General features: G+C 70.3%; 43 protein-coding genes and 3 pseudogenes. 33 read left to right on the top strand and 13 right to left on the bottom strand.

From position 1 onward, the window contains the following. A partial coding sequence (locus AB0I77_RS47455) for an FAD-dependent oxidoreductase (RefSeq protein WP_363289236.1) occupies nt 1-140 on the bottom strand: 140 nt, incomplete at its 3' end. A 367-nt stretch (nt 141-507) separates the two neighbouring features. Here AB0I77_RS47455 and AB0I77_RS47460 point away from each other — a divergent pair. The 4 genes from AB0I77_RS47460 to AB0I77_RS47475 are packed head-to-tail and all read left to right on the top strand — an operon-like array spanning nt 508 to nt 6,386. Next, complete coding sequence (locus AB0I77_RS47460; protein WP_363289181.1) at nt 508-2,361, top strand: glycoside hydrolase family 15 protein; 1,854 nt, start codon at nt 508-510, stop codon at nt 2,359-2,361. Beyond that, nucleotides 2,358-4,115, top strand: a complete 1,758-nt coding sequence (locus tag AB0I77_RS47465; RefSeq protein WP_363289182.1) for a pyranose oxidase — start codon at nt 2,358-2,360, stop codon at nt 4,113-4,115. Before AB0I77_RS47460 ends, AB0I77_RS47465 begins: the two co-directional genes overlap by 4 nt. Before the next feature lie 30 nt (nt 4,116-4,145). Further along, the gene (gene iolE, locus AB0I77_RS47470) at nt 4,146-5,084 is read left to right on the top strand and encodes a myo-inosose-2 dehydratase (protein WP_363289183.1); all 939 of its coding nucleotides are present in this window, start codon (nt 4,146-4,148) and stop codon (nt 5,082-5,084) included. Nucleotides 5,085-5,126: 42 nt separating this feature from the next. Continuing rightward, nucleotides 5,127-6,386, top strand: a complete 1,260-nt coding sequence (locus tag AB0I77_RS47475; protein WP_363289184.1) for a VCBS repeat-containing protein — start codon at nt 5,127-5,129, stop codon at nt 6,384-6,386. Here the strand turns inward: AB0I77_RS47475 and AB0I77_RS47480 are convergent, their stop codons facing one another. Further along, on the bottom strand, nt 6,387-8,228 hold the full coding sequence (locus tag AB0I77_RS47480; protein ID WP_363289185.1) for an SIR2 family protein: 1,842 nt from the start codon (nt 8,226-8,228) through the stop codon (nt 6,387-6,389). It lies immediately after the preceding gene. Nucleotides 8,229-8,377: 149 nt separating this feature from the next. On the opposite strand from AB0I77_RS47480, the gene AB0I77_RS47485 reads away from it, so the two are divergent. Both AB0I77_RS47485 and AB0I77_RS47490 read left to right on the top strand, forming a co-directional pair. Further along, nucleotides 8,378-8,920: an SRPBCC domain-containing protein gene (locus AB0I77_RS47485; protein WP_363289186.1), complete on the top strand. Its 543-nt coding sequence runs from the start codon at nt 8,378-8,380 to the stop codon at nt 8,918-8,920. Nucleotides 8,921-8,986: 66 nt separating this feature from the next. Next, the gene (locus tag AB0I77_RS47490; protein ID WP_363289187.1) at nt 8,987-10,192 is read left to right on the top strand and encodes an MFS transporter; all 1,206 of its coding nucleotides are present in this window, start codon (nt 8,987-8,989) and stop codon (nt 10,190-10,192) included. Nucleotides 10,193-10,268: 76 nt separating this feature from the next. Here the strand turns inward: AB0I77_RS47490 and AB0I77_RS47495 are convergent, their stop codons facing one another. Beyond that, on the bottom strand, nt 10,269-11,987 hold the full coding sequence (locus AB0I77_RS47495; protein ID WP_363289188.1) for an L-lactate permease: 1,719 nt from the start codon (nt 11,985-11,987) through the stop codon (nt 10,269-10,271). A 133-nt stretch (nt 11,988-12,120) separates the two neighbouring features. On the opposite strand from AB0I77_RS47495, the gene AB0I77_RS47500 reads away from it, so the two are divergent. After that, complete coding sequence (locus AB0I77_RS47500; protein WP_363289189.1) at nt 12,121-12,774, top strand: GntR family transcriptional regulator; 654 nt, start codon at nt 12,121-12,123, stop codon at nt 12,772-12,774. Nucleotides 12,775-12,795: 21 nt separating this feature from the next. Here AB0I77_RS47500 and AB0I77_RS47505 read toward each other — a convergent pair whose 3' ends face one another. From AB0I77_RS47505 to AB0I77_RS47525, 5 genes are all read right to left on the bottom strand, one after another. Then, complete coding sequence (locus AB0I77_RS47505) at nt 12,796-14,526, bottom strand: trehalase family glycosidase (protein WP_363289190.1); 1,731 nt, start codon at nt 14,524-14,526, stop codon at nt 12,796-12,798. A gap of 77 nt (nt 14,527-14,603) precedes the next feature. Then, a complete protein-coding gene (locus tag AB0I77_RS47510; protein ID WP_363289191.1) occupies nt 14,604-15,425 on the bottom strand; it encodes a carbohydrate ABC transporter permease in 822 nt (273 codons plus the stop codon). Nucleotides 15,426-15,436: 11 nt separating this feature from the next. Then, the gene (locus AB0I77_RS47515; RefSeq protein WP_363289192.1) at nt 15,437-16,408 is read right to left on the bottom strand and encodes a sugar ABC transporter permease; all 972 of its coding nucleotides are present in this window, start codon (nt 16,406-16,408) and stop codon (nt 15,437-15,439) included. 20 nt (nt 16,409-16,428) lie between these two features. After that, complete coding sequence (locus tag AB0I77_RS47520) at nt 16,429-17,676, bottom strand: extracellular solute-binding protein (RefSeq protein ID WP_363289193.1); 1,248 nt, start codon at nt 17,674-17,676, stop codon at nt 16,429-16,431. 123 nt (nt 17,677-17,799) lie between these two features. Continuing rightward, nucleotides 17,800-18,846, bottom strand: a complete 1,047-nt coding sequence (locus tag AB0I77_RS47525; protein ID WP_363289194.1) for a LacI family DNA-binding transcriptional regulator — start codon at nt 18,844-18,846, stop codon at nt 17,800-17,802. A 397-nt stretch (nt 18,847-19,243) separates the two neighbouring features. On the opposite strand from AB0I77_RS47525, the gene AB0I77_RS47530 reads away from it, so the two are divergent. The 9 genes from AB0I77_RS47530 to AB0I77_RS47570 all read left to right on the top strand — a co-directional run bounded on the left by AB0I77_RS47530 (nt 19,244) and on the right by AB0I77_RS47570 (nt 31,297). Continuing rightward, nucleotides 19,244-22,915, top strand: coding sequence for a LamG-like jellyroll fold domain-containing protein (locus AB0I77_RS47530; RefSeq protein WP_363289195.1), 3,672 nt, complete (start codon nt 19,244-19,246; stop codon nt 22,913-22,915). Between the two features lie 342 nt (nt 22,916-23,257). Further along, nucleotides 23,258-24,700 carry a hypothetical protein gene (locus AB0I77_RS47535; RefSeq protein WP_363289196.1) on the top strand — a complete coding sequence of 481 codons (1,443 nt, stop codon included), beginning with the start codon at nt 23,258-23,260 and terminating at the stop codon, nt 24,698-24,700. A gap of 25 nt (nt 24,701-24,725) precedes the next feature. Further along, nucleotides 24,726-25,484 (top strand): nitroreductase, encoded by a 759-nt coding sequence (locus tag AB0I77_RS47540; protein WP_363289197.1) that lies wholly within the window; start codon nt 24,726-24,728, stop codon nt 25,482-25,484. Next, nucleotides 25,475-27,115, top strand: coding sequence for a hypothetical protein (locus AB0I77_RS47545; protein WP_363289198.1), 1,641 nt, complete (start codon nt 25,475-25,477; stop codon nt 27,113-27,115). Before AB0I77_RS47540 ends, AB0I77_RS47545 begins: the two co-directional genes overlap by 10 nt. 51 nt (nt 27,116-27,166) lie before the next feature. Next, on the top strand, nt 27,167-27,613 hold the full coding sequence (locus tag AB0I77_RS47550; RefSeq protein ID WP_363289199.1) for a hypothetical protein: 447 nt from the start codon (nt 27,167-27,169) through the stop codon (nt 27,611-27,613). Beyond that, nucleotides 27,610-28,020 (top strand): hypothetical protein, encoded by a 411-nt coding sequence (locus AB0I77_RS47555; protein WP_363289200.1) that lies wholly within the window; start codon nt 27,610-27,612, stop codon nt 28,018-28,020. Before AB0I77_RS47550 ends, AB0I77_RS47555 begins: the two co-directional genes overlap by 4 nt. Then, nucleotides 28,017-29,294 carry an acyl-CoA dehydrogenase family protein gene (locus tag AB0I77_RS47560; protein WP_363289201.1) on the top strand — a complete coding sequence of 426 codons (1,278 nt, stop codon included), beginning with the start codon at nt 28,017-28,019 and terminating at the stop codon, nt 29,292-29,294. Before AB0I77_RS47555 ends, AB0I77_RS47560 begins: the two co-directional genes overlap by 4 nt. 21 nt (nt 29,295-29,315) lie before the next feature. Then, complete coding sequence (locus tag AB0I77_RS47565) at nt 29,316-30,512, top strand: cytochrome P450 (protein ID WP_363289202.1); 1,197 nt, start codon at nt 29,316-29,318, stop codon at nt 30,510-30,512. Beyond that, a complete protein-coding gene (locus AB0I77_RS47570) occupies nt 30,509-31,297 on the top strand; it encodes a class I SAM-dependent methyltransferase (RefSeq protein ID WP_363289204.1) in 789 nt (262 codons plus the stop codon). Before AB0I77_RS47565 ends, AB0I77_RS47570 begins: the two co-directional genes overlap by 4 nt. Nucleotides 31,298-31,367: 70 nt before the next feature. Here the strand turns inward: AB0I77_RS47570 and AB0I77_RS47575 are convergent, their stop codons facing one another. After that, nucleotides 31,368-33,287 (bottom strand): Dyp-type peroxidase, encoded by a 1,920-nt coding sequence (locus AB0I77_RS47575; protein WP_363289205.1) that lies wholly within the window; start codon nt 33,285-33,287, stop codon nt 31,368-31,370. A 399-nt stretch (nt 33,288-33,686) separates the two neighbouring features. On the opposite strand from AB0I77_RS47575, the gene AB0I77_RS47580 reads away from it, so the two are divergent. Further along, entirely contained in the window at nt 33,687-35,591 is a 1,905-nt protein-coding gene (locus AB0I77_RS47580) for a galactose oxidase early set domain-containing protein (protein WP_363289206.1), read from the top strand. 258 nt (nt 35,592-35,849) lie between these two features. Here AB0I77_RS47580 and AB0I77_RS47585 read toward each other — a convergent pair whose 3' ends face one another. Then, complete coding sequence (locus tag AB0I77_RS47585; RefSeq protein ID WP_363289207.1) at nt 35,850-36,395, bottom strand: MarR family winged helix-turn-helix transcriptional regulator; 546 nt, start codon at nt 36,393-36,395, stop codon at nt 35,850-35,852. Nucleotides 36,396-36,564: 169 nt separating this feature from the next. Between AB0I77_RS47585 and AB0I77_RS47590 the strand changes: the two genes are divergently transcribed. The 8 genes from AB0I77_RS47590 (at nt 36,565) to AB0I77_RS47625 (ending at nt 45,549) form a co-directional block, all read left to right on the top strand. Next, nucleotides 36,565-37,068 (top strand): flavin reductase family protein, encoded by a 504-nt coding sequence (locus AB0I77_RS47590; RefSeq protein WP_363289208.1) that lies wholly within the window; start codon nt 36,565-36,567, stop codon nt 37,066-37,068. 62 nt (nt 37,069-37,130) lie between these two features. Beyond that, a complete protein-coding gene (gene hpaB, locus AB0I77_RS47595) occupies nt 37,131-38,597 on the top strand; it encodes a 4-hydroxyphenylacetate 3-monooxygenase, oxygenase component (protein WP_363289209.1) in 1,467 nt (488 codons plus the stop codon). Beyond that, the gene (locus tag AB0I77_RS47600) at nt 38,597-40,042 is read left to right on the top strand and encodes a fumarylacetoacetate hydrolase family protein (RefSeq protein ID WP_363289210.1); all 1,446 of its coding nucleotides are present in this window, start codon (nt 38,597-38,599) and stop codon (nt 40,040-40,042) included. The genes hpaB and AB0I77_RS47600 overlap by 1 nt, the downstream gene beginning before the upstream one ends. Continuing rightward, on the top strand, nt 40,039-40,971 hold the full coding sequence (dapA, locus tag AB0I77_RS47605) for a 4-hydroxy-tetrahydrodipicolinate synthase (RefSeq protein ID WP_363289211.1): 933 nt from the start codon (nt 40,039-40,041) through the stop codon (nt 40,969-40,971). The genes AB0I77_RS47600 and dapA overlap by 4 nt, the downstream gene beginning before the upstream one ends. Continuing rightward, nucleotides 40,968-42,455 (top strand): 5-carboxymethyl-2-hydroxymuconate semialdehyde dehydrogenase, encoded by a 1,488-nt coding sequence (hpaE, locus tag AB0I77_RS47610; RefSeq protein WP_363289212.1) that lies wholly within the window; start codon nt 40,968-40,970, stop codon nt 42,453-42,455. The genes dapA and hpaE overlap by 4 nt, the downstream gene beginning before the upstream one ends. Beyond that, nucleotides 42,452-43,456, top strand: coding sequence for a 3,4-dihydroxyphenylacetate 2,3-dioxygenase (hpaD, locus tag AB0I77_RS47615; RefSeq protein ID WP_363289213.1), 1,005 nt, complete (start codon nt 42,452-42,454; stop codon nt 43,454-43,456). The genes hpaE and hpaD overlap by 4 nt, the downstream gene beginning before the upstream one ends. Nucleotides 43,457-43,643: 187 nt before the next feature. Continuing rightward, on the top strand, nt 43,644-44,609 hold the full coding sequence (locus AB0I77_RS47620) for a helix-turn-helix domain-containing protein (RefSeq protein ID WP_363289214.1): 966 nt from the start codon (nt 43,644-43,646) through the stop codon (nt 44,607-44,609). A gap of 196 nt (nt 44,610-44,805) precedes the next feature. Continuing rightward, a complete protein-coding gene (locus AB0I77_RS47625) occupies nt 44,806-45,549 on the top strand; it encodes a dienelactone hydrolase family protein (protein ID WP_363289215.1) in 744 nt (247 codons plus the stop codon). A gap of 287 nt (nt 45,550-45,836) precedes the next feature. Here the strand turns inward: AB0I77_RS47625 and AB0I77_RS47630 are convergent, their stop codons facing one another. Further along, complete coding sequence (locus tag AB0I77_RS47630; RefSeq protein WP_363289216.1) at nt 45,837-46,235, bottom strand: ester cyclase; 399 nt, start codon at nt 46,233-46,235, stop codon at nt 45,837-45,839. Here AB0I77_RS47630 and AB0I77_RS47635 point away from each other — a divergent pair. From AB0I77_RS47635 to AB0I77_RS47665, 7 genes and pseudogenes are all read left to right on the top strand, one after another. Next, a pseudogene (locus AB0I77_RS47635) lies at nt 46,233-46,736 on the top strand (helix-turn-helix transcriptional regulator); the annotation flags it as partial. The gene AB0I77_RS47630 and the pseudogene AB0I77_RS47635 sit on opposite strands and share 3 nt — an antisense overlap. 519 nt (nt 46,737-47,255) lie before the next feature. After that, a complete protein-coding gene (locus AB0I77_RS47640; protein WP_363289217.1) occupies nt 47,256-48,788 on the top strand; it encodes a GMC family oxidoreductase N-terminal domain-containing protein in 1,533 nt (510 codons plus the stop codon). After that, the gene (locus AB0I77_RS47645) at nt 48,785-50,221 is read left to right on the top strand and encodes an aldehyde dehydrogenase family protein (protein ID WP_363289218.1); all 1,437 of its coding nucleotides are present in this window, start codon (nt 48,785-48,787) and stop codon (nt 50,219-50,221) included. Before AB0I77_RS47640 ends, AB0I77_RS47645 begins: the two co-directional genes overlap by 4 nt. Before the next feature lie 67 nt (nt 50,222-50,288). Beyond that, the gene (locus AB0I77_RS47650) at nt 50,289-51,803 is read left to right on the top strand and encodes a carboxylesterase family protein (RefSeq protein ID WP_363289219.1); all 1,515 of its coding nucleotides are present in this window, start codon (nt 50,289-50,291) and stop codon (nt 51,801-51,803) included. A 44-nt stretch (nt 51,804-51,847) separates the two neighbouring features. Continuing rightward, nucleotides 51,848-52,354: a hypothetical protein gene (locus tag AB0I77_RS47655; RefSeq protein ID WP_363289220.1), complete on the top strand. Its 507-nt coding sequence runs from the start codon at nt 51,848-51,850 to the stop codon at nt 52,352-52,354. A 501-nt stretch (nt 52,355-52,855) separates the two neighbouring features. Further along, nucleotides 52,856-53,983, top strand: a complete 1,128-nt coding sequence (locus tag AB0I77_RS47660) for an MBL fold metallo-hydrolase (protein WP_363289221.1) — start codon at nt 52,856-52,858, stop codon at nt 53,981-53,983. A gap of 279 nt (nt 53,984-54,262) precedes the next feature. Beyond that, entirely contained in the window at nt 54,263-55,627 is a 1,365-nt protein-coding gene (locus tag AB0I77_RS47665; RefSeq protein WP_363289222.1) for an aminomethyl transferase family protein, read from the top strand. 353 nt (nt 55,628-55,980) lie between these two features. On the opposite strand, the pseudogene AB0I77_RS47670 reads toward AB0I77_RS47665, so the two are convergent. Both AB0I77_RS47670 and AB0I77_RS47675 read right to left on the bottom strand, forming a co-directional pair. After that, nucleotides 55,981-56,259 (bottom strand): annotated as a pseudogene (locus AB0I77_RS47670) (pyridoxamine 5'-phosphate oxidase family protein); the annotation flags it as partial. A gap of 71 nt (nt 56,260-56,330) precedes the next feature. After that, nucleotides 56,331-56,846 carry an SRPBCC domain-containing protein gene (locus AB0I77_RS47675; protein ID WP_363289223.1) on the bottom strand — a complete coding sequence of 172 codons (516 nt, stop codon included), beginning with the start codon at nt 56,844-56,846 and terminating at the stop codon, nt 56,331-56,333. A 389-nt stretch (nt 56,847-57,235) separates the two neighbouring features. Here AB0I77_RS47675 and AB0I77_RS47680 point away from each other — a divergent pair. Further along, a pseudogene (locus AB0I77_RS47680) lies at nt 57,236-57,628 on the top strand (LysR family transcriptional regulator); the annotation flags it as partial. Nucleotides 57,629-57,671 lie beyond the last annotated feature (43 nt).

Raw genomic sequence — 57,671 nt, forward strand, 5'->3', positions numbered from 1 at the left:
TTCAGACAGACGCCACCCCAGTACTTCTCCTCGACGACCGCGACACTCTTGCCGAGCTGAGCGGCCCGGATAGCGGCGACATATCCGCCCGGGCCGGCGCCGAGAACGACGACGTCGAAGTGCTCGCCCTGCTCATCCATGGAAGGTTCCTTTCTGCTGGGGCGGTCGGCCTTCTGCGGGGCCGACGCGCTCCCGGTAAACAGCTCGTTCATCAATTCTGCGGCGGCCACCCGGACCGTCCTCCGCCAGCATGCTCCATCCCGATCTCCTCTCATGCCATCGGCATATGACAAGTCGCACTGGCGTCCACTCTGTGCCACCGTGATGGAGGCACCCACGGGCACGCTCAGGCGGTTTGCCCCGTCCACAGGTGCTCGGCGCACGGCCGGCACCGCGGCCCCGGGTGACCCATCAATCAACCGTCCATGCACGTGCCGCTTCGCCCTGCGTCCGCACGCACCGGCCGTGGCAGGCGCGAGCCCCCGGCCGATACGAGGGAGTGTCGGAATGGTCAGTGCCATCGAGGACTACGCCTTCATCGGTGACCTGCACTCGGGTGCGCTGGTGGGACGCGACGGGTCGATCGACTGGTTGTGCCTGCCCAGGTTCGACTCGCCGGCGTGCTTCGCCGCGCTGCTCCACGACGACAGCGCCGGCCGGTGGCTGCTGGCCCCGGCCGGGGGCGGCCTCGCGACGCGACGCCGGTACCGGGACGACACCTTGGTCCTGGAGAGCGAGTGGCACACCGCCGAGGGCAGCGTGCGCATCGTGGACTGCATGCCGCTGCGCGGCGAGGCCGCCGACGTGGTGCGCCTGGTCGAGGGTCTCAGCGGGCGGGTGACGATGCGGATGGACCTGCGGCTGCGTCCCGACTACGGCCGGATCATCCCGTGGGTGTACCGCGCGGGCAACGGACTGCGGGCCGTGGCCGGTCCGGACGCGTTCTGGCTGCACACCCCGGTGGAGGTGTACGGCGAGAACCTCACCACCCGGGCCGAGTTCAGCGTCGAGGCGGGGCAGCAGGTGCCCTTCGTCCTGACCCACAAGCCGTCCCACCTCGTCAGCCCCACGAAACCGGTCGACGCACTGCCGGCCATCGAGGCCACCGAGCGGTTCTGGCGGACCTGGATGAGCCGGTGCGGCTATCGCGGGCAGTGGGACGACGCCGTACGGCGCTCCCTGATCACGCTCAAGGCCCTGACGTACCAGCCCACCGGGGGCATCCTCGCCGCGGCCACCACCTCACTGCCCGAACAGCTCGGCGGCCCGCGCAACTGGGACTACCGCTACTGCTGGCTGCGCGACGCCACGTTCACGCTCCAGGCGCTCATCGGCACCGGTTACCTGGAGGAGGCGACCCAGTGGCGGGACTGGCTGCTGCGCGCGGTCGCCGGCGACCCCGCCGACCTGCAGATCATGTACGGCCTCGACGGCACCTGGCGGCTGCCCGAGTTCGAACTGGACTGGCTCTCCGGGTACGAGAACTCGCGCCCCGTCCGGGTCGGCAACGCCGCCACCCGCCAGTTCCAGCTGGACGTATGGGGGGAGGTGCTCGAGTGCTTCTACGTGGGCCGCGAGGCCGGGATGGCCGCGAGCGACACCGGATGGAACATGCAGCGGGCCCTCCTGGACTTCCTGGAGAGCAACTGGCAGGAGCCCGACCTCAGCCTGTGGGAAGTCCGCAGCGAGCCGCGCCACTTCACGCACTCGAAGGTGATGGCGTGGGCCGGCGTGGACCGGGCGGTGCGCTCGGTGCTGCACCACGGCCGCTGGGGCCCGGTGGACCGCTGGGAGAAGCTGCGCGACCGCATCCACGAGGAGGTCTGCGAGCAGGGCTTCGACGCCGAGCGGAACACCTTCACCCAGTTCTACGGGTCGAAGGGGGTGGACGCCGCCCTCCTGCTGCTGCCGCGCGTCGGCTTCCTGCCCTGGCACGACCCACGGGTCCGCGGCACCGTCGACACCGTGCGCCGCGAGCTGAGCGAGGACGGTTTCCTGCGCCGCTACCGGCCGGAGGCGGACGGCGGCACGGACGGCCTGCCGGGTTCCGAGGCCACCTTCCTGGTCTGCACCTTCTGGCTAGTCGACGCGCTGCACGGCACCGGCCGCCGGCAAGAGGCCCTGGAGTTGTACGAGCGGCTGCTGGACCTGCGCAACGACGTGGGGTTGCTCGCGGAGGAGTACGACCCGGCCACCGGCCGCCACCTGGGCAACGCACCGCAGGCGTTCAGCATGGTCGGTCTCGTCAACAGCGCGCTGTGGCTCAGCGGTACGACGGACATCACCTGCGTCGACGGCCACCGCGCCGGCGTCCGCGCCGCGGCCTCCCTGACCCCGGACCCCGCGAAAGGACGTCCATGAACGACATCGACGTGCCCCTCCCCACCGAGGCCGACGTACTGATCATCGGCAGCGGCCCCGTCGGGTGCGCCTTCGCCCGCAAACTGGTGGACGCAGGCAAGAACGTCCTGATGATCGACGCCGGGGCCCAGCTGTCCCGGCGCTACGGCGAACACCTCAAGAACAGCTACCTGTTCCAGAAGAACATCGACCTGTTCGTCTCCGTCATCAAGGGCAATCTGCTCCCCCTGTCGACCGCCACCAACAGGGAGCCGGTGCTCACGCTCGATCCGTCGGCATTCTCCTACGACCCGGACAAGTACGCCGGTTTCTCGATGCGCAACCAGAACCCGGAGCAGCGTGGCCACCTCAACCTGCCCGCGGCGGCGGCCACCTACGCGGTGGGCGGCATGGCCACCCACTGGACCTGCGCGGTCCCCCGCTTCCACCCCGAGGTGGAACGGCAGTACGCCGGCCGGCGCTACCCCATCGACGAGAAGCGGATGGACAAGCTCTACGACGAGGCGGAGTCCCTGCTCGCCCGCAGCACCTCCGTCTTCGCCTCCTCGGCCCGGCACCTGCTGGTCAAGCGCGTGCTGCAACGGGCCGGGGCGGAGTTCGCCGACGTCACCGAACTGCCCCTGGCGGTCAGCGACCGCGCCGACTCCGACCGGACCGCCGCGGTGACGTGGTCGGCCGCCGACACCGTCCTCGGCGATCTGGCCGACCCCGCCCACACGCCGTCGCAGGGCTCGTTCACCCTGCTGCCCGAGCACCAGTGCGTCCGGCTGGAGATCACCGGTTCGGGCAAGCACCAGAAGGTCCAGTACGCCCTGGTGCGCAATCTGCGCGACGTACGCGAGGAGATCCGGCTGCGGGCCGAGACGTACGTGGTGGCGTGCGGCGCCGTCCCGACGCCGCAGTTGCTGTTCAACTCCGGCGTCACGCTGCCCGCGCTCGGCCGCTACCTGACCGAACAGCCCATGTCCTTCTGCCAGATGGTGCTCCAGCAGGAGCACATGGACCACATCGAGGAGATCCTGCGCGCCACCTCCGGCGACGCCGCTTCCAGCGACACCGCTTCCGGTGGTGACCCTTCCGGCGGCGGCGATCCGGCCCGGGCCGCCGCCGACCGGGTCGCCCGCTACCGCGCCGCCCAGCTGAAGCGGCTGCACTCCGGCGACAAGTGCGCCGACCCGGTGCCCTTCCCGCCCGACGAACGCGACCCGAACCTCGCCCTGCTGGTGACCGACCGGCGCCCCTGGCACTGCCAGATCCACCGGGACGCCTTCACCTACGGCGCCGTTCCGCCCAACGTCGACCCCCGGCTCATCGTCGACCTGCGCTGGTTCGGCATGTCCCGGCCGCGCCCGGAGAACAGGGTCACCTTCTCCCGCGGGCTCCGCGACACCTTCGACATGCCGCAGCCCACCTTCCACTTCCGCCTCGACGAGGCCGAGCGGAAGGAAACGGACCGTATGAACGAGCACATGCTGCGCACCGCCGCCGCGCTGGGCGGCTTCATGCCCGGCTCCGAGCCCGTCTTCCTCACTCCGGGTCTGCCGCTGCACATCGCGGGCACCACCCGCATGGGCACGAGCGCGCTGGACAGCGTCGTGGACGAGTACTCCAAGGTGTGGCACATCGACAACCTCTACCTCGGCGGCAACGGCCTGCACCCCTTCGGCAACGCCTCGAACCCGACGCTCACCAGCGTCGCCATGGCGCTGCACGCGGCCGACACCATCGTCAAGGGCCACCCAGGCCACCCCTGACACCGACTCCCCCGAACCCTGGACCTCACCATGCCGGCACAGACCACCCCGCGCCCGGACGGCATCCACCTGGGCATCACCCCCACCTGCTGGACCAACGACGACTTCCCGCTCATCGGCGACCACATCCCCATGGAGCAGTGCCTCAGCGAGATCGCACTCGCCGGGTTCGAAGGGTGCAGCATCGGCCATACCTTCACCCCGGACGTCGACGCGCTGACCGCCGCGATGCACCTGCGCGGTCTCAGCGTGAGCGAACCGTGGGTGAGCACGTACTTCACGGTGCCCGACGGCTCCGCTCGCACCGCCCGCGAGCTGCTGAAGGTGCTGGAGTTCCTGAAGCAGTTCAACGCCGGCGACCCTCCGGTGAAGACCCGCACCATCGGCGTCGCCGAGTTCGGCAGGTCCGTCCATCTCCAGGCGCTCAGTCTGCGCAGCAACAAGCCGGAGTTCACCGACGAGCAGTGGGCCGATCTGTGCGACGGACTGAACAAGCTGGGCGAGATCACCGCGAGCCAGGGCTTCACCCTGGCCTATCACCCCCACATGGGCACCGGCGTCCAGACCGAGCAGGACATCGACCGGCTCATGCGGGACACCGACCCGCGGCACGTCGGCCTCCTGCTGGACACCGGCCATCTCACCTGGGCGGGGGCCGACCCGACGGAGGTCATCGAGCGTCACCGCGACCGCATCGCGCACGTCCACCTGAAGAACGTCCGCGGCGGCGTCCGCGCGGACCGCACCCTGGCCGACGGCAGCTTCCGCGAGTACATCGAGGCGGGCATCTTCACCGTGCCCGGCGACAGCGACGGCGACATCGACTTCGACACCCTCCTCAAGGTCCTCCGCCCGGGCGAGTCGTATCGCGGCTGGCTGGTGGTGGAGGCCGAGCAGGACCCGCAGGGCGGGCATCCGCCGCTGTACTACGCCCAGACCGCCCACGCCTACTTGGCCCGGGCCCTCTGACCCGACCCGACCGCACGCACCCTCTCACCGGAAGGCACCCCCATGGGCGCAAGCACTCCCCTGAACATCCGCGTCCCCCGGTTCACCCGGGAGGTCCTCCAGGACAACCTCAACGAGGGCTACTGGCTGGAGGCCCCCGACATCGACGGGGACACCCGGCCCGACCTGGTCGGCCACGGCCTCTACCTCGGCGAGATCTACTGGTACCGCAACCCCGACTGGCAACGGCGGCTGGTCGCCGACGGCTTCCACATGCCGATCGGCGCCCACTTCGGCGACATCTCCGGCAACGGCTACCCCGACCTCGTGGTCTGCTACGAGCTGTACGGCGCGGGTGGCCGCATCGACGACCCCGACCCCGAGGGCGGGAAGATCGACTGGATCGAGAACACCGGCAAGGTCGACTCCGAAACGCGCTGGGAGCGCCATTACATCGGCCGTGAGACCGGCATGCACCGGCTGCGCCTCGGCCACTTCACCCAGACCCGCAAGCTCGAGCTGATGGCCCTGCCTACCGTGGGGGCCCGGCATGTCCACGCCCTCGTGCCCGTCGTGCTGTTCACGCCCAACAACGACGTACGCCAGCCGTGGGACAAGCGCGTCATCGACGACACCCACTACCGGATGATCCACGGAGTGGAGATCCAGAAGAACCCGCTGCCGGGCAGCGAGCACCTCGACTCGATCCTGCTCGCCTCCGAGGAGGGCGTGACCTGGCTCCACTACGACGAGCGCGAGCAGGCGTTCACCACCACGCACATCGGCTCCGGCGAGCAGGAGCGGTTCGAGTGGACCGGCTTCAAGGGCAGCGGCGACGTCGGCGCGGGACGCGTCGGCGACGACCCGCACGCCTACGTCGTGGCCACCGAGCCCTTCCACGGCAACACCGTGGCGGCGTACGTCAAGGAACGGCCGGGCACCCCGGTGGCCGAGGCGACCTGGCGCCGCATCGTGCTGGACGTCTTCGGCGACCCCAACGAACTCGGCGAGGGCCCGAGCCATCAGATCGTCTGCGCGGACTTCGACAACGACGGCGACGACGAGTTCCTGGTCGCCCTGCGCGGGCCGTACCCCTGGCAGGGTGTCTTCTACTACAAGGCGCTGGACATCGCCGCCGGTGTGTTCGCCAAGTGGCGGGTGTCCTCGGACAGCGCCGCGCGGATCGCCATCGGCGACTTCAACGGAGACGGCCGGCTCGACTTCGCCACCATCGCCTACAAGGTCGACAAGTACTTCCTCGCCGAGGACGCCAAGCTCTGCCTGTTCCGCAACGACATCGAGGACGCCGTCGTCCGGCCGTAGTCACAAGGGCCGCTGTCCCTCAGCCCCCTCGTACCGCTCGGCACACAGCACATCCACGACGGCCGCGGCCGTATGCGCACGCTGGATGTCGCCGTCGAACGCGCCGCTGCGCAGCATCGCCCAACCGTCGGAGAAACGGGCCTGCACGCGCGCGGCCACCCGCAGCCGGCCGTCGCCGTCCCAGCGGTCCGGAAGGGTGAATTCGCCCGCTGTGACGGGGGTTTGTGAGAGGTCGGCCTGAAGCAGCGCGGTGAGGTACTCGAAGCAGTCGAAGGCGTCCGAGATCGCGCGGTCGCTGTCGGCGGCCGGTTCGGCGAGCACGTCCCGCAGCCGTTCGCGCAGCCAGGTGCTGTGCGAGGTCTGGACGAGTGCCGGGGGATGCGGCTCGGCCACGAGCGCGTTGAGGAGTTCGCCGCCGCCGAGGACGTCCCCCGCGCACAGGGCCAGTACGGCGGGCTCGTTCGCGGCCCGGCGGGACGCGGACGGTTGGGCCACGACCGGTTCGAGCAGCAGCCGGCCGAGCAGATCGTCGCGCCCGGCCAGTACGGCGGCGCTGCCGGCGGCGGACAGGGCGAGCAGGGCCGGGTAGAGGTGCGGCCGAAGATCCTGCTCGTCTCCGCCGTCCCCGGGTATGTTCAACAGCCGTTGCAGCGCCCGCACCCATACCCGTGCGTGCACGCCGGCCTCGTCGTGGAACGCCCCTACGGCGAGGAGGTGCAGCAGCGTGTCGCAGTCGCTCCGGTACCGCTCCAGCAGCTCCCGGTACGCCTCCGGGTCCGCGGCCCGCTCGCCGGGCGGATACCGGCCGTCGTCCGAGAGGCGTTCCACGACCCGCGACGCCTCGGCGTCCACCAGCTCGTGCAGGTCGATGCGGCGGACCGGATCGGGCAGCGCGCGTTTGAGGCGGGCCACGGACAGTTCACGGGTCGGCGCGGGCTGCGTCAGGTGTTCCAGGGCCTCGACCCGGGCCAGCAGGCCGGGGAAGAACTCCTTCGCCGTCAGGCCCCGGACGACCACGGCGCCGTGCCGGGCGACGAGTTCCGCGGCCTTGCCCCGAGGGCCGTGCGGGGCGGCCCAGAACACGGGGTAGCGGCGTGTGGCGCGGCGCTCGAAACAGGCGGCCAGCGCCTGGTCCCACTGGGCGGACCAGCCGCAGACGATCAGTCCGTACTCCTCCAGCACCTGGTCCACCAGCCCGGCCCAGGCGGCCGGGTACTCCCCCAGCTCGCGCTCGGTGTTGCGGGCCTCCAGGTCGGTCAGGTCGCCGTGCAGTTTGACGACCGTGGCCCGGGCGTGCGCCAGCGGCGTCATCCCGAGGAGGCTGCCCGGACTGTGGACGACCTGCGGCTGCACGCCCGCGGCTTCCAGGGCCTGCTCGGTGAGCCGGTCGAAGTTGGTGGTCAGCACCACGCGCACCCAGCCCCGCGCCACCAGTCGAGCCACCGCGTGGTGCGCCGCCCCGGGCCGCTTGAGTCCGTCCTGCCGGTCCTCGCCGTCCGGTTCGAAGTAGCCGCGCAGCAGCTTGTGCCGGGCGGCCGGGGTGTTGCCGAGCGCCTCCAGCAGGGCCGAGTAGCCGAGCGGTCCGCCGTCGCCGTGGCGGGACCACCAGGACTCCGGGTCGGTGACGGCGAGTTCCTCGTCCGCGCCTCGTGCGACGGCGGCCCGGTGCACCAGGTCGGTGACGATCTCCCACCCCGTGGGCACACCGGCCTCCCGCGACATGCCCGCACCGAGCAGCAGTGCGTACACGCCGGGCCCGGCGTGTACGCACATGGCGAGCGAGACCACGGGATCGAGACCTCGCACCGCCGCTGCCGCTGTCGGCCTGTCGCGCTCTGTCATGTTCTCACTGTGCGTCGACACCCTCCGGATCGCCTCCCGGCGCACCCGCACACCAACTTTCGAGTAATGACACCCGATATGACACTTTTGGTGTGGGTATTGGTGATTCGGCGACAACCGCGGCTCACGGAAGGAAGGACACCCCCCTGATGACCACGCAGAACGCGATCAACTGGCCCGAGAACTACCTGCCCGGCACCGGCGACAACTTCGTCTCCAACGAGGTGATCGTGCAGGGCGTCACCGCCGCCCAGGTCTGGCGCTGCCTGACCGACACCTCCACCTGGGAGTCGTACAACGACAACATCGCCGGCATCTCCTTCCCGGAGGGCGGCGGCCCCGTGCTGAAGGACGGAGTCGTCTTCACCTTCGACCCGGTCGGCTTCCCGTCCGTGCGCACCCAGCACGCCCGCGTCGTCGAGTTCCGGGCCCCGGCGCAGGGCGTCCCGGGCCGCCTGTCCTGGAGCGCCGGCCAGGACGGCCCGCCCGAGGAGCGGCTCGACGTACTGCACGCGTGGCTGGTCGAGGACCTGCCCGGCGGCCGGGTCCGCGTCCTCACCCAGGAGACGCAGATCGGCCGCCCCGCCGCCGAACTGGCCCGGCGACTCCCCGACCCGATGCTCAACGGCCACCAGGCCTGGTTGAACGGCCTGATCAGGGCCGCCTCCGGCAGGCTCGTCACGAAGGGGTGAGGGAGTGCCGACGTACGGCGGCGCCTCGAGCCGCAAGCGGCGGCGGGCGAGGTTACCGTCGGCGGTATGGATGGTGATCTTCGAGTCTGGCGCCAGTGCCTGCTCAGCGGGGCGGTGTTCGCCGTATGCATGGCGGGCACGACGCTGCCGACTCCCCTCTACGGCCTCTACCAGGAGAAGTTCGGTTTCTCCGAGCTCACGGTCACCGTCGTGTACGCCGTCTACGCCGTCGGGGTCATCGGCGTGCTGCTGCTGGCGGGCAACGCCTCGGATGCCCTGGGCAGGCGGCCGGTGCTGTTGTGGGGCCTGGGATTCGCGGCCGCGAGTGCCGTCTGCTTCCTGATGGCCACTGCCCTGGGCTGGCTGTACGCGGGACGGCTGCTGTCGGGCTTGTCCGCCGGCCTGTTCACCGGGGCTGCCACGGCGTACGTCATGGAGTTGGCGCCGCGCGGCGGCGCCTCACGGGCCACGTTCGTGGCGACCGCCGCGAACATGGGCGGGCTGGGCTGCGGTCCGCTGCTCGCCGGGGTGCTCGCACAGTACGCCGACTGGCCGCTGTACCTGCCCTTCGCCGTTCACCTCGCCCTGGTGGCCTGCTCGGGCGCTGTCCTGCTGCGGCTTCCGGAGACCGTGCGGGAGCCGCGGCCACTGAGCACCGTACGGCCGCAACGGCCCGGGCTGCCCCCGCGGGTGCGGGCGGTCTTCGGGCCGGCGGCGGCCGCCTCCTTCGTGGGGTTCGCCCTATTCGGGGTGTTCACCTCGGTCAGCCCGTCCTTCCTGGCCCAGTCCCTGGACGTGCACAACCACGCGGTGAGCGGGCTGGTCGTCGCGCTGGCCTTCTTCGCCTCGACCGCCGGGCAACTGGCCGTCGGCCGGGTCGGCGTGGGCCGGTCGCTGCCCCTGGGCTGCGCCGCGCTCCTCGGCGGGCTGGCACTGCTGGCGGGCGCGCTGCGGTGGGATCTGCTGCCGCTGGTGGTGCTGAGCGCGATCGTCGGCGGGGCCGGGCAGGGGCTGGCGTTTCGCGGGGCACTGTCCGCGGTGGCCGAGGCGTCCGACGTGGACCAGCGCGCGGCCGTGATCTCGGCGCTGTTCGTGGTGGCTTACGGGGGTATCTCGGTGCCGGTCATCGGGGTGGGGCTACTGGCGGGACCGATCGGCCTGGAGGGCGCCGGGCTGGTGTTCATCGCGTGCATGGCTCTTCTGGTGTCGACCGCGGGCGTCTACCTGCTCCGGCGGCCGGTACCGGCGACGGAGGCGGGTGGGGTGCGCTAGGGAGTGGTGGGCACGCCGGTGGCACCGGTCGAAGACCGGTGCCACCGGCAGATGATCCGCCGGGCTCCTGCGCGGTTCAGACGGTCATCCAGCCCAGGACCGGGGTCGACTGGAGGTAGATGATCACGGCGAACCCGGCGAGGAGACCGAGGCTCCAGCCGAGCACCTTGCGGAAGATGATGCTTTCGCTGCCTGACATGCCGATCGCCGCCGCCGCGACGGCCAGGTTCTGCGGCGAGAGCATCTTGCCGAGGACACCGCCGGTGGAGTTGGCGGCGGCGAGGAGCACCGGGTCCAGTCCGGTCTGGTGCGCCGCGGTCACCTGGAGGACGCCGAAGAGCGAGTTGGCCGACGTGTCGGAGCCGGTCACCGCGACGCCCAGCCAGCCCACGATCGGGGAGAAGAGGGCGAACGCCGCGCCGGTCTGGGCCAGTGCGGTGCCCAGGGTGACGGTCTGGCCGGAGAGGTTCATGACCCAGGCCAGCGCGAGCACCGACGTCACGGTGACGAAGGTCCAGCGCAGTTGGTGCAGCGTCGCGCCGTACGCCTTCACCGCGCGGCCCGGGCCCACCCGGTACAGCGCCATCGTGAGCAGGCCCGCGACCAGCAGCACCGTGCCGGCCGCCTTGATGTGCTCCAGCTTGAAGGTCACGGCCCCGGCGGGCTGGCCGGCCGCGGTCTCGACCTCCAGGCCGGGCCAGGAGAACTGGGTGACGCCATCGGTGGCCAGCCAGTCCTTGACCGGGCCGATCTGGGTGAGCGCGAAGAGGGCGACGATGATGAGGTAGGGGGCGAACGCCATGAGGGCACTGCCCTCGCCGCTCTCCGACCGTTCCGCCTGCTCTCCGAGCCCGGTGCGCCCTCCCTTGGCACCACCCGAGCCGCCCGCACCAGTACGGGCTCCGGTTCCGGCGCCGACCGCGACGGGCGGTGTAGCGGCCGGTGCCTCCTGGTGGGTCTCGTCCCGCTCCGTCTGGACCTCGCTCGGCTGCCAGACGCGCAGGAAGCCGAGGACCGCCACCAGCGCGACGACGCCCGCGATGATGTCGGTGACCTCGACGCTGATGTAGTTCGCGGAGACGAACTGGGCGACTGCGAAGGTCAGTCCGGCGACCGCCGCGACGGGCCAGGTCTCCCGGACACCACGGCGACCGTCGAGGAGGAACACGAGGACGAGCGGGATGAACGCGGCGATCAGCGGGGTCTGCCGGCCGGCCATCGCTCCGAGGTCGTCCAGGGGCAGCCCGGTGACGCCGGCCAGCGTGGTCAGCGGCACCGCCATGCTGCCGAACGCGACCGGCGCGGTGTTGGCGACCAGTGCCACGGTCGCCGCCTTGAGCGGGGCGATGCCCACCGCGACCAGCATGACCGCCGTGATGGCCACCGGGGCACCGAAGCCCGCCAGCGCCTCGATCAGAGCACCGAAGCAGAACGCGATCAGGATGCCCTGTACCCGCTGGTCGGTGGAGACGGTGCGGAACGACCGCCGCAGCACCGCGAACCAGCCCGTTATCTCGGTCATCCGGTAGATCCACAGCGCGTTGACCAGGATCCACAGGACCGGGAAGAGCCCGTAGAAGCCGCCCTCCGCCGCGCCGGACAGCGCCTGCGAGGCAGGCATGCCCCACACCCCCACGGCCAGGGCGAGGGCCAGCACCAGGGAGGCGACCGCCGCGACCTGGGCTCGCACGCGGAAGACGCCGAGCAGCACGAACAGGGTGAGCAGGGGCAGAGCCGCGCACAACGCGGACCAGTACAACGATCCGGCCAGCGGATCGAGGACCTGGGTGTACATGGAACCTCCCGGAGCGGCGGCACTGCCGCGTGGAGCAGTAGGTTCGTTAACTTGTAAGACAAGTACTCATGACAGTCAAGGGTTCCTGTATGGTAACTTGACGAGGTTGGCTCATCACCCATGGGGAGGCGTGATGGCGGGGCGCCTACAGGCGACATCGCTGATCGATGCGCTGGTCGTCGAACTTCGCGAACAGATCCTTGACGGACGTCTCAGCGGCGGGACAGCGCTCACCGAAACAGAGGTCGCCGGCCAGTACGAGGTGGCACGCCCCACCGCGAAAGCGGCGATCGAACGGCTGACCGGCGAGGGCCTGTTGCGGCGCGGCGGTGCCCACAAGAGCGCCCGCGTCCCCGTCTTCGACGCCGACGACATCGCCGACCTCTACTTCGCCCGCACCTGCCTGGAACGCCAGGTCATGCGTGAACTGGCGCAGCGCCGGCTGATCCCGGCCGCCGCCCACACCGCGCACGAGGACATCCGCAAGGTGGCCGCGGTGGAGGACTCCACGGTCGACGCGGTGGAACCCGACGTCCGATTCCACCGCTCACTCGTCGACGCCGTCGGCAGCCCCCGCCTGAGCCGGGCACACGCCTCGATCATGGGCGAGATGCGCCTGTGCATGGCTCAGGTCCAGACGAACAAGCTGCTCAGCATCGCCGAGATCGCCGACGAGCACGAGGCGATCCTGTCCGCCATCGCGGACGGCGATCCCGAGCGCGCGGACCTGGCCCTCGCCGCCCATCTCACCCGAGCGAGCGAACAACTCCGCAGCCACACACTCTGACGCGGCGGCCGGTCAAGGGCTTCAGTGGCTGCCTCGGCGTGCGTGTGCCTCGGCGAGGAGGAGGTAGCTGCTGGCGGTCCAGGTGTAGGCGCGGTCGCGCAGGCCCGTTCCGGTCAGGGCATCGAAGTTCTCGGCGAAGCCGTACGTTTCGCACAGGGCGCGGAAGCGGGCGCTGATCTCGTCCGCCGGACGGTGGTGGCCTGCCCGGCGCAGACCGTCCTCGATGAGGACCGTGGCGGGGGCCCAGATCGGGCCGCGCCAGTAGCCGTCGGAGCGGTAGTGCGGCGAGGTGGGCAGCTCGGTGGCCAGGCCGTACGGGGTCAGGTGGGCCTCGATCCGGTCGGCCAGCACGCCGCTGATGTCGTCCGGCAGGTGCTCGCCCAGCACGATGGGCATCAGGTCGAGCAGGCTGGAACTGCTCCAGGTGTCCCCGGTGCCGACACCGCGGGCGACGAACCGGTCGCCGCTCCAGAGCTGGTCGAGCATCGCCGCCTGGGTTTCCGCGGCCGTGCGGGTCCACCGGCGAGCCTCCTCCGGCTTCCCCAACTCCGTGGCCAGCTCGGCAAGTTGGTGCAGTTGGAGAACGAGGAAGGCGGACAGGTCGGCGGTGACGACCACGCGTTCGGGGTCGAAGGTGGTGGCGTTGTCCCAGCCGCTGTCGTTGCCGTGCTGGTAATGGGGCAGTTCAGCGCCCGGTGCTCGCCGTGCGGTGAGCCAGAAGCCGGTCCAGCGTTCCAGCCTGTCGTACGTCTCGGTCAGTTCGGCCGGCCCCAGCGGCATGCTCAGCCGACGGCGCAGGTGAGCGAACGCCCAGCCGTGGATGGGCGGTTTGACGAAGTTGTGGAGGATCTCGGAGTGGGTGACCGAGTCGGGCAGCGCCCCGCTCTCGTCCTGGTGGTCGAAGGGCAGGTGGTACTGGTCCCAGGCCAGTTCGGGGCATCCGGGGGCCAGGGCGAGGGCGTTGAAGCAGTGGTCCCAGCTCCAGACCTTGTCCATCCAGTGCTTGGACATCAGCACGGCAGGCCGCGTGACCAGGCCCGTCGGCCGTACGGTCGCGGACCACACGACGTAGGCGGCGAGTTCGGCGGCCGGGGTGGCGGACGAGCGCCAGGGGGCCACTGTGTCGACGAAGTCCGCGAAGGAGTTCCGCGCGGTCTCGACGATCTTGCCGAAGGCCGCCGAAGGCGCGTACGGCGGGCGGGCCGTGTCGAGTTCCTCGACCGCGATCTCCCAGGGACCGTCGGCGGCCACGGTGAGGCCGCGATCACCGCTGCCCAGGGCCTGGCCGCCGAACGTGTCGGTCACGGTGCCACAGAGCACGGTGACGCGGTAGCGGCGTCCGGTCTCGTACGACGTGAAGACGTGCGCGTCGGCGGCGGCGTCGTGGAAGAAGTAGGTGCCGCTGAACGGGGTCAGCGTCCGGGCCGTCGCCAAGACGCGCAGCGCCAGCCCCGCACCGCGCAGGCGTACGGTGTCCGGCGACTCGTAGGCGAGTTCGACGCGGCCCGCCGGATGGATCCAGCTCAGCAGACCCGGTGTCGCCTCCACCCGGGTCTCGGCCCGGTCGCCCGTCGCCCCCTCCAGCGGCACCAGGCTCAGGACGGCGTGCATGCCGTTCTGGTGCGAGACGAGGTGGAGGTCCTCGGCGTACGTCTTCTCCGCCACCACGGGCGAGATGTCGAACCAGGATCCGCGCGTGCTGAACGGGACGTCGCGGACGGAGAAGGGGGGGCCGGATCTGTCGGCGGTCATGAAGTGTCACTCGTTTCTCGGGCAGGGGTGGCCGACCGTCCGGCGGATGGCCGGTGGGGCCGTGGCGAAGGTCGGGATCAGTCCTTGACCGCACCGGCGGTCACACCGGCGGCGACATAACGCTGAGCGAGGACGAGGATGACCGCGGCCGGCAGCGAGGCCACGACGGCGGTGGCCATGATGGCGTTCCACTCCTGGTTGTTGTTGCCGATGTAGTGGTAGATGCCGAGGGTGATCGGCTCGTGGGCGCCGCCGCCCGCCAGGGTGCTGGCGAAGACGAAGTCGGACCAGGACCACAGGAACGCGAACAGGGACACCGTGACGACGGCGTTGCGGCTCATCGGCAGGACGATCGACCAGAAGGTGCGCAGGGGCCCGGCGCCGTCCGTCTTCGCCGCCTGGAGCAGTTCGCCGGGGATGCCGGACATGAACGCGGTGAAGATGAGCACCGCGAAGGGAACGGCCAGGGTGGAGTCCGCGATGATCAGGCCGGGCACGGACTGGAGCAGGCCGAGGCTGAGGTAGATGGCGTAGAAGCCCATCGCCATGATGATGCCGGGGATCATCTGGGCGGCCAGCAGGACGAAGCCGAGGATGCCGCCGCCCCGCGGGCGCAGTTTGGCCAGCGCGTAACCGGCGGGCGCGGCCAGCGCCACGGTCAGCGCGACGGTGCCCAGGCCGATGACGAGGCTGGTGCCGAGGTAGGGCAACTGCTGGTCCAGGACGGCCCGGTAGCCCTCCAGGGTGGCGTTGGCGGGGAACAGGTCCGGTGGGCTCTTGCGCATGTCCTGGTCGCGGGTGAAGGACACGTTCAGCATCCAGTAGACCGGGAAGAGCATGATCCCGGTCAGCAGGAGGCCGATGGCCGTCTTCCACCAGGTACGGCTGCGTCGGTTCATGGCGGTTCCTGTCATGACAGCCCCTGCTTTCGCTGGACCCTCATATAGATCAGGCCGAAGACCAGGGCGGCGACGACCAGCAGGTTGCCGACGGCCGCCCCCGGGCCGAAGGCGGGCAGCAGGTTGCCGAAGCCGAGCTGGTAGGACCAGGTGGCGAAGGTGGTGGACGAGTCCGCCGGGCCGCCCTTGGTCATGATCCAGATGATGTCGAAGACCTTGAGCGTGTAGACCAGCCCCAGGAGCAGGGTGATCGCGGACACCGGGCGCAGCAGCGGGAAGGTGATGCTCCAGAACCGCCGCCACGCACCCGCCCCGTCGAGGGCGGCAGCCTCGTACAGGCCGGCCGGGATGGACTGGAGGCCGCTGTAGAGCACGACCAGGTTGAACGGCACGCCGACCCAGACGTTCGCGATGATCACCGAGGTCAGCGACCAGGACGGCGAGGTCAGCCAGTTCACCGGGCCGATGCCGACAGCGTGCAGGGCGGCGTTGACGACGCCCGATTCGCTGTTGAGCATCCAGGACCAGGTGGAGGCCGACACGATCAGCGGCAGCAGCCACGGCACCAGGAACAGGGCGCGCAGGGTCGCGGAGAGCCGGAAGTTCTGGTTGAAGAAGACCGCGAGCGCCAGGCCGATGACGTACTGGAAGGCCAGGCAGACGGCGGTGAACACCACGGTGTGGAGCAGGGCGGGGGCGAAGGTCGGGTCGTCGAGGACGGTCCGGTAGTTCGCGAGGCCCGTGAACGGCGCGTCGCCCTGGACGAAGGAGCGGACGGTGTAGTCGCGCAGGCTCAGGTCGATGTTGCGGAAGAGGGGATAGGCGTAGAAGAGGGCGAGGTAGAGGACGACCGGGGCGAGGAAGGCCCATGCGGCCCACTGCTGGGAGCTGGGGCGGCGCCGCGCCCGGGGCGGTGCGGCGGGGGCCGCACCCGGGCTGTTCCTCACGGGCCGGCGGTGCGGCACTTGTGTCGTGTTGCTCATGAACGGGCCCTGGGTCCTGGTTACTTGACGGCGGACTGGGCGGCGGCCAGCGCGTCCTTGGGAGACTTCGAGCCGCTGAGGGCGGACTGGACGGCCTTCCACAACTGCTCGGAGATCTTGGGGTACCGCGTGCCGAGGTCGTCGCTGGTGCGGCCCTTGGCCGCCTTGACCGCTTGCACCCAGGGCTTGAGCTTCGGGTCGGCCGCGACCTGCTTGTCCTGGACCTCGGTGGTGGGGGCGACGTAGGAGAGGGTGGTGTCGGTGTCGTACAGGTTCTGGGTGCTGGTCAGGCAGGTCGCGATCTTCTGTGTGGTGCCATAGCGGCCGGTGTCGCCCTGGACCGGGACGGTGACGAACTCGCCGCCCGTCGGGGCCGACGCGCTGCCTCCGTCGGCGGCGGGGACGGGTATGACCCCGTAGTCGAAGCCGGCCTTCTCGGCGTTCGCGAGCTGCCAGGTGCCGTTCTCGCCGAACGCGTAGTCGCCGGTCGCGAACTCCTGCCAGCTGGTGGTCTGGGTGTTGTTCAGCACGGAGTTGGGGGCGTAGTCCTCGGCCAGCCAGTCCTTCCACAGGGCCAGCGCGGAGACGGCCTGGCCGGAGTCGAGTGCGGTCAGCTCGGCGCCCGCGCCCCAGAACCAGGGCAGGAACTGGAAGCTGCCCTCCTCCGTGCCGATCGCGGAGAAGGTGATGCCCTTCTTGCCCGCCTTCTTGACCTTGGCCAGGGCCGCGGTCAGCGATGTCCAGTCCTCGACCGAGGCGATGTCGACCCCGGCCGCCTTCAGGACCTCCTTGTTGTAGTAGAGGGCGAGGGTGTTGGCGCCGATCGGGGTGCCGTAGGTCTTGCCGCCCGACTGGCCGGCCGCGAGCAGGTTGGGATCGGCCTTCGAGGTGTCGAGCTTGTTGTCGTCGGTGCTGGTGAGGACGCCCGCCTCGGCCAGGGTCGACACCACCGGGTTGTCGACGACGAGGACGTCCGGGGAGTTGCCCTGCTGCGCCGCCAGCAGCGTCTTGTTCGCCAGGTCGCTGGTGTCGAAGCCGGTCCGCTCGATCTTCACGCCGGCCTCGGTGCCGCAGGCGTCGAGCAGCTTCGCCCATGCCGAGCCCTTGGCGAACTGCGGGTACGGGTCCCAGACGGTGTACGTGCCGTTGTCCGCCGCCTTGGTCCCGGTGCCCCCCGAGCCGGAGCCGCAGGCGGTGGCACTGGTGGCGACGGCCAGGGCGGTCAGGGCCGCGGCGGTCAGGCGACGCCTTCTGGAGAAGCTGTTCATGGCGGGGGTCCTTTGGTTTTTGGCATGCGGGTGCTCTTCGGCACGCGGGCGTTTTCTGGCATGCGGGTGCCGATGGCGTGGGTTCGAGCGCCCGGTGGGGTGAGGAAGGGGACAGGGACGCGGTCAGGGCGTCGTATCGGCCCCGGTGTCCGCGATGGGCCTGGCTCCCGCGGGCCCGGTGCTGGCCCGCAGGGAGATGGGTGGGGTGAGGAGGTGGTGCCGGGGCGGCGCGTCGGGATGGTCGAGTCGCTCCACCAGCAGGTCGACGGCGAGACGGCCCATCTCGGACGCCGGTACGTCCGCCGCGGTGAGCTGCGGGGTCACCGTCTCCGCCCAGCGGCCGGCCACGACCCCGGTGACGGAGAAGTCACGCGGCACATGGCGGCCGGCCTCGGACAGCCCCCGGTAGAGGCCGCCCAGCGCGGCCTCGTTCAGCGTGACCAGGGCGGTGGTGGCCGGCTCGTCGTGCAGGATCCGCTCCACACAGGTCTGGCCGGAGGCGGCGTCGTCCCCGCAGCAGTACGTCCTGACGGTCAGCCCGCGCTCGGCCGCGGCCTTCGTGAAACCGTCCAGGCCCCGGTGCGCGGACTCGTACCCCGCCCGCAGCAGCTGCTCGGGACGGTTGACGAAGGCGACCCGGCGGTGGCCGAGATCCGCCAGGTGGTGGACGCAACGCTCGACCAGCGTGGTGTGGTCCAGAGCCACCCACCAATCGCCCTCGGGACGAGCGGTACGGCCGATGGCGACGGAGGGGAAGTCCAGGGTGGCCAGGTGCTCCACCCGGTCGTCCTCGAGCCTGATCTCCATCAGGATCGCGCCGTCGACCCGCCGCTCGGCCAGCAGCCGCTGGAAGGAACGGTCGCTGTCCGCGCCGCTCGGGGAGAGCAGCACGTCGTAGTCGTAGGCCGCCGCGGCCTCCACCACGCTGCCGATGAAGTCCAGCTGCATTCCCGTGTAGTGGTTCCCGGCCGGCGGGAAGACCAGGCCGAGGGTGCTGGTCCGCCCGTTGGCCAGCGCACGGGCACTGGCGCTGGGCCGGTAGCCCAGCTCGTCGACCACCTGCTGGATCTTGCGGCGCGTGTCGTCCGAGACCGGGCGCTTGCCGCTCAGCGCGTAGGACACGGTGCTCCGCGAGACACCGGCCCGCCGGGCGATCTCACCGATGTTCACGGCAACTCCTTGCTCGAACCGGTTCGATACCTCGGGGGAGGAAACCGTCCACCGGACGCGTGAGGCTGAGAGGGAAGAGAGACGACGGCCGGTTGTCGAACCGGTTCGCGTGAAGTGACGGTAGGAACAGGCCGGGCGGCTGTCAACAGTTCGGACCACGCTTTCCGTAAGGTCCCCGCGATCCGGCGTACACAGCGGAGGTTCCCTGTGTCGAGGGGATTGCTGGCCGGTTTCCTCGGTGCTAGCTTCGCCGAACCGGTTCGACTCGCCCCACCTCCACCATCCGACACAGCCCGAACCCCGGCCGCCGGTCCGGCCGGCGGGAAGAGATGGCCGGACGCGAGCCGGCCGAAGTGGGTCAACCGGAACCGCTCCCCCGATGATGAGGACGCAATCCATGCCATCCGCTGACAGATCCGCCCGGCGCCGAGCCGCGGCCGCCGTGGCACTGACTCTGGGCGCGGGCCTGCTGGCCGCACCGTCCGTCTCCGCACAGGCGGCCGACGCACCCCCGCCCGCCGCCCGCTACACCTTCGACCAGGACGACCTCGCCTCGGGCAGCATCACCGACAGCTCCGGCAACGGACTGACGGCGAGCCTGGTGAACGGCGACACCGCCGCCTCCGTCGCGGGCACGGACGGGGGCAAGGCGCTCGCCCTGCCCGGCGGGGCGCCCACCTCGAACGGCGCGTACGTCCGCCTCCCCCGCGAAGTACTGGGTGACGCAACGGACTTGACCGTCTCGGCCCGCGTGAAGTGGAGCGACGACACGTCGCCCTGGCAGCGGATCTTCGACCTGGGGACCAACAACACGAAGTACCTCTTCACCACCCCGAACAACAACGGCGGGCTGTTGCAGACCTCCGCCACCACCGGTGGAGGGGGCGCGGAGGCACAGGTCCGCGGGTACGCGCCGCTCCCCGCCGACCAGTGGCGGACCATCACCGTCACCCTGGACACCTCCGCCGGCCGGCTCACCACCTACCTCGACGGCGTGGCGGTCTCCTCCACCGAGACCGGCGTCAAGGCGAAGGACCTGCTGGACAGCTCGGCCACGTCCGCCGGTTACCTGGGCAAGTCCTTCTACCCGGACCCGCTGCTCAAGGGCGCGATCGACGACTTCACCGTGTGGCACTCGGCGCTCAGCCCGGAGCAGGTGGCCGGCACGGCCGGGAGCCTGCCCACCCTCCAGGAGATCTCGCGGACGTCCTTCGAGGCCCGTACGACGACCGGGACCGCCCCGTCCCTCCCGGCCACCGTCCGCTCCTCCTTCTCCGACGGCTACGACCGCGACACCCCGATCGCCTGGGACGCCGTACCGTCCGACAAGTACGCCCGGCCCGGCACGTTCACGGTGGCCGGGACCGCGGCCGGGCGGGCCGTGCAGGCGACCGTCACCGTGGTCCGCGAGGGGCAGCTCTCCGTCGACCTCGGCTCGGACACCGGCGCGTTCCACGGCGGCGCCTCCGGCACCCTCTACGGCGTGTACGGGGCGGACGTCCCCACCAACAACCTCATCGAGGGCATGGGCCTGCGCACGGTCTCCACAAAGGCACAGGACGGCCCGCAGCACCCCGGCGCCGACGCACTGGACGTGGTCAAGCCGCTCGCCGACTCGACGAACGGCGATGTGTACATCTACATGACCGACATCCACCGCGGCTTCCCCTACCAGTGGCCGGGTGACACACCCGAGGAGAAGCTCAAGCTCTACCGGGAGAAGATCGCGAAGCAGGTCGACCAGGTCCTGCGACTGCCGAAGCAGTACCAGGACAACATCGTCTTCGTGCCGTTCAACGAGCCCGAGGGCAACATGTTCGGCACCGGCGAGTGGAGCTACGACAAGGTCAGCTGGCTCAGCGACCCCGACGACTACTTCGCCGCCTGGGACGACTTCTACCAGCTCATCAAGAGCAAGATGCCCGACGCCCGCATCGCCGGCCCCAACACCAGCGTCCTCTACGACCAGGTCAAGGGCTTCCTCACGCACACCCTGGCCGCCGGCACCCTCCCGGACGTCATCACCTGGCACGAGCTGAGCCACCCGGAGGCGGTGCGCGAGAGCGTCGCCAAGTACCGGGCGTGGGAGAAGGAGTTGTTCAAGGGCACCGACCGCGAGGGGACCCAACTCCCCGTCAACATCAACGAGTACGCCTTCAACTACCACACCTCGGTGCCCGGCCAGATGATCCAGTGGGTGTCCGCGATCGAGGAGTCCAAGGTGGACGCCGACATCGCCTACTGGAACATCGACGGCAACCTCTCCGACTCCGCTGTGCAGTCGGGCCGCGGCAACGGCCAGTGGTGGCTGCTCAACTCGTACGCCTCGATGAGCGGGCACACGGTGAACGTGACGCCGCCGTTCCCCGGTGAGAACTACACGATGCAGGGCGTCGGCACGCTGGACGAGAAGAAGAAGCAGGCCCGGCTGATCTTCGGCGGCTCCACCGGCAAGGGCCACATCACCTTCGACAACGTGCCGAAGAAGCTCTTCGGGGACCGCGTGCACGCCTGGGTGAAGGAGATCGACTGGAGCGGGCAGGTGGGCGACTCCTCCGGCCCGAAGCTGCTCACGGAGCAGAACCTGAAGGTCGGTGACGACGGCACGGTGGTCGTCGACTTCGGCGACGGCGCGCTGCCGAAGCTGGCGGAGTCCTCGGCGTACGAGATCGTCCTCAGCCCGGCCGGGAAGGCGAAGGGCACGCAGTCCCCGCCCGTGCGCTGGCAGGGTTCGTACGAGGCGGAGGACGCCGCGCACACCGGGTCCGGCTACTCCAAGAACGGCCCGGAGGGCTCGCCGCGCGACGTGTCGAAGTTCTACACCTCCGGCGGGTACGACGTGGGCGGCCTGCGCACCGGATCCGACGTCACGCTCGACCTCACCGTGGACGTGCCGCAGGACGGCACCTACGACCTGAGTGTCTTCGCCAACTCCCTCAACACCTTCGACAAGGTGAAGGAGCAGGGACCCACCAACGTCTTCCTGCGCGTGGACGGCAAGGCCGACAGCGAGCAGGAGCTGTATCTGCCGCTGGGCTACAAGTGGGTGGTGTGGGACCACACCGACACCAAGGTCCAGCTCACCAAGGGCAAGCACACCCTCACGCTCGCCGCGAAGAGCGCCGACGGCAAGCGCGTCACGAAGGGCGACGCCATCGTCGACCGCCTCACCCTGTCTTTGCCGGAGGCTTCAGCCGGCACGCAGGCGTACGAGGGCGAGCTGGCCTGGCTGGACGGCGGAGCGCGACCCGTCTACGACCTGCCGAAGCAGGCGGCCACCGGATCGGGCGCGGCCCGGCTCGCCAAGGGCCAGACCGCCACCTTCTGGGTCTACTCCCCCGCCGACCGCGAGGCCACCCTCAGAGTCGACACCCTCGGCGGCACGGGCGCCCGGCTCTCCGTCAACGGGCACGACGTCCTGCGCCTGGCCAAGGGCGAGAGCAGCGTGGCGGTCTCCCTCTCGGGCGGCGTCAACAAGGTGACGGTGACCGGAGGTTCGTCCACCACCCTCGTCGACCGCCTCACCGTCACCCCGACCGAGGGCGCCCTCGATACGCGTACGTACGAGGCGGGCACCGCCAAGCTCGCGGGCTCGGCCAGGCTGACCCCGCTCTCCCTGGCCACCGCCGGCACGGCGATCACCGGCATCGGCGGCGAACCCGGCAACGGCAACACCGCGACGTTCACTGTCGGCGCCGACCGGACCGGCCTGTACGCGCTGCGCATCCGCTACTCCAACCCCGAGCAGGCCGAGGCCACCCACTACAACCCCGACCCGCTCGCCCGTCATGCCGACATCGGCGTCAACGGCGGCGAGGCGCGGCGCGTGAGCTTCCCGCACAGCTTCCATCAGAACAACTTCTGGGAGCTGACCGTCCCCGTCCACCTGAAGAAGGGACAGAACACGATCACCTTCCGCTCCGAGGAACTGCCGAACTTCGACGGCGGCACCTACGCCTCGGACACCTTCCCCGGCGTACTGCTCCGCTCCCGCTACGCACCGCTGATCGACCGGATTACCGTGGCGCCGTACGCACGGGAGGCACGAGAGGCACGAGAGGCGCGATGACGTAACCACCACCGGCGGCGAGGTGAGGTGCACGCCCACTTCGCCGCCTTTTCGGCAGGCCCGTCAAGTCGCACAAGCAGTGAATGGACGCATTCGACCGGCGCACAGAGGGGCGCACGCCATAATGAATAAATCGTGCGCCTGCGTGGCGTCGGATAATACGCCGACAGCCACGTCCTGAAAGAAACCTTCCTGCACATCCGGGAAGATGAGGCCCTTGCGCGGTCCACGGAACCCCTGCACACTCGTCAGGGTCGGTTATCGACGCTGGGGAACTCCCGGGGGGTCACGCGAATGGCTTGGCTCGCACTTGGATATTTTCTTTCCTATATTCCCTACGCCATGCTCGTAAAAGCGGTGTCCAGCGGAGTTTCGCCACTCGCGGGAGAACCGGTCGACGGCCTGGTGCTCCTGCCGGCGGCGGCCCTGGGCCAGCTGGTCGTGATGCCGCTCTTCCTGATGGCGAGCGGATGGTGGGGCTACGCAGGGCAGCGCGAGATTCCGAGGCTGGGCCGCGTCCGCCTGCCGGGCAGGGAAACACTGCTGGCGGGGTTCTTCGCCTCGCTCATCATCGCCACCACAACGCTGAATTTCACCTTCGCCGGTGTTTCCATCCTTCTCGTGCTGCTGCTGATGCGCGGGGGTGTGCTGATCCTTTCACCGCTGATCGACTCGGCGCGTAAACGGAAGGTCCCCGGCTCGGCATGGGCTGCACTGACTTTCAGCCTGCTGGCCGTTTCGGTGGCTCTCGGTGATGTGAACAGCTACCACCTCACCCTGGCGACGGTGTTGAGCGTGCTCACCTATCTCGCGGGTTACGTGGGGCGGTTCGAGATTATGAGCCGCGTGGCCAAGACCGGAGTGAAGGAAACCGATCGCCGCTATTTCGTGGAGGAGCACGCCGCCGCGCCGGTTTTCCTGGTCGGGATCCTGGCGGCGGCGGCCCTGGCCGGGCAACCGGAGTTACGCACCGGATTCACCGCCTTCCTCACCACTCCCACCGCCTGGGCAGCCGTCGGCATCGGCATGGCGTACGAGGTGCTGTTCGTCTTCGGCACGCTGATCTACCTCGACCGCCGCGTGTACACCTGGTGCGTCCCGGCCAACCGGTGCGCCAGTCTGCTGTCGGGCCTGGTCGCCTCGTACGCCCTGGCCGGGCTGGCCGGGCTGCCGGTGCCGGGGAACGCTCAGCTTCTCGCGCTCGTCTTCATCGTCACCGCCATCGCGTCCTTGTCCTACCCCGCGGCGGTCTCCTGGTGGCGGGAGCGCGGCACAGGCGCGCGCCGGGTGCTGTTCGTCTGCGGCGGCAACACCTCACGCTCGCCCATGGCGGAGGTCATCGCCCGGGCCCATGCCACGCAGGCGGGCGGCAGCGCCCGCGGTGTGCGCTTCGCCAGTGCGGGAGTCTCCCCCGCACGGCCGGGAGCGCCGTTGGCCCCCGCCGCCCGGACCGCTCTCGCCGAGCTCGGTCTACGGCGCGTGCCCGGCCCCGCGAACCCGCGCCGCCACCGGGCGCGGGCGATCACCCCCAGGCTGTGTCGCGACAGCTCCGTCATCTACTGCATGACGCGCTCGCACCGCGACGCCGTGCTCGCCCTGGCGCCCGACGCGGAGCACCGCACCCTCTGCCTGGACCCGAACGGCGACGTCCCCAACCCCGAGGGGCAGTCGGCCGAGGTCTACCACCAGTGCGCCCGCCGCATCCAGGAGCTGGTCCGCACCCGTCTGCACGAGTTCCTCGGCAGCGATCCCGGCCCCGACGTCCATGCGGCCGGGCTCAGTTGAGGCGCGAGGGAGTGATGACGTACCCATGACGGTCCATGACGAGCCCACGTGCGAGAACCCGGCGAAGGTACTGGCGCAGGACCTCGTGCCGTACGACGGCAGCGCGGACCGCGACCCGCGCTCAGACGGCCTGTCCCTGATCGCGTCCCGCCACTGCAAGCGCGCCTTCCTCGATCGGCCGGTTGCCCGGGACGTCCTGGCGGAGGTGCTTCTCGCCGCGGGCCAGGCGCCCTCCAGCCGCAATATTCAGCCGTGGCGGCTGACGGTGGTGACCGGCGGCCCGCTGGACGCGCTGGTCCGCACGCTCTGTGAGGGCTTCGACCGCGGAGAGCAGCCACGGCCGGACTGCGCCAACCGCACGCCGACGCTCGACGACACCGCGGCCGAACGCGCCCGCGCCGCCCTGACCGGAGTGCTGCGCGCCAAGGGCCACGCCCCCGACGACCCTTCGGCCGCCCGGGCCCATCTCCGCGACAACCTGCGCTTCTACGGCGCGCCGGCCGCCCTGGTCTGCCACGTCCCCGGCGACGCGGTGTCCGGGACCTTCCTGGAAGCCGGACTCTTCCTTCAGAACGTCATGCTCGGCCTGGTCGCCCGAGGACTCGGCAGCTGCCCGCAGTTCAGCGTCGCGGGCTACGCGGACGCGCTGCGCCGGAAGCTGGACATCGACGCCGACCGGATCATCGTCTGCACCATGGCCGTCGGATACCCCGACGAGGCGGCGCCGGTGAACCAGTTCGTCCCGCAGCGGGCTCGCCTGGAGGAGTACGTCCATTGGAGCTGACCGAGGGGAGCAGCGGCGGCCCTGGTGCGGTGCGCCGGGCCCGCCTGGTGGCCGTGGCCGCCGAACCCGACGATCTCAGCAGCGCCCGGCTGCGCTGCCTCGACGGGGTGGCCGAGTCCCTGGAGGTCCGGGCCGACCTGCTCGGCGATCCCGATCCGGCCCAGCTGCGCAAGCACTTCACGGGCACTCTGACGTACTGTCTGCGCACCCCGGCGCCTGGCGGCGGCCACGACCCCGTCCCGGCCGAGCGGCGCACGCGGCTGCTGCGCGCCGCGGAGCACTACGACATGGTCGATCTGGAGTGGCCCCACGATCTGGCGCGGCCGGAGCTGCTGGCCGCCGTGCCCGCGCGGCGGCGGCGCGTCTCCTGGCGCGGGACACTTCCGGCCGGGCGGGGCACCGACGGCCACGCGGCCCTGAGGGAACAGTTCGCCTCCCTGCGGGCCGTGCCCGCGGCGCTTTATCTCCTCGATGTCGATGTCGATGCCGACGCCCGCTCCCCGGGCCCGCAGCCACAGCAGGCGGGCGAGGACGGCGGCACGGCGGCTCCGTCGCTGCTGGCCGGCCTCGGGCGCGGGGACGTCACCGCGTTCGCGTCCGGGCCCGCCGGTACCTGGACCCGCATCCTGGCCCCTTGGCTGGGCGCACCCGTGGTGTTCGGCCGGGTCTCGGCGCCGGGCCCGGACGGCATGCCGAGCGTCGGGCAACTGGTCACCGACTACGGGCTGCCCGAACTGCCCCCGCTGCGCGGCCTCTTCGGCATCGCGGGCCGCAACTCAGGGCGTTCGCTGTCGCCGCGCCTGCACAACGCCGCGCTGCGTACGCTGGGCCTGCCCGCGCTGTATCTCCCGTTCCAGGCGGAGGCTCTGGCGCCGTTCTGGCGGGCCGCCGTCCGCTTCGGGGAGGAGAGCGGACTGCCGGTGCGGGGGCTGACCGTGACCGCCCCCCACAAGGAGACCGCCCTCGCGCTGGCGGACGTGGCGAGCCCGACGGCCCTCCAGTGCGGTGCGGCGAACCTCCTGTGGCAGGAGGAGGGGTTCTGGCGGGCCGACACCACCGACACGGTCGGGGCCCTGCACGCACTGGCCCGGGCCGGGATCGACCCGGCGGGCCTGCGGGCCGCGGTCGTCGGATGCGGCGGGGCCGGCCGAGCGGTCGCAGTGGCCCTGCTGGGGGCAGGGGCTGATGTGACCCTCGTCAACCGGGGACACGAGCGGGGCCGGGACTCCGCACGGCGCATGCGTGTCCCGTTCGTACCGCTGTCCGGGTTCAGCGCGGCCGGCTACGGCGTGCTGGTCCAGGCCACGCCGCTGGTGGAGCGGCCGCCCTTTCCCGTCGCGACGGCCGATCCCGAGGCCACCGTGCTGGAGATGGCGTACCGAGACCCGCCCACCGAGCTGATGGAGGCGGCGCGCGCCCGCGGTCTGCTCGGCATCGACGGCTGGGAGGTGCTGCTCGTCGAAGTCCAGGAGCAGTTCCGGCTGCTGACGGGGCATCCGATGCCGCCCGCCGTGCTGCGCGCCCTGTGCGCCGACCGTGCGCGGGCCCCGGCGGTCGGCACATCGGCACAGGCCGGCCCCGGCGCCTGTCACGGGCCGGCCGACGGCCTGCACCTGGCGCCCGGCCCATGAACCCCCCGCGGAAGACCGCGGGGCGAACCTCTGGGGAAGGGAGAGCACCTCGTGACCATCAACTCGGTGGCCGGTACGACATCATCGGCCGAGCCGCTCGCACCGGACGGCCCTGACATATCGGCCCTGTTGGGCGACTGGCTCAACACCGACCGCGGCGCGGTGTCCAAGAGCCCTCTCCGGCTGACCGTCGCCCAGTGCGGAACGGGCCTGACCGTACGGGCCTTCGGCAGCGCCCCGGCTGACGGCCGCCGCGCGGCGGGTCGCCAGCCGCGCGACTGGGGCGAGGTACCGGCGGCCGTCTACACCGCGCCCGGTACGCCGTCCGTGGCCTGGTCGTTCGCCGCCGTCTACGAACTCGGCGGGCTCCGCACCGTTGTGTCCGCCTACTACAAGACCGGCATCCTCGTGGCCACCGCCTCCAGCGTGCCCCTCGACGGCGGGGGCCCCGGCGAGTGGACCCGCTCGTTCTTCCACCGGGCGGGGGAGGTCGTATGACGACGGCACCGCAGACCGACCTGGCCGACCTCACCGGCGGGTGGGTCAACTTCGACACCACGGCCACCGGCATCCGGCTCGTCGACGCCGTGGCGGACGAGGGCCGACTCGCGCTGAGCATCGCCGAGGGCGGCCCCGGCGTCCCCGACACCCACACCGCACTCGCCGCCACACCGCTGGTGGACGCGGGCGGCGACGGCCCGGCCGTGGGATTCCTCGCCGAGGGACGGCTCGGCGCCCGGACCGCCATCCTCTGCGGCTATCTCAACCGCGGCCTGCTGACCATCGACGTCCACACGGCCCACCCCGGTGACCAGCGGGTGCCGCCCGTGATGTACCGCGCCCACTACTACCGCCCGGGACTCGCCCAGCCGTCCGAACCACCGGAAGGGGCACCCCTCCCATGACCGCCGACCTGGTGCACGGCCCTCCCCCTCCGCACGGTCCGATGCTCGGAGACCAGGCCGCCCTCGACCGTGCCCGGAAGCTGGCCGCCGAGACGTTCTCCGCCCGCGCGGACGACTACGACCGCAGGGCCGCCTTCCCGGCCGAGGACTTCGACGACCTCTTCGCGGCCGGACTGCTGGCCGCCGCCGTACCGCGCGAGTACGGCGGACTGGGCTTCGGCCCGCAGCGGCGCAACACGCTGGCGCTGTGGGAACTGACCACCACCCTCGCCTCGGCCGATCTGTCGCTGGCGCGCTGCTGGGAGGGGCACGCCAACTCCCTGGTGCTCATCGACGCCCTGGGAACGCCCGAGCAGAAGCGGCGCTGGTTCGCGGGCGTGGTCGAGCGCGGGGCGAAGTGGGTGGCCTGGAGCGGCGAGCCCCGGGCCCCCAAGCCCGGGGAGACCAGCCGTTTCGGCACCGCGCTCACCCCGGTCGAGGGCGGCTGGACCGTACGGGGCACCAAGGCGTTCGCCACCAGCGCCACCGGCGCCCAGTGGGCCATCCTGTTCGTCGACCCGGCCGGACCCGGCGGAGCCCGGCACGCGCAAACCGCCCGTCACGCGCAACCCGCCCCGAACGGCCAGGCAGCCGCGAGCAGCAGGGCCGCGGGCAGCGAACTGCTCATGCTCGCCTGCGATCTGTCGGACCCGACCGTGAGCGTCGACAGCACGTGGTGGGATCCGGTGGGCATGCGCGCGACGGTCAGCCACCTGGTGCGGTTCGACGACACGTTCATCCCCCGGGACCACCTCATCGGCGCCCCCGGCAGCTATCTCAGCGGGCAGTGGCAGGCCGCGTTCGTCCCCCACTACGCCTCCAGCTTCCTGGGCGCCGCCCAGGCCGCGTGCGCGTACGGGCTGGCGTACATCAAGAAGCAGGACAAGGGCGCCGACCCGTACGTGCGGCAGCGGGCGGGCAGCATGGCGGTCAACGTGGACACCGCCCGTCTGTGGCTGCGTCATGTCGCGGCGCTGTGGGACGAGGGCCGGGCGGACGAGGCCAGGATCGCCGGCAGCAAGGCCCGGCATGTCATCGAGCACCTGGCGGAGGAGACCGTGCACCACTGCATCCGTGCCTGCGGCGCCCGCAGCCTGGTGCGCCCCAGCCCGGTGGAGCGGATCCTGCGCGACCTGACCTTCTACCAGCGCCACGACAACGACGACCACATTCTCGCCACCATCGGCCGCGCCGCACTCGGCGACGACCACGACCCGTCCTTCCACAAACCCTGAGTCGAGTGAGGAGTGGCTTCGATGGCCGTGCCGAGCCCGCCGATGGCCTTCCCTTTCGACACCCGTGACCACACCGAGGTGTTCGAGAGGCTGGCCCGGCTGCGTGGATACGAACCCGCGACCCGTGTGGTCGTCGCCAGTGGCCACGAGGTGTGGCTGATGACCCGGTACGAGGACGTACGTCAGGTGCTGCGCGATCGGCGTTTCAGCGTCACGGCCCACACCGGGCCCGACGCGCCCCGGCTGTTCACCACCCCGTTCCCGGCCGGTGTCACCCTCATCCGGGACACCGAGCCGCCGGACCACGCCCGGCTGCGGCGGCTGGTCATGCCGGAGTTCAGGGCGCGGCAGGTCCACCGGTCGCTGACGGTGATCCAGAAGATCACTGACGGTCTGCTCGACACCATGGCCGAGACCGGCCCGCCCGCCGACCTGGTCGCCGGCTTCGCCCGCCCCCTGCCCGTGGCCGTGATCTGCGCCTGGCTGGGCGTCCCGGCCGGGGACAGCCACCGGATCCTGGCTCTGGCGGACACGATGAACGGCAGGGGCCCCCTGGAGCGGATCACGGCGGCCCAGCGGGAGATGTGCGCGTACCTGGCCGCCCTGATGGACGCCCGGCGCGCGGCGCCCGGCGACGATCTGTTCAGCGCCCTGGTCACCGCTCATGACGAGCAGGGGGCGCTCTCCGACGCCGAGTTGACCGGCATCGGGGTCAGTCTGCTGTTCGCGGGCCACACGGTCGTCACCGCCGTCCTGGCCTCCGCCCTGCGCACGCTGCTGCACCGGCCCGCCGATCTCGCACGGCTGCGGGAGGACCCGGCGTTCGCGGAGAGCGCGGTGGAGGAACTGCTGCGGTATCACCTCGTGTTGAGGGACGGTCAGATCAGGACGGCCACCGAGGACGTCGACATCGCCGGGGTCACCGTCCGGGCCGGAGAGTCCGTCGTGGTCTCGATCAACTCCGCCAACCACGACCCGGACGTCTTCGCCGACGCCGAGCGCCTCGATCTGGGCCGTGACCCCAATCCGCATGTGGCCTTCGGCCACGGCATCCACCGCTGCCTCGCCTCCCACCTGGCGCGGGCGGAGCTGCGGATCGCCCTCACGTCGCTGCTGGCCCGCTTTCCCAGCCTTCGGCCGGCGGACCCCGAGGCGTCCGCCGACTGGAAGGGGCACCAGCGCATCCAGGCCATCGCCGCCCTTCCCGTCACCTGGTGAGCACCTTTCCGTCTCCGGCCCACCGTGCCGCCTCGCCCCGGCAGGCGTCCTACATCTCCACGAAGACCGGTCAGTTCGCCTACTTCGACTCCCAACTCGGCCGCCCGGACTGGTCCGGGCGCCGGGTGCTGGACTTCGGCGGGAACGTCGGCACGTTTCTGGAGGAGTCCGCGGGACGCGTCCAGCCGTCGCTGTACTGGTGTGTGGACGTGCTGCGGACCGCCATCGAGGAGGGACGACGGCGCACACCGCGGGCCCACTGGATCTTCTACGACCGGTACAACCCGCAGTTCAATCCCGGCGGAGTCCCCGGACTCGAACTGCCCGACCTGGAAACGCGTTTCGACTACATCCTCGCCTACTCGGTCTTCACCCACACGCCGGACGACGAGACCGTGGAACTGGTGCGTGCGCTGCGGTCGCTGCTGACCGACGACGGGGTGCTCGCCTTCACCTTCCTCGACCCGGACTGGGCGCCGCGGGACAAGGGACACGAGTCCAACGTGCGGTGGCGGCTGAACAGCCGCTCCTTGGGGAAGGCGCCGGAGCCGCGCCCGGTTCCGGCGCGCCTGGACGCCGTCGTCGAGCACGCGCGCGAGGCGCTCTGGTGCGCGGTCGTGGACCACACCCTGGTGTTCGACGCCCGCGGCCCGGTCGGCCCGTGCGGGCGGTACGACGTGCTGTGGAGCCCGGACCACGCGAGATCGCTCTTCCCAGCCGCCGAGGTACGCCCGCCGGTCGCGCCGGAGCGGCAGCACTGCTGTCTCATCGGCCCGAAGGACTGAACCGGTGGACCGGCGCAGCCCACCCGCCCAAGGGCGAGTGGGCTGAAGGGGCGACGCGCGCGGTGGGACGTCAGCGCAGTGCGGTGTCGGTGTGCCAGATCGCCTTGCCCTGGTGGTAGATCACCACGTTCCCGTCCGTCTGGACGACGAGCTTGGCCTCGGGTTTGCCCGCGGTGCCGGAGGTCCAGAGCTTCTGGTCGATCTGGTTGCCCTCCTTCACGGTGCAGACGAAGAACTCCCCGTCGGCGAACCTGGCCTGCGTCTTCTCGCGGGCCGGGTTGGCGGTGTCCGCGGACCACAGAACCCTGTCGTTGCTGTTGTCGATGACCACGAGGTTGCCGTCCGGCTGGAGGAACAGCCGCACCGTGCCCGAGTCGACCGTGTCGCGCTCGGTGTTGTCGAAGCTGCCGACCGTGAAGATCGTGAAGCCCGAGACGACCATGTTGGTGTTCATCCGGCCCTCGGCCAGCTGGTCGATGACCGAGACCGACGGCACGAAGGCGTACACCGCGCCCTCGGTCCGTACGAACTGCGCGAAACTCAGCGCGACCGGCTCGCCGCCCTGGGGGCGCTCCCAGCGGACCACGGTCTCCTCACCCGCCACGGGGTCGGATCCGGTGGGGAACGGGCCCGGGTCCACCTTCTCGTGGTGGGTGTCGGGGTTGGGCTTGGGGAACGTCTCGTCGTTCATCCAGTCCCGCTGGATGAACTCGAACTGCCGGAAGAGATCGGCCTGATAGCAGACGAACACCAGGCCGCGCGGCGCGTCCGGACCGTTGAGCGCCGAGGCGGACGGGTCGAACGGCAGGCCGTAGGGGATGCCGCGGCGCATGAGCCTGCGGTGGTTGAACTTCGTGTCCGGGTGGAACTCCTTGTCTTTGCCCCTGACGGGGAAGCCGTCACGGGGGTTGGTCTTGCGCAGGTGGGACCAGAGCGGGGTGGTCGTCCCCTGCGGGTCGTCCCGGAACGAGATCAGGTTGTCGTTCGACGACTCGGCGTTGTACGACATGTCCGCGTGCGGACACTTCGCCACCGGAGTGCCGGAGCGCCAGCGTCCGACGAGCCGGGCCGCCAGCCATTCGGTCGTCGCCTCCGGAGGCGCGGCCTTCGCCTCCTTCAGCACCTTCAGCTGCGCGGCCACGCCGGCCCACCAGCCGGGGACGTCCTGGGCAAGCCGGCGCACCACCTGGAACGAGCCGTGCTGCGCCCACTCCGGGTAGGGCAGGGGGTGCGGGCGCTCCCGCTCCAGCCCGACGACGAACTCGCCGGGCTTGATGAGGATGGTGCCGGGATGGCCCTTCTCGTAGACCGGGTTGTCGGGGTCGGGCTCGTCGAGGTGCTTGATCGCCGGCTCGCTGACGCCGTCCTTGAAGCCGAAGTGCTCCCTGCCCCGGCGGGGGCCCTCGAGGGTGGCGCCCTCCTGCTCGTAGACGGTGACGATGCTGGCGCGGGCGAGATCCTGACGGACGTCTCCGAGGGTGGCCCGCAGTACGTGCGGCTGGTCGGCCGCGAGGGTGAGCACCGCGTGGACCCGTCCGTCGCCGAAGTTGCCGAAGAGCCAGTTCTGCGGGGCGTTCTGACCCGTGTCGCCGAGAGCCTCCGCCCGCTTGGCCGGGCCCTCGACGAAGGCTTTGAGCGGTCCGTCGGTGCTGTTGCTGTCGACGCCGGGCAGCGGGTTGTGGCCGGTGAGGAACGACAGGCCTTCGAAGGTGAGGCTGAGGCCGTACCACAGCGCGTTCAGGTTCCTCGGGTCGTCGCCACCCGAGTATGAGCGGGCCCGGGAGAATTCCCTGTTGAACGACGCCACCTGCTTGGTCGTGGCGATGAGCGGCCGCAACTGTTTCAACCACGTACGCGCCGTTTCCGGGCTCTCGAACCGCAGGAACAGCAGCTGCATGTGGTCTTTCTTGAACCCGGCGAGTACGTCACCCTGAGTCTCGGCGTCCTCGCGGAGGAAAAGGTTGTGGGGGTCGGTCGTTGCTGTGGCCATGCGTGCGCTTCCTCCGGAGAATTTCGCGGAATGATGTCGGCTCCTGCTACCCCGTCGGAATTGACGATAGAGACGCGTTCCGATGCGGATGCAGAAAAAGCCGGGGGTTCACCCGGATGGCGGAGCGCACGTCCGTAACGACGTGAAATACCGCTGCGCAAGGAGTGAGTGACAGGTCGTACGTGTTTTCGGATGTTACAGCGGATCGATTTATGGAAAGGTTGGGAATACCCCTTCCGGCGCATCCGCCGCAGCCCCCCTTCGCATTTATCTCCCCTTTTCTGCGCCCCTGCTTTCCCCACACGCTTTTCCCCTCCCGCATGCCCTCGGACGGCTAGGAGAGCCATGTCCCCACAAAAGATTTCCGCTGCCTTTCTGGCGTGCGCACTCGTATCCGCGGTGACCGCCACGACGGTCCTCACCGCGCCTTCCGTGTATGCGCACGACGGGGTCCATCACAGTGAAGTCGCCGACGACCCGGGCGAGTCCGAAAAGGTCCGTGTGACCGATCGGCAGATCAAGAAAGAGATGAGAGAGGACGAGGCCGCCGTCCTGGGCGAGGCGCACGCCAAGGAGCACGCCGGCCTCCGGGCCACGGCCAAGGCCATGGGCGAGTACCCGCAGTCGACCCGCACGGCGAGGCTGAAGGAGCTGACGAAGTCCCAGGCGGAGACCAACAAGCAGTTCGCGCCCGCGAAGTTCGGCCGGTTCGCGGAGTACTTCCCCTCACCGGACTACGGCGACCACATCGCCATGCTGCCCACCGGCAAGGTGCTGCTCTTCTCCTTCGAGCCGATCGAGGACAACCCCCAGAAGGAGACCGCCCCCACCGACGTCATCGGCAAGGAGAACGCCGGCCGCGCGTATCTGTGGGACCCGGCCAAGGGCACGGGACGCGACGCCTTCAAGAACGTGGCTCCGCCCATGGTGGTGATGCCCGACGGCAAGAACGAGGCGCGGCCGGCACCGTTCTTCTGTGCCGGCCACGCGTTCCTGCCCAATGGCATGCTCGGGGTGTTCGGCGGCAACCTCGGCGGCAACGGGGGCAGCGGTGCCAAGCTGTCACTCGTCTTCGACCCCTGGACCGAGACCTGGCACCGCAACGCGGACATGTCGGTCGGGCGCTGGTATCCCGGCGTCGTGGAGGGGCCCGACGGCCGACTGCTCATCATGTCGGGCCAGTCGGAGCTCGGCTGGGGCACCCCCACCCCCATCGTCGAGCGCTTCCCCGCCAAGTCGCACCCGGTGCCGTGGCAGAAGGCCGACGTGCCCGCGAACGTACCGGTCGACACGTTCCGTGCCCAGGCGCCCTTCACCAAGGACTATCCACAGCTGTTCACGCTGCGCGACGGCAAGGTCTACGGCCTCGGCCGGCAGCTCGACGAGCAGTACGTCTTCGACCTGAACACGGAGTCCCGCGCGAAGCTGCCGGACCGGCCCAACATTCCCTGCAAGGACACGAGGGACGGCAACGGCGAGGGCTGCAACCCCGAGCGCATCTACGGCTCCGCGGTGCCGCTGCCCAACGGTTTCCAGGGCCCGGACTCGGTCCTGCTCCTCGGCGGCAACCGGGACGACCCGAACACCTACGAGCTGACCAAGGGCAAGACCTGGAACAAGCGCGAGCCCCGCGCCTTCGGCCGGGCGAACGACAGCACTCTCCTGCTGCCGGACGGCAAGCTGTTCACGGTCAACGGTTCCTTCCACATCCGCAACTACGGCAACGGCCTGTACAACCCGAACGCCCTGCCCAAGTACCGCCACACCGAGGCGCGCGACGAGAACGGCAGCTGGACGCTCGGCCCGGTGCAGCGGCTGCCGCGCGGCTACCACTCCAACGCGGTCCTCATGCCCGACGGGCGGATCCTGGTCACCGGCGACGAGGCGCAGCAGATCGCCAACGACCCTGACATCAAGGACGACATGCACGGCAGCATCGAGATGTTCGAGCCGTGGTATCTGCACGTCGGCAACCGGCCCCAGCTGAACAGGGCCCCGGCCGGTGCGCTGAACTACGACTCCGCCTTCACGGTGCAGACCTCCACGCCGGGACGGGTCACCGACGCCGTCCTGGTGGCGCCGACGACCGCCACCCACTCGACGAACCCCAGCCAGCGCCACCTGAAGCTGAAGATCAACAGCCGTGACGGCAACACGCTGAGCCTTCAGACGCCGGAAACGGCGGCCGACGCCCCGCCCGGATGGCACATGCTGTTCCTGCTGGACGAGCGAGGCGTGCCGAGCATCGCGAAGTGGGTGAAGCTGGAGCCCGCTCAGGGCGCGTCCTCGTCGGGCCGCGATTAACGTCTCCGAGCCTGGACCTCATGGGGCCCTGCCGTGGTTACGGTGGGGCCCCGCCCCCCTCAGTCGGACATCGAGGCCCTGGTCTGCGAAGACTCGTCGACGGCCAGGCCGAACACATGTCACGGCTCACCCGCATACGGTCGGTGTAGCCGCCGAGCAGTTCGGCACCGCCGGCGTCGCAGCGCTGCGCAAGGACCTGCACGCTGCCCAACGCGCCGTCGTCGAGGCACTCCCATTCCTCACCTGAGACGAGACCCCTCAGGTCCGATGCCGGACGTCGAAGTGCGCGGAGTGCGCGGTCAGCTTGCCGAGCAACTCGATGAGGGTCTGCTGCTCGTCCTCGCTGAGGGCGCCCGCCCACTCCTGTTCACGTGCGTTGTGTGCCTGGAAGGCAGTGGTGATCGCATGCAGGCCGGCCTCGGTGAGGCCGAGCTGGACCGCGCGCCCGTCGTAGGAGGCGCGCTCCTTGCTCACCAGGCCATCCCGTTCCAGCGTGCTCACCAGCGCCGACACGGCGGCTCGGCTCATGCCGGACAGCTCCGCCACCTTCTTGGCCTCGACCGGGCCCGACAGCCAGATGGCGAACAGCACTCGGAAGCCGGGCCATGACCAGCCGCGAGGCCTGTGTACGGCGGATTCGAGGTCGTAGACGAGCATGTTGGCCGCGCGGTGGAGGGTGAGCACCAGCCGCATGGCGAGCGGATCGATGCCGGGGAGTTCCCGCGAGGCCCGGTCGACGGCGTGGTCGATGAACGACCAGAAGTGCAGGTGGTCGGCATCCAGCGGTTCCGGTTCCTGGGTCACAGTCGGAGTCTAGGTCGGGGTCCGGGCCGCGAAAAACCTTCACCCGAGGGCTACCCCAGAGATGCCGACGGGAGTACGGTCCCTAATTAATCAAAGCATTGATTACATGTTTTGAGTATCAGTCGTCCTGCTTTGTCCCCTGGGTGCGATCGATCCCAAGGAGCCTCGTATGCCCGAAGCACTCGCTCCCCCCAGTCCCGGCGCGCTGCGTGCCTGCATGTCCCGTTTCGCCACCGGCGTCACAGTGGTGTCGTACGCGACCGACAGCGGTCCGCGGGGCGCCACCATGAACTCCTTCACGTCCGTGTCCGCCGAACCGCCGCTGGTCCTGGTCAGCGTCGCCCGCCGGGCCCGCTGCCACGACCAGCTGGCCGACGGGCCCTTCTGCGTGAACATCCTCGGTGCCGAGCAGGAGCAGTTGGCCCGGCTGTTCGCCGGGGCCCCGAGCACCGCGGAGCCCCGCTGGGCGCAGGGCGCGCGCGTCCCCCGGCTGGCCGACCCGCTCGCCTGGGTGGAGTGCGAGCCCTGGCGCACGTACGACGGCGGCGACCACACCCTGGTCCTCGGCCGCGTCACCGACCTCGGTCACCGCGACGGCGACGCCCTGACCTACGCCTGGAGCCGTTTCGCGTCCACGACCGAGTCGACCGACGGCATCGAGCACCTCTTCTGAAGCTCTCCTCCGCCCGGCCCGCCCCCTTCCTCGAACCCCACCGCACTCCCAGGAGAACCACCATGGCCGCACGCACCGGCAAGGAATTCCTCGAGCGCCTCTCCCAGTCCCGCCCCACCGTGCACATCCAGGGCGAGACGCTCACCGGAGGAATCCAGGAGCACCCCGCTTTCCGCAACGTGGTGCAGACCTATGCCGAGCTGTACGACCTCCAGCACAGCGACGAACACAAGGACGTCCTCACGTACGCGTCCCCCACCTCCGGTGAGCCGGTCGGCACGTCCTTCCTCACTCCGCGCACCCCCGACGAGCTCGTCAAGCGCCGTAAGGCGTTCAAGGTGTGGGCCGACCACAGCAACGGCATGCTGGGCCGCACCGGCGACTACATGAACAGCTCCCTGATGGCCCTCGCCTCGGCCGCCGACTGGTTCGCCCAGGCCAACCCCGCCTTCGGCGAGAACATCCGCCGCTATTACGAGAAGGCCCGCGAAGAGGATCTGCTGTGCACGCACACGCTGATCCCGCCGCAGGTCAACCGGGCCGTGGCGGGCACGCAGCAGGCGGGCGGCAAGCTCGCGGCACGCATCGTGAAGGAGGACGACAACGGCGTGGTGATCCGCGGGGCGCGCATGCTCGCCACCATCGCCCCCTTCGCCGACGAGATGCTCGTCTTCCCTTCGACCGTGCTGCGCGGCACGCCCGAGGACAAGCCGTACTCGTACGCCTTCGCCATCCCCAACGACACCCCCGGCCTGCGCTACATCGCCCGCGAGCCCCTCGACTACGACCGCCCGCGCCACGACCACCCCCTCGCCTCCCGCTTCGAGGAGTCGGACTGTGTGGTCGTCTTCGACGACGTGCACGTGCCTTTCGAGCGCTGCTTCGCGCTCGGTGACGCCGAGCTGTGCAACGGCTTCTACTCCCAGACGTCCTCCGTGGTGCACATGACCCACCAGGTCGTCACCCGCACCACCGCCAAGACCGAGTACGTCCTCGGACTGGTGACCCTGCTCACGGAGGCCATCGGCATCGAGCAGTTCCAGCACGTCCAGGAGGACATCGCCGAGATCATCACCACCCTGGAGACGCTGCGCGCCTTCCTGCGCGCGGCGGAAGCCGACGCCGAGGTCAACGAGTACGGCGTGCTGACCCCGGCCTGGGCCCCCCTCAACGCCGCCCGCAACCTCTACCCCAAGCTCTACCAGCGCTTCCCGCAGATCCTGCGCAAGCTCGGCGCCTCCGGCTTGATGGCCACCCCGACCGAACTCGACATCACCGGCCCGGCGGCCGACGACATCGAGGCCTACCTCCAGTCGGCCACCCTCACCGGCGCCGAGCGCGTGAAGCTGTTCCGTCTGGTCTGGGACACCTGCATCTCCGCCTTCTCCAGCCGCCAGGCCCTGTACGAGTACTACTTCTTCGGCGACCCCGTCCGCATGGCCGGCGCGTATGTGAAGTCGTACGACCGCGAGCCGTACAAGGCGAAGGTCCAGGACTTCCTGGATCAGCGCAGCCTGGAGCGCTCCTGATGACGCACCCCCTGGGGAACCCCCCGTCGAAGATCATCGCTGTCCATCTCAACTATCCAAGCCGGGCCAAGGAACGCGGCCGGATCCCGGCCCAGCCCTCCTACTTCCTCAAGCCACCCTCGTCGCTGGCAGGCACCAAGGAGGCCATCGTCCGCCCGGAGGGGTGTGAACTTCTCGGGTTCGAAGGCGAGATCGCCCTGGTCGTCGGCGGCCGGGCCCAGCGGGTGCGGCCGGAGGACGGCTGGTCCCACGTGCGGTGGGTGACCGCCGCGAACGACGCCGGGGTCTACGACCTGCGGTATGCCGACCGCGGCTCCAACCTCCGCTCCAAGGGCGCCGACGGCTTCACCCCGATCGGGCCGCGGCTGCTGGACGCCCGCCAACTCGACCCGGCCGCACTCCGGTTGCGTACCTGGGTCAACGGCGAACTCGTACAGGACGACACCACCGACACGCTGCTCTTCCCCTTCGGCCAGCTCGTCGCCGATCTGTCGAGACTGGTCACCCTGGAGCCCGGGGACGTGATCCTTACGGGCACTCCGGCCGGCGCGTCCGTCGTCTCCCCCGGCGACACGGTGGAGGTCGAGGTCACCGGCAGCGGGCAGTCCACCGGGCGACTGCGCAACCCCATCGCCTCCGGGCCCGCCCTGGAGACGTACGGAGCGATGCCGAGGACGGACGCGGCCGAACGCGAGGCCGCCCACGGAGCCGCGTTCACCCCCGAGCCACTGCTCGACGAACGCATCGAGGAGGGACTGCGTTCGGTCGCGGTCGCCACCCTCAGCGCACAGTTGCGGGGGCGCGGACTGCCGCACATGTCCATCGACGGGGTACGTCCCACACAGCCGGACGTGAAGATGGTCGGCGTCGCCCACACGCTGCGCTACCTGCCGCTGCGCGAGGACCTGTTCAAGCGGTACGGCAACGGCATGAACGCCCAGAAGCGGGCCATCGAGCAGCTGCGACCCGGCCATGTGCTGGTCATGGACGCCCGCAGGGACACCTCCGCCGGCACGATCGGCGACATCCTCGCCCTGCGCGCCCAGCAGCGCGGCGCGGCCGGGGTGGTCACCGACGGAGGCCTGCGCGACAGCGTCGCCGTCACCGAACTGGGGCTGCCCGTCTACCACGGCGGAGCCCACCCCTCCGTCCTCGGCCGCCGCCATGTGCCGTGGGACACGGGAGTGCCGATCGCCTGCGGCGGAGCCCTCGTGCAGCCCGGCGACCTGCTGGTGGGAGACGCGGACGGCGTGGTCGTCGTGCCCCCCGAGCTGGCCGAGGACCTGATCACCGACTGCCGGGAGCAGGAACAGCGGGAGCGCTTCATCACCGAGCAGGTGCGCGCCGGGCACGACATCGACGGCCTGTATCCCCTCGGTCCCGACTGGCACGAGATGTACGAGCGGTGGCGCAAGCAGCACAGCACGCGAGGAGAGCCCACATGAAGTTCCGCAGCGACCCGTCCGCCATCCGCGGATCCATCGCTCCCGCCATCACCCCCTTCACCGCGGACGGAGCCGTCGACCACGACAGCCTGCGCGCGCTGATCCGCTTCCAGCTGGAGTCCGGTTCGCACGGCATCTCACTGGGCGGCTCCACCGGCGAGCCCAGCGCGCAGAGCGTGGCCGAGCGGATCGCGGGCATGCGGACGGCGGTCGAGGAGATCGGCGACCGCGTCCCGTTCCTGCCCGGGACCGGATCCCACAAGCTCGACGAGACCCTCGAACTCACCGCTGCCGCAGCCGAGTTGGGCGCCGACGCCGCGCTCGTCATCACGCCGTACTACGCGCGCCCCACGCAGGAGGCGCTGTACCAGTGGTACGCGACCGTCGCCCGGGAGTTCCCGGACCTGCCGATCGTCGCCTACAACGTCCCCTCGCGCACGGCCGTCGACATCGCGCCCGAGACGGTGAAGCGGCTGTTCACCGACTTCGAGAACTTCGTGGGCGTCAAGGAGACCACCAAGGACTTCGAGCACTTCTCGCGGGTGCTGCACGCCTGCGGGCGCTCACTGCTGGTGTGGTCGGGCATCGAGTTGCTCTGTCTGCCGCTGCTCGCGCTCGGCGGTGCGGGTTTCGTCTCAGCCGTCGCCAATCTCGCGCCCGGCGCGGTGGCTCGGATGTACGAGCTGTGGGAGGCGGGCGATTTCGACGGTGCCCGCGATCTCCACTACCGCCTGCACCCGCTCGTCGACCTCTTGTTCGTCGAGACGAACCCGGCGCCGGCGAAGTGGGTGCTGCACCAGCAGGGACGTATCGCGTCGCCCCATGTCCGCCCGCCGCTCACCTCTCCCACCGACGCGGGCCTGTCCAAGATCCGCGCGCTGCTCCGCGAGGGCGGAGACCTCACCCAGCAGATCGGAGCCGCGCAGTGAGCACCACCCCTGAGCACCTTCCCACCGTGATCCCGCACTGGATCGGCGGTGCCCTCGTCAACGCCGCGGACGGACGCACCTTCGACGTCGCCGACCCGGTCTCCAACACGGCCTACGCACAGGCCGCGCGTGGCTCTGCGGCCGACGTGGACCGGGCGGTGACGGCTGCCCGGGTCGCGTTCCCGGAGTGGGCCGGGCTGTCCAACCGGGCACGCGCGGGTGTCCTGTACCGGATCGCCGACGCCGTCGAGGCCCGTCATGACCGGCTCGCCGCCTTCGAGTCGTACGACTCCGGGCTGCCGATCACGCAGGCCCGCGGCCAGGCGCGGCGCGCCGCCGAGAACTTCCGCTACTTCGCGGATGTCATCGTGGCCCTCGGCGAGGAGGCGTTCCGGCAGGGCGACGACCAGTTCAGCTATGTGGTGCGCACACCGGTGGGAGTCGCCGGGCTGATCACACCGTGGAACACCCCCTTCATGCTGGAGAGTTGGAAGCTGGCACCCGCGCTGGCGTCCGGCTGCACGCTGATCCTCAAGCCGGCCGAGTGGACCCCGCTCTCCGCGTCGCTGTGGCCGGAGATCTTCGACGAGGCAGGCGTGCCCTCCGGGGTGGTGAACATCGTCCACGGCATCGGCGAGGAGGCCGGCCAGGCCCTCGTCGACCACCCGGACGTGCCGCTGATCTCCTTCACCGGCTCCTCCGACACGGGCCGGCACATCATCCGCTCCTCCGCCGAGCACCTGAAGACGGTGTCGATGGAGCTGGGCGGCAAGTCCCCGGTCGTCGTCTTCGCCGACGCCGATCTGGAAGCCGCGCTGGACTCGGTCGTGTTCGGCGTGTTCTCCCTCAACGGGGAGCGCTGCACGGCAGGTTCACGCGTACTCGTCGAGCGCCCGCTGTACGAGGAGTTCACCCGGCGACTGGCGGAGCGGGCCGCCAACGTACGCGTCGGGCTGCCTTCCGACCCGGCCACGGAGGTCGGCGCACTGGTACACCCCGAACACTACGAGCGCGTCCTGAGCTACGTGGAGATCGGCAGGAAGGAGGCCCGGCTGGTCGCGGGCGGAACCCGCCCCGAGCACCTCGCCGACGGCAACTACCTCCAGCCTACCGTCTTCGCCGACGTCGAGCGCGACGCCCGTATCTTCCAGGAGGAGATCTTCGGCCCGGTCGTGGCCGTCGCTCCCTTCGACGACGAGACCGAGGCCGTGGAACTCGCGAACGCCACGCAGTTCGGTCTGGCCGCCTACGTCTGGACCTCGGACATCAAGCGCGGCCACCGCATCGCGCACGCCGTCGCATCCGGCATGGTCTGGATCAACTCCCACAACGTCCGCGACCTGCGCACTCCCTTCGGCGGGGTCAAGGCGTCGGGTGTAGGCCGCGAGGGCGGCGCCCACAGCATCGACTTCTACACCGAATCGAAGATCGTCCACGTCGCCCTCACCGAGGTGCACACCCCCCGCTTCGGAGCCACCTCATGACCACCTCGAACGCCCCCGACGTCATCCGGTCCGCCTACGCCCAGCTCGCCGTCACCGACCTAGGTGCCGCCCGCTGGTTCTGGGTCGACATGCTCGGCTTCTACGTGCAGTACGAGGACGCCGAGTCGCTGTACCTGCGCGGCACGGACGAACTCACCCACCACTCGCTGGTGCTGCGCAAGGGCGACCTGGCGGCTCTCGACCACATCGCCTATCGCGTCCGCACCCCCGAGGACGTCGACAAGGCGGAGAAGTTCTTCGCCGGACTCGGCTGCCCGGTCAAGCGGTTGAAGAAGGGCGAGGGAACGCACGGTGTCGGCGACGCGGTCCGCGTCATCGACCCGCTCGGCTTCCCCGTGGAGTTCTTCCACGAGATCGCCCGCGCCGAGCGCCTCATCCAGCGCTACGACATCCGCCACGGCGCCGAGATCGCCCGCCTGGACCACTTCAACATCTGCACCCCCGACATACCCGCCGCCTACGCCCACTACCAGTCCCTCGGCTTCGGCTGCTCGGAAACGATCGAGGGTGACGAGCACGAGCTGTACGCGGCCTGGATGTACCGCAAGCAGACCGTCCATGACGTCGCCTTCACGGGGGGTGCCGGGCCGCGCCTGCACCACGTCGGGGTGGCCACCCACGAGTCCCATCAGGTACTGCGCGCGGCCGACATCTTCGGCTCGCTGCGCAAAGAGCACCACATCGAGCGAGGCCCCGGCCGGCACGGCGTCTCCAACGCCTTCTACCTCTATCTGAGGGACCCCGACGGCCACCGTGTGGAGATCTACACCTCGGACTACTACACCGGTGACCCGGACCACGAGACGTACCGCTGGAACGTGCGCGACGACCGGCGCCGCGACTTCTGGGGCAACGCCGTCATCGAGTCCTGGTACAAGGAGGCCGCCCCCGTCCTCGACCTGGACGGACGCCCGCAGCCCGTGACCGACACCGTCCTCGACGAGTCCGCGGTTCAGGTGGGTGCGGACGGCCTCGGCTGATGCTGCGGGCTGTGGGGGGGGACCCGGAGGTGGCGCGCGCCCTTCCGGGATCCCTCACCGCGTCTCGGCGGACACGGGACCTTCTCATACACCCCATTCATCGCACTTCATAAAAACCGGATACGACAGTTAGTATCCGGCGGCACGCCTACCTGCCGGCTTGCCGCAGGGCCCGCAGAGGAGACCCATGCCCTCGATGACGACTCCGTCGGACGACACCTCCGCAGGACGCTTCGAGTTCTGGCGGGACGTGGTCGGCCAGAGTTTCGTGCCGCTGGAAGCGCTGCCGCGCGAGGTTCCCGACTTCCGGGCCTCCCTGCACACCGCCCAGCTCGGCGCGGTGCAGGTGTCCGTCGTGGCCGCGGATCCGCACGGCGTCGCCCACACCCGTAGGCACATCGCCTCCGACCCGGCCGATCTCGTCAAGGTGAGTCTTCAGCTGGCCGGGCAGTGCATGCTGACCCAGGCGGACCGCCAGGCCCTGCTCAAACCGGGCGAGCTGGCCATCTACGACACCCGTCACCCGTACACACTCGACTTCGACCAGCGGTACCGCACACTCGTGCTGATGTTCCCGCGGGTCATGCTCCGGCTGCCCGAACGCGACCTGACCCGCATGATCGCGACCACCGTGTCGTGCAGCGACGGACTGGGGCCCGTGGTGCACCCGTTCCTGCGAGGACTGGCCGGGCAGGTGCGGCAACTGGACGCTCTCGGCACGCCGCGGCTCGCGGACAGCGTGGTCGACCTGGTCGTCGCGATGCTCTCGGACCGGTGCGCCGTGCCCGTGACGCAGCAGGACGACGGGCGGGAGCTGCTGGCCCAGCGGATCCTCACGTACATGGAGCAGCGGCTCTCCGACCCGGGGCTCGGCCCCGACCGCATCGCGGCCGCCCACCACATCTCGCGGCGCTTCCTCTACAAGCTGCTGGCCGAGCGGGGATACACGGTCTCGGGCTGGCTCCGGGAGCGTCGCCTCGCCGAGTGCCTGCGCGACCTCGCGGACCCCGCGCTCGCCCATATGCCCGTCGCCACCGTCGGAAGCCGCTGGGGCTTTCCGGATCCCGCCCACTTCAGCCACGCCTTCAGGAGCGCCTACGGCATGAGCCCGTCGGAGGCACGCGGGGCCGGGCGCGCGGCGCTGGGCGCTTAGAACCCATCTTCGAACCGGTGAGAGGCCTGACCGAGATACGGGTCAAAGGCGCAACGGGATGGATAGCTGCCGTGGGGACGAGGTTTGTGACGGTTCTTGTGAGCCCTCGCCGTATTTCAGGGGGGATAGCCGCGCTGCTCTGCCAGCGGCAGAACAGCGGCCGGACCGGGCTCGACGATCACTACAGTCCAGTCTCATGACGACGATTACGACGCGTACGGTCGAGTACCCGGCCGACGGTCTGACGATGATCGGGCACCTCGCGCTCCCGGCCGGTGTCGACCGCCGGCCCGCAGTGCTGCTCGGACCAGAGGGCACGGGGCTCAGCGACGTCGAGCGCCGCCGGGCCGATGCTCTCGCCGAGCTGGGATACATAGCGCTGGCCTTCGACCTTCACGGCGGGCGCTATTTGAGCGACCCCGAGGAGATGCTGGCCCGTTGCATGCCACTGCTCGCTGATCCCGACCGGATGCGGAGCATCGGCCATGCGGCACTCGACGTGTTGCGCACCGAACCGCGGACCGACCCCGACCGGATCGCCGCCGTCGGCTACGGCACCGGGGGCGCTGTCGGGCTGGAACTCGGGCGCGACGGCGTCAACCTGCGCGCGATCGGCACAGTCAACGCACTGACCACGGGCCGACCGGGCGAGGCGGCGCGCATTCGCTGCCCGGTGTGGGCCGGGGTCGGGTCGGAAGACCCGATCATGCCGCCCGCGCAACGGTACGCGTTCACCGCTGAGATGCAGGCCGCGGGCGTCGACTGGCGCCTCGCGGTCTACGGCGGCGCCTTGCACGCCTTCCACCATCCGCCGGTCGACCACCCCACGGTCCCCGGCGTCGGCTACCACCCGCAGCACGCACAGCGAGCCTGGCGCGACGTCGTCGACCTGCTCGCCGAGTGCCTGCCCGTGACGGAGGATCTGGGGGCGGACCTGTGACGCCTCGAGCAGCGTGGACGGGTTCGGCAGATCGGGGCAGGGACGCGTTGGGCTGGACGGCGGGCCGGGTGAGTCTGCGGGTCATGAGGGTGATCGAGGCAAGGGTGAGCATCGCCTCGGCGGCTCTCCAGTGATCACGGCGTGAATGATCTGGCCGCTTGTGCCTCATGGATGCGATCGTGGCAGGAATCGCAGGCCACAACCGTCGCCCTCTGCCACCGCGCCATACGGCCCCCTCCCGCAACGGCAATCCCGCGCGGCAGAAGGCTCACCCGGCGCTACGAGGTTCACGGCGCCGGTAGGGCACCGATCTGCTGCATCACCCCGAGGAGATCGGGCTGGCCCCGTTCGCCGACGATCCGGCCGTCGGCCAGGTAGTAGAAGTCCATGGCCTGCACCGAGATCTTGTTGCCGCTCGCCGGGATCCCGAAGAATTCACCGTCGTGGGTTCCCCGCATGGTGAACCGCGCGGCCACGGTGTCGCCTTCGGTGACTGTCTCCTCCAGCGTCCACTGGACGTCGGGGAAGGCGCTGCGCATCATCCCGATGACTTCCATGTACCCATCGGGCCCCCTCAGTGGTTCCGGGTGGCTTGGCGCGTGGAACACCGCGTCCGGAGAAATGACCTCGCGGCCGAGATCCTCGTTGCCCGTGTTGAATACGCTCGCTGGTACCCGCCCAAACAACTGACCGGCGATACGCGGCCGGTCAGTGACGGCAGCCTGTATCCGGCGATCAATCGTCTGACCAGGGCGGGCTTGATCGAGCGGCGCGCCGACCCGGCCGCGGGGGCGGCCCGGTACGTGCTCAGCCTGACCGCGGCCGGACGGGCCGACATGCTTCAGCGCCTGCGCAAGCCCGCCGACCACGAGATCACCGACTTCACCCGGTTCTACGTCGTCCTGGCCTTCCTCTCCCACCTGCCCGACGTGGCCGAACAGCACGCGGTGCTGCGCAGACGGCTGGAGTTCCCGGAAGAACCGGCGAGCTTCTTCTACGACAACGAGCGGCCCCTGCGTGCCGAGGAGATCGCCGACCCCTACCGGCGGGGCATGCTGCTCACCGCCCGCGCCACCAGCCGCGCCGAACGGACCTGGCTGCGCGAGACCCTCGGGGAGAAGCCGCCCGCATTCGACACCGCATGCACCGACAGCGATCCGCATGCGCCCGCCGCTCCCGCGGGCTGACTGTCCACGGAGGTACCCCCCCCCATGCTTGCTTCCTGGTACGACGACCAGGGCCCCGCCGCCGATGTCCTGCACGTCGGTGAACTACCTGATCCGTCCCCGGCCCCGGCGAGGTCCGCGTCCGCGTCACATGCCCGCCCCAGCAAGGGCCGGTGCACCATCACGCAAGCCGGAGTGGGCCGCCGAGGTGCACCCTCCGGTCGTGACAGAGAGCCGCACACTCCTGACGGGCCCGCCTCGCGGGCACCGGTGAGCGGCTTACGCAGGAACATCCGCGGACACAGGAACGGGCTGACGTCCCGGCCTCCCCCAGGGCGTCTGCCCGGGGACGAGCTGTGCGCCGGCGCGGTCCGGCCGGTAACCCACAGCAGCTGCCGGGCGACCCATCGGCCTGTAAGGGCAACGCGCCACCGGTCAGGGGGCCGGCCCGACCGCCCTCAGCCGTTCGTGCCCGACTCCACAAGACACCGTGCACCGCCGCGCAAGCCGGTAGCCCTGTCCGTCTGTGACCCTCCCGTCATGCGAGCAACACACACCGTTTACGACCACATCGTGGTGGGCGCCGGGTCCGCGGGCTGTGCGCTCGCGCGCAGACTCGTGGACGCCGGCCGGACCGTCCTGCTGATCGAGGTGGGCGACCGGGACGACAACCCGGCCATCCACGACCCCGGGCGGCTGTGGGAACTGTGGAACTCCCCGCAGGACCACGCGTACACCACCGAACCCCAGCGGCACGCCTCCGGCACCCAGGTGTTCTGGCCGCGCGGCAAGGTCCTCGGCGGCTCCAGCGCCCTCAACGGCATGATCTACGTCCGCGGCAACCGGGCCGACTACGACAGCTGGGCCTACCAGGGCGCTGCGGGCTGGTCGTACGACGAGGTACTGCCGTACTTCAAACGCTCGGAGGACTTCGAGGACGGCGCGTCGCACTACCACGGGGCCGGCGGCCCGCTGCCCGTCAGCCGGAACCACTCCCCCAACCCGGTGACCACCGCCTTCGTCGAGGCCTGCCAGGACTACGGGATCCCGTACAACGACGACTGCAACGGCCAGGACCAGCTCGGCGTGAACCTGCTGCACCGCAACATCCGCGACGGCAAGCGGGTCAGCGCGTGGACCGCCTTCATGGAGCCGGTGCTCGACAGTGCGCTGCTGACAGTGATGACCGGCGCTGCGGTCACGCGCGTCCTGGTGGACGGTGGCCGGGCGCGGGGCGTCGAGCTGCTGCGCGAAGGCCGTACGACGGAGATCCGCTGCGAAGGCGACGTGATCCTGTCCGGCGGCACCATCGGATCGGCCCAGCTGCTCCTGCTCAGCGGTGTCGGACCGGCGGACGAGCTGCGGGCCCTCGGTATCGAGACGGCCGCGGACCTGCCGGGAGTGGGCGCGAACCTGCACGACCACACCCTCGCTCCGGTGGTGTGGGAGTCGGCCCGGCCGGTGCCGCAGGGTACGGCCAACGCACTGGAGGCCCACTACTTCGCCAAGTCCGACCCGGCGCTGGCCGTGCCGGACCTGCAGCCGCTGATGTCCCACCTGCCACTGCCGGTGCCCGACATGAACGTTCCGGAGGAGGGCCACGGCTTCTCGGTCCTCGCCGGGACGATCCGTCCGCTCAGCCGGGGCCGCCTTTGGCTGCGCTCGGCCGACCCCACCCAGGCTCCCGCCCTGGACCCTGCTTACTTCTCCGAGCCGTCGGACCTCGCGGCCATGGTGCGGGCCGTGCAGCAGGTGCGGGAGATCGGCGAGGAGAAGTCGCTGGGCGACTGGCGGGCCCGCGAGGTCGCACCCGGACCGTACGTGCGTACGGACGCGGAGGTCGCCGCGTACATCAAGCGGACCCTCCTCAGCTATCACCACCAGGTGGGCACCTGCCGTATGGGCATCGACCGTATGGCGGTCGTCGATCCATGGCTGCGCGTCCACGGCGTGGCCGGACTGCGCGTCGCGGACGCCTCCGTCATGCCCTCCGTCACCTCCGGCAACACCCACGCACCTGCCGTCATGATCGGCGAGCGCTGCGCCGACCTCATCCTGGGAGCACAGCTGTGACCAATACCCTTCTCATCGGTGGCGAGTGGCAAGCCGCGGCCTCCGGAGCGGAGTTCGAGACCCTGGACCCGGCGACGGGGCAACCCCACGCCCAGGTGTCCCTGGCGGGGACCGCGGACGCCGACGCGGCCGTACGCGCAGCCCGCGCCGCCCTCGAGAACCCGGAATGGGCGGGACTCACCCCGGCCCGGCGCGCCCGGATCCTGTGGCGCATCGGCGACCTCATCGAAGAACACGCCGAGGAACTGGCCGAGTTGGAGACGCGCGACCAAGGCCAGCCGCTCGGCATCTCCATGGCGGTCAGCGTCACCGCGGCTGCCGAGCACTTCCGCTACTACGCCGGCTGGGTCACCAAGATCTACGGCGAGACGGCACCGCTGTCCTTCCCCGGCGTGCTCCAGTACACCAAGCGCGAGCCGGTGGGAGTGTGCGCGCTGATCACCCCGTGGAACTTCCCGCTCATGATCGCGAGTTGGAAGATCGCACCGGCCCTCGCCTGCGGGAACACCGTGATCGTCAAACCCGCGGAGCAGACCCCGATGACCACGGTGCGGCTCGTCGAGTTGTGCCGGGCCGCCGGTGTGCCGGACGGCGCCATCAACCTGCTGACCGGTGGTCCCGAGGCCGGCCGGGCTCTCGTCGAGCACCCCGGCGTGGACAAGGTCTCCTTCACCGGTTCGACCGAGACCGGCAGGGAGATCGTCCGGGCTTCCGCGGGCAACCTCAAGCGTGTCACGCTCGAACTCGGCGGGAAGGCACCGAGCCTCGTACTGCCCGACGCCGACCTGGACGCGGCCGTGGCGGGCTGTCTTCAGGGCGCGCTCCTCAACAGCGGCCAGGTGTGCGCCGCCTACACGAGGTTCCTCGTCCACCGCTCCCTCGCCGACGAGTTCGCCGAGCGCTGTGCCAAGGCCGTCAGCGGGATGCGACTCGGCGCGGGCAGCGCGCCCGACACCGAGCTCGGCCCCCTGGTCACCGGCGAACACCGTGACCACGTCGACGCACTCGTACGCAGCGGGGTCCAGGAAGGCGCCCAGCTGCTCGCCGGCGGGGCCCCCGTCGACGACCTGCCGGGCTTCTTCTACCAGCCGACCGTGTTCACGGGTGTACGGGACGACATGCGCATCGCCCGTGAGGAGATCTTCGGCCCGGTGCTGTCCGTCCTGCCGTACGACGACGAGGACGAGGCCGTCGCCCGCGCCAACGACACCGAGTACGGCCTGGCGGCGGCCGTATGGACCCGCGACGTGGGCGCGGCGCACCGCGTGGCGGGCTCCATCCGCGCGGGCACGGTGTTCATCAACATGCCCAACCCCGTGGACGCCTCCGCCCCCTGGGGCGGGTTCAAGGCGAGCGGCTGGGGCCGGGAGATGGGCAGCGGAGCCATCGACGCGTACACGGAGGTCAAGAGCGTGTGGACCTCGCTCGCCTGAGGTGCCCGCGCCAATGAGGCGCGGCGTCCGGATGAGGGTCTCGTCGTAGAACGCAATGAGGAGTGTCGTGACCACAGAACCGATTCCCGACGTAGCCACCGTCGGGGGCGTCGTGCGCGGCCGCCACGAGGACGGTCTGGCGGTCTTCCGGGGCATCCCGTTCGCCGAACCCCCGGTGGGGAGCTTGCGTTTCACCGCGCCGCGGCCGGTGCGTCGATGGGAGGGCACGCGCGAGACGTTCGCCTTCGGTCCCCCGCCACCGCAGGAGCCGATGAGCCCTGCCATACCCACTTCCCCGCCCGGAGGAGAGGACTGGCTCACCGTCAATGTCTGGACACCGGATCCGGACCCGGCGACGAGGCGCCCGGTGATGGTGTGGATCTACGGCGGGGCCTACAAGTTCGGTTCCGTCGACGACCCCGCCTACGATGCCGGCCGGCTGGCCCGTGACGGGAATCTCGTCGTGGTGACCTTCAACCACCGAGTCGGCATGGAGGGGTTCGCCCGCATCGAGGGGGCGCCGGCGAACCGCGGACTGCTCGACCAGGTCGCGGCCCTGACGTGGGTGCGGGAGAACATCAGCGCCTTCGGCGGCGACCCCGGCCAGGTCACCGTGTTCGGCGAATCAGCCGGCGCCGGGTCCGTCGCCGCGCTGCTGGCGATGCCGAGCGCGCGAGGCCTGTTCCGGCGGGCCATCGCACAGAGCGTGTGCGGCACCTTCTTCTCGGACGAGCTGGCCACCGACGTCGCCGCCGCACTGGCGGGCGAGCTCGGGCTGCGGCCCACGGTGAGCGACCTCTCGGCGGTGGATCCGCACAAACTCCCAGGGGCGGGGGCTGCCCTCGGCGGCCGGATGAGTCAGTACGCGGACCGCTGGGGACCGATCGCGCACACGTCGACGGCCTACTCCCCCGTGGTCGACGGCGAGGTCCTGCCGACCGCACCGTGGCAGGCGCTCGCCGACGGCGCCGCACGCGAGGTGGAGCTGATCATCGGGCACACCCGGGACGAGTGCCGGTTGTTCATGGCACTGGGCGGGCTCCTCGGTCAGGTCGGCGAGGAACAGGCGGCCGCGGCGCTGCATACGTTCGGGCCGGGCGCGGACCCCGGGCACGCCTACCGCACCGCCTTCCCCGATGCTCCGGCGGAGCGCCTCTTCGAACTCGTCCAGTCCGACTGGCTCTTCCGCATGCCCTCACTGCACCTAGCGGAAGCCCAGGTGGCGGGAGGCGGCCGGGCCCACCTCTACGAACTCACCTGGGCCGCACCGGCGAACGGCGGTGCCATGGGCGCCTGCCACTCGCTGGACATCCCGCTCGTGTTCGGTACGTTCGCGGGCCTTGGCCGAGAACTGATCGGCCCCGCGCACCTCGACGAGGCCGATGCCCTTTCCGGTCTGGTCCGCGCCGCCTGGACCTCCTTCGCGACCACCGGCGATCCGGGCTGGCCCGCCTACGACCCCGAGCACCGCCCGACGCGCATCCTCGACACGGAGCCGATGACCACCACCTACCCGGAGGAAGCCTCGCGCCGCCTCTGGCAAGACCACGTGTTCAACGCGCTTCCACTGATCACCTCATAAGCCTGACTGACTCCTCCCTGCCGTGGGGGAGGGTGGCGGCGACCGTGGATGGCCGGGAACCCGCGTGTGTCCAGCTGCCCCCGGCGGCAGCCGATCTCCTCCTCCTCGGGGACCTCACCGGCCGCTATGCCGTCGGTAGTTACAGCAAGCTCGCCTCCGACGGCCGACGCCTGGTCCTGCGTGCGGAGCGCCAGGGCGCTGCCGAGCACGGGCACCGGATCACCGCGGCCATCGCCTGCGATGTGGCCCGTATCGGCGGCACCGTCGACCATCTGAGGCGGCTCCTGCTGCACCCGGAGCATGAGGGCGCCGGGCACGCCCGCAACATCGCACTGCCTTCCGGGCAGTCGCGCGCCCTGGACTACATCCGCCGCGTATGGGCCGGCGCCTCGGAAACGGTCAGCACCACCAGGACGCTGCACTCCCGGCACGACGCCGTACGAGGTTCTCGCCGCGCCGCGCGACACGATCCTCGTCCACCGGCTTGGCGACGTACGTGCGATGCCGCGACGCCGGCCCGGTCCTCCGCCGAGAGCCGGCCTGCCCGATAGTGGCCCAGCCGCACCCGTTCTGGCCGACCAGGCCGTGCAACTCGCCGGGGGCGACCTGAAGACCTCCACGTGCCCTCGTAGATCACGAACACCGCGGACTGCTTCGGATCGCGCGGTTACCCGGTAGTCGAAGATTTCAGACTCGGCGCCGCGATGACGCCGAGCACCTTGGCAACCCGTTCCTCCGCGTGCGCACCGAGTGCCGGGCAGCGTTCACGAACTGCACCGGCAACCGCTGTCCCACCGCAAAGGCCCAGCTCGCGGACCGGTCCCGTTAGTGACGCATTGCGCTGCCCCGCGGGCGGGTCACGTCGAAGGACCCACCGTTCCTTCCGTTCCAACGGCCGTCTCGTTGGCCCAGGCACCAGGGTTACCGTCGCGCCACCTTAGGTTGCACTCCGCAGGCTCCCCCATCGCGCTCAGTCATGAGCAACCTTCCGCTGCATCATCACGTGCGTAGCCGCAGAGGAGCCACCCAGGATGTGCCCAGCCCAAGACGACATGACATCGACCGAGCCCGCGGCCGCAGGGCCTCGACGAGGAGCGGCCGGCGCACCCCGCCGGTCGGTACTGCGAGCCGTGGCGGTCGGCGCCGGAGCCACCACGCCGCTCTTCGCCGGCCTGCCGGCCGCGTCGTACTCCCCCGACTCACCCCTGTCCCTGCACCTGCTCGGGACCAATGGCGGGCCGCCGCCGCTGGCGAATCGCTACGGCATCTCGTCCGCGCTGGTGGTGAACGGCCGGACCTATGTCGTCGACTGCGGCCGGGGCGCCGTGACCCAGTACATGCGGGCCGGGCTGTCGTTGCCGTCGCTCGCGGGCATCTTCCTGACCCATCTCCACGCCGACCACGTGGTCGACTACTACTCGTTCCCGCTGCTGGCCGCGGGTGCCGCCGGCTCCCAGGGGTTCCGTGATCCGGTGGACGTGTACGGCCCCGGTACGGCCGGGATCCCCTCGCTCCTCGCCGGCGCGCCCGGGCCGCTGCCAGGAACCGTCGAGATGACCCGGCTGGCCGGGACGGCCTACGCCGCTTCCCCCACCTTCTTCATGGCCGAACACACCGGGAGCGACCCGGCGTCACTGCTGCGGGTGCATGACGTGCTGCCGCCGTCCTCCGCCGGCGCGTCGGCCACGAACACCGCGCCGACGATGCCGCCCTTCACCGTCATGGAGAACGACGACGTGAAGGTCACCGCCGTCCTGGTACCGCACGGCGCGGTGTTCCCCGCCTACGCCTACCGCTTCGACACCGACCTCGGCAGCGTCGTCTTCTCCGGTGACACCACTCCCACGCCGAACATCATCACGCTCTCCCGGGACGTGGATGTCCTGGTGCACGAAGCCCTCTACCCGGACGGGCTGGCCACGCTCGGTCTCCCTCAAGCCCTGATCGACCACATCCTCGCCACGCACACGGACGTGAGCGATCTGGGCCGGATCGCCGCCGAGGCCGGGGCGCGCACCCTGGTCGCCACCCATCTCAGCCCCGGGCACCCGGACATCGTCCCGGAATCGACCTGGCGTCGGCGGCTGAGCGACAGTGCGCGCCGCGCCGGCTTCGGCGGCTCGATGCTCGTGGGTTCGGACCTCATGCACGTTCCGCTGCCTCGCCGCCGCACCCACTGAGTCACGTTCGCCCAGCTTCGGTGCGGGTGAGACCCCGCGCCAAAATTCAACCGCCACGGGACTCGAAATCGTCGACAGTCACCTGCTACCGTCTCGCGCACACTAAAACGATCTAGCGACGCCTGCCGGAACCCACCCGAACACCGTGAACCCACCGGCCAACCCCGCTTCAGCCCCCCATCAGAGCGACGAAGGACGCATGCGGCGTCGCAGCCATCGCACCGCCCTTCGTGCCGCCATGACCGAGGAGCGGATCGTGCGCAGAACTTGGAGCCGAGAATGAACCTGACCGCTCATCAGCGCAGCACCTACGAGACGACTCTCCGGCTGGGATTCGAGGCGCCGTTCGTCACCGAGCGCCCGCCGTTGTTCAGCCCTGCCGCCGCGGCCCAGGACATCGCCAACACCCACGGATCGCTCAGCCGGTTCGCCCAGATGCTGATCCCCACGGAGTATGCGGGATGGGCGGAGGAGACCACCGCACACGTCGAGTCGTGTTACGTCGGCGACTGGAGCTCCCTGCACAAGGTCGTCGTACGAGGACGCCAGGCACTGGAGTTTCTCAGCCGGCTGGGCATGCGGAACCTCGCACGATTCGACATCGGCCAGATCAAGCACCACGTCCAGCTGGACGAGAACGGCTGGGTGGCTTCCGAAGGTGTCCTGTGCCGGCTCGGTCCGCAGGAGTTCGTCTACACCGCGGGCAGCTGCGACTGGCTGCTCTGGCAGTTCAGCCAGAGCGACTGGGACGCGGAAGCGGTCGACATCAGCCCCGACCGGTTCATCTTCGGCATCCAGGGACCGGCGTCCCCGCACACCGTGGAGAAGCTCACCGGCGAGCCCCTGAGCGACATCGGCTTCAGCCGCAGCAGGATGGCGCAGGTCTGCGGAGTGCCGGTACGCGTGCTCCGTACGGGCATCTCGGGCGAACTCGGCTACGAACTCCACGGACCGGCAGAGCACGCGAACGACATCTGGGCGGCGATCGTGCACAGCGGCCTGCAGTTCGGGATCAGGCAACTGGGCCTGCGCTCGCAGCCCGTGCAGCACATCGAAGCCGGCATCGCCACCAACGGCCTCGACTATCTGCCCGCCGCCATCCTCTCGCCCGGCGCACCCCGCCAGTTCCGCAGGGCCACGCCCACAGGCAGCTTCGTACCCGCGAACGGTGTCACCGACTACTTCCGCAAGCCTGGCGAACTGGGATGGGGATTCCGCACAGGTGTGCCCGAGCGTGACTTTCTCGGGCGCGACGCACTCGTGAAGGACGCCCGCGACGGCGGCCCCGGGCGCATCCTCATGGGTCTGGTCTGGGACAAGCAGGACGTGACCGGGGTACTCACCTCACTCCTGGAGGAAGGCGAAGCGCCCGACCAGATGGAGATCCCTCGCGGGCGCGGTCCCCACTTCGACCAGATCCTCAAGGACTCCACTCCCATAGGAGTGGCCACAGGACGGACGATCAGCGCGAACCTGCGGCAGACCATCTCGCTCTGCGTCATCGAGCAGGCCTCCGCCGCCCCGGGAACCGAGGTGACCGTGCTCTGGGGCCGTCCGGGCACACCCCAGCGCGAGATCAGGGCGACGGTCACCGCGCTGCCCTTCAAGCCCGACCGCCGACGCACGGACGTCACATCACTCTGACGACAGTGGTGGATGCCAGAAAGTGGGTCCGTGCGTCTACAAAGGACCTTCGCCACCTGTGTTCCGTGACGGAATGCAGCCGGCGCAGCCAGAACTGCTGCCGATGCAGAGAGCGGGAGTGGCTGCGGGCGGACGTGAGTGGGCGCCGGGGCTGAGGTCGAGGTCTTCCTGGGCTCACCGCCGGGGCGGCGATCGGCGTCCCCGTCCATGACGCCTGACGCCCCGCCAGCTCCTGCAGCGCGGCCGGCCTCCTGCGTCGACCTTGTGGTCGACCGGATTCAGGCCGCATGCTCCCGCTGCGCCCGCACCTGTCCAATCCCGGTCGGGCGAGGGCAGGTCGGTGAGGCGCGCGGTCACGTGAATGCCTGGTCGCTGTCGCGGTGTGCGCCCCAGCCGTGCCGGCGCTCGATCTCGATGCGGTCGGCGTCGGCGAGGCCCCCGTCGTCGTATTCCTCGACGACCCGGCCGATCAGGGTGACGTGGGTGTACCAGTCGTCGCCGTCGGTGAGAGTGATGCGCGGGTCGCGGCGCAGGTGCTTCAGACGGATCCGGCCCTCGTCCAGGGAGATCAGGGCCCGGCCGCTCTCCCAGACGTACCAGGTGGGGGTGGATACGGGCGCGCCGTCCGAGCGCTCACGGTGAACTTGTCGGTCATGAGGTCAACTTCCTGCGTCGTGCGGTGTGGTGGCCGGTCGGGTGTGAGTTACTTGGAGGCCGCGCTGACGAGGCCGTCGAGCCAGGTCTGGTGGCCGTTGAGCATGGGGTTGGGTCGCTCGTGCGCCAGGGCCGCGGCGGGCTCGCCGATCTGCGTCTCCTGGGTCAGGATGCGCACCCGGCCGCCGGGCAGGTCCTCCACGAGCCAGGCGTGCAGTACGTCGAGCCGCTCCTCGGGCCCGCCGTCCTGCTTGGCGGTCCACGACAAACGGCCCGGGGCGCCCTCCGTCGGGGCCTGGAACTCGACGACCTGGGCGTCCAGGGGCGGGAAGCCGAAGGTGCCGAAGCTGAAGCGGATGCCGTCCGTCAGCTCGGGGCCGCCGCCCTGCGGGAAGGAGATGTCGGCGACGTTGTCGTAGTAGCCCTCCCACTCGGCGGTGTCGACGAGGTACCGCCAGACAGCGGCGGCGCTCGGTCCGGCCGTGATCACCTCGTTGGAGACGAAGTTGTCGCCGGTGCCGGGCAGGTACTTCTCGGGCCAGTTGATCGCGTTCTGCGCGGTCATGGGGTTCCTCCTGGGGTCTTGCGTACGGGGGTTCAGGCGAACTTCTTGAGCAGCTCGGCGGTGAGCGGGCTGCATCGTGACCGCCGGTGCCGCGGATCGCCGCCGGCCGGCATCCCGACGACGCTCACGACGGTAGGTCCGCCTCCCATCGAAGTACCAATAGGGGATCCGATCCCAGCTATCGGCACTCCTATAGGGAAGACGGACACCGCAGCTACCGCGAAGAACCGGACGCCCGACGCGCTCGAAGCCGCTGCCGTAAGCGTGGTGCGCGGCGTCGGCCTCATACGCCTCCCGGTATGACGCGGTGCCGCCGGACCCGGCAAGGGATGCCGACAGGGTGAGTGTTCGTGCACCGCGCACCCCATGTCTCACACGGCCGGAGGGACACGGCTCGCTCCGTCAGCCTGACCGAACCGGGGCTGCGCCACTCCGAGTTCGCCGCCCGCATTCTGGCGGAGGTCGAGGCGGAGGAAGCCCTCATCGGACACCCGCACGACCGGGCGGAGGGGGCACTGAGCGTCGTCTGCCCCAAGTGGATCGGAAGCCTGCACGTCGGGGACGCCGTCGCCGCCTTCGCCGCCGCGCATCGCAAGATCTCCGTACGGTTCGAACTGGGCGGCCTGTCGGAGCGCACCTACGACTTCCCGGACAGCGGCTTCGACGTCGCCCTCCACACCCGTGACCTGCGGGATCCCAGGTCCGCTCGCCTGCAGAAGACCGCCGTCCAAGGTCTCGGAATCGCCCTGCTCCCCCAGCGGTCGGCCTACGAGGACCTGGTATGACGCCCGGGGTCGTCGACGAACTGCATGCCGAACAGGCGAG

This window comes from Streptomyces sp. NPDC050619 (assembly GCF_040654815.1).
In the GTDB taxonomy this organism is placed as follows: domain Bacteria; phylum Actinomycetota; class Actinomycetes; order Streptomycetales; family Streptomycetaceae; genus Streptomyces.

What these genes read in the sequence shown, in the direction of transcription:
- AB0I77_RS47565 (WP_363289202.1), top strand. Translation starts at nt 29,316, where the DNA reads ATGGCCGTGCCGAGCCCGCCGATGGCCTTCCCTTTCGACACCCGTGAC.
- AB0I77_RS47485 (WP_363289186.1), top strand. Translation starts at nt 8,378, where the DNA reads ATGACCACGCAGAACGCGATCAACTGGCCCGAGAACTACCTGCCCGGC.
- iolE (WP_363289183.1), top strand. Translation starts at nt 4,146, where the DNA reads ATGCCGGCACAGACCACCCCGCGCCCGGACGGCATCCACCTGGGCATC.
- AB0I77_RS47625 (WP_363289215.1), top strand. Translation starts at nt 44,806, where the DNA reads ATGACGACGATTACGACGCGTACGGTCGAGTACCCGGCCGACGGTCTG.
- AB0I77_RS47530 (WP_363289195.1), top strand. Translation starts at nt 19,244, where the DNA reads ATGCCATCCGCTGACAGATCCGCCCGGCGCCGAGCCGCGGCCGCCGTG.
- AB0I77_RS47590 (WP_363289208.1), top strand. Translation starts at nt 36,565, where the DNA reads ATGCCCGAAGCACTCGCTCCCCCCAGTCCCGGCGCGCTGCGTGCCTGC.
- AB0I77_RS47480 (WP_363289185.1), bottom strand. Translation starts at nt 8,228, where the DNA reads ATGACAGAGCGCGACAGGCCGACAGCGGCAGCGGCGGTGCGAGGTCTC.
- AB0I77_RS47555 (WP_363289200.1), top strand. Translation starts at nt 27,610, where the DNA reads ATGACGACGGCACCGCAGACCGACCTGGCCGACCTCACCGGCGGGTGG.
- AB0I77_RS47560 (WP_363289201.1), top strand. Translation starts at nt 28,017, where the DNA reads ATGACCGCCGACCTGGTGCACGGCCCTCCCCCTCCGCACGGTCCGATG.
- AB0I77_RS47600 (WP_363289210.1), top strand. Translation starts at nt 38,597, where the DNA reads ATGACGCACCCCCTGGGGAACCCCCCGTCGAAGATCATCGCTGTCCAT.
- AB0I77_RS47460 (WP_363289181.1), top strand. Translation starts at nt 508, where the DNA reads ATGGTCAGTGCCATCGAGGACTACGCCTTCATCGGTGACCTGCACTCG.
- AB0I77_RS47620 (WP_363289214.1), top strand. Translation starts at nt 43,644, where the DNA reads ATGCCCTCGATGACGACTCCGTCGGACGACACCTCCGCAGGACGCTTC.
- AB0I77_RS47640 (WP_363289217.1), top strand. Translation starts at nt 47,256, where the DNA reads ATGCGAGCAACACACACCGTTTACGACCACATCGTGGTGGGCGCCGGG.
- AB0I77_RS47495 (WP_363289188.1), bottom strand. Translation starts at nt 11,987, where the DNA reads ATGTACACCCAGGTCCTCGATCCGCTGGCCGGATCGTTGTACTGGTCC.
- AB0I77_RS47520 (WP_363289193.1), bottom strand. Translation starts at nt 17,676, where the DNA reads ATGAACAGCTTCTCCAGAAGGCGTCGCCTGACCGCCGCGGCCCTGACC.
- AB0I77_RS47465 (WP_363289182.1), top strand. Translation starts at nt 2,358, where the DNA reads ATGAACGACATCGACGTGCCCCTCCCCACCGAGGCCGACGTACTGATC.
- AB0I77_RS47515 (WP_363289192.1), bottom strand. Translation starts at nt 16,408, where the DNA reads ATGAGCAACACGACACAAGTGCCGCACCGCCGGCCCGTGAGGAACAGC.
- hpaD (WP_363289213.1), top strand. Translation starts at nt 42,452, where the DNA reads ATGACCACCTCGAACGCCCCCGACGTCATCCGGTCCGCCTACGCCCAG.
- AB0I77_RS47500 (WP_363289189.1), top strand. Translation starts at nt 12,121, where the DNA reads ATGGCGGGGCGCCTACAGGCGACATCGCTGATCGATGCGCTGGTCGTC.
- dapA (WP_363289211.1), top strand. Translation starts at nt 40,039, where the DNA reads ATGAAGTTCCGCAGCGACCCGTCCGCCATCCGCGGATCCATCGCTCCC.
- AB0I77_RS47540 (WP_363289197.1), top strand. Translation starts at nt 24,726, where the DNA reads ATGACGGTCCATGACGAGCCCACGTGCGAGAACCCGGCGAAGGTACTG.
- AB0I77_RS47535 (WP_363289196.1), top strand. Translation starts at nt 23,258, where the DNA reads ATGCTCGTAAAAGCGGTGTCCAGCGGAGTTTCGCCACTCGCGGGAGAA.
- AB0I77_RS47575 (WP_363289205.1), bottom strand. Translation starts at nt 33,287, where the DNA reads ATGGCCACAGCAACGACCGACCCCCACAACCTTTTCCTCCGCGAGGAC.
- AB0I77_RS47505 (WP_363289190.1), bottom strand. Translation starts at nt 14,526, where the DNA reads ATGACCGCCGACAGATCCGGCCCCCCCTTCTCCGTCCGCGACGTCCCG.
- AB0I77_RS47490 (WP_363289187.1), top strand. Translation starts at nt 8,987, where the DNA reads ATGGATGGTGATCTTCGAGTCTGGCGCCAGTGCCTGCTCAGCGGGGCG.
- AB0I77_RS47475 (WP_363289184.1), top strand. Translation starts at nt 5,127, where the DNA reads ATGGGCGCAAGCACTCCCCTGAACATCCGCGTCCCCCGGTTCACCCGG.
- AB0I77_RS47510 (WP_363289191.1), bottom strand. Translation starts at nt 15,425, where the DNA reads ATGAACCGACGCAGCCGTACCTGGTGGAAGACGGCCATCGGCCTCCTG.
- AB0I77_RS47665 (WP_363289222.1), top strand. Translation starts at nt 54,263, where the DNA reads ATGAACCTGACCGCTCATCAGCGCAGCACCTACGAGACGACTCTCCGG.
- hpaB (WP_363289209.1), top strand. Translation starts at nt 37,131, where the DNA reads ATGGCCGCACGCACCGGCAAGGAATTCCTCGAGCGCCTCTCCCAGTCC.
- AB0I77_RS47660 (WP_363289221.1), top strand. Translation starts at nt 52,856, where the DNA reads ATGACATCGACCGAGCCCGCGGCCGCAGGGCCTCGACGAGGAGCGGCC.
- AB0I77_RS47675 (WP_363289223.1), bottom strand. Translation starts at nt 56,846, where the DNA reads ATGACCGCGCAGAACGCGATCAACTGGCCCGAGAAGTACCTGCCCGGC.